Origin of the sequence: Mesorhizobium sp. KR2-14 (genome assembly GCF_040049255.1) — a bacterium.
GTDB lineage: Bacteria > Pseudomonadota > Alphaproteobacteria > Rhizobiales > Rhizobiaceae > Pseudaminobacter.
Window position 1 is genome coordinate 227156 of the sequence record NZ_JBDZDR010000005.1, and the last position, 54852, is coordinate 282007.

Consider the following 54852-nt stretch of genomic DNA (forward strand, 5'->3'; position numbering starts at 1 on the left):
AACCTCCTCGATGGCGAGCTGCGCAGCGGCCGCGCTGTCATGTCGGAGCCGGGCTTTGCCCTGCCCTATGACGGCGCGGCCGCCCTTGCGCCCGACGGGCGCGGCCTCACCTTCGGCATCCGCCCGGAAGACCTGCATCTGGAATCCGGCGCGCCGGTGGAGGCCAGGGTGCACGACGTGGAAAACCACGGCGTGGAAAAGATTCTCAGGCTGCGGGTGGGCAACGCCATGCTGCATGCCACCGTGCCCGCGCGCACCGACGTGGCGCTGGAGGAAGCGGTGCGCTTTGCCTGGAACCCCAGGAAAGTAGTGCTGTTCGACCGCGCCAGCGGTATCAGCCTGCGCCACGCCGGGTAGGTTCTCTACGACGAGCCAGGCGGCACGCGGTTCGAAAATCTGCCGGAGCAGGCATTTCCCGAAAGCCGAATTCCCCGCTTTCGGTCTGTTCCGGGTTTGACGCCCCGCGCGAAGGCCCCTCGCGCGGGGCTTTTTTGCCTAGTCCTCCAGCGCGCCGGACCGCGCATCGGCGCTGCGCGCCACGCCCACCAGCTTCACCAGGTCCTCGCCGGCGCGGATCGAGCGGGTGGCGCGGCGGGTCAGGATAAATCCATCCTGCGGCGCCAGCACTTCCACACGGCCCCCTTCCTCGCCGGGGGCCGCCACAATGGTCGCCAGCCGCTGTCCGGCCTTCACCCGGTCGCCGGGCTTCACGTCATAGACGATCGCGCCGGCCGCCGGCGCCGGCATCATCTCGATATGGTCGATCGGCGCCACCTCGCCTTTGAACGCCTTCGGCGTCTCCACCGACTTGTCCTCGATCACGCCGCGCGCCACCAGAAGCCGGTAGAGCCCTTCGGCGTCGGCCTCGGCATGGCCGGCCTCCACGTCGAGAATGCCGCGATATTCCACGGTGGTCACCACGCGGCGCTCCAGCTTCGCCTCGCCGGCCGGCAGCTTCAGATAGGGGCGCAACGCCGCCTCGTCGAAGGAGGCGCCCGAAGCGTCGCTCCACAGCACCACTGCGTCCACGCCCATGCAGGCGGCGCAATCGGCCATGGCCGGCCACAGGTCGCTCTGGATGTAGAGATAGGGCAGGCCCTCGTCGTCGCAGTGCAGGTCCAGCACGATCTCGTGGCCGAGCGAGAGCTTGATCAGCCGTGCTTTAAGCTGCTCGTCGGCGTTCAGCGGCGTGTCGTCGCCCGGCAGCAGGATGGCGTCCGGCCTGTCGATCAGTGGGAAGTCGCGGTTGAAGTTGGTGCGCGTGCCGAGATGGAAGCGCCCTTGCGTAGCGCCGAAGAACTGCTGCGCGCGGCCCACCGGGTTGGCGCGCGGAACGATGGTCAGGTTGCCGCGCACGCGGCCCTCGGCCTCTGCCTTGCGCAGCTTCGGCATCAGCGCGTCCACCGCCACCACGCCCGGCAGCTCGTCGCTGTGGAGTGCGGCCTGGATATAGGCGTTCGGCGCGTCCGGCGCCGAACCGGCGATGCGGAAGACGGGAAATTCGTAAGCCACCCCGTCGCCATTGCCCCTGATCGTCTCGATCGTCTTCTGCATCGTGCTTTTCCTTGGTCCTGCGTTCGCCTTGACCGGATGCCCGAAAAATGGGAACCGGTTTCCCCAAAATGTCGTGGTTGGATAGGTGGATAGCGCCCCTTTGGAACGGGACGCCGACACTTCTTTTAAACAACCGCGCCGGAGCGAAGCAAGCTGGGGGAGCCATGCAGTCTAGCCGCGACCGTCTCGAAGCCGTCCTTGCACGCCTTTCGGCCCGCGCCGACGAGGAACGCGTCTTCACCCGGATCTATGCCGAGGCCGCCCGTGCCGCGGCAGATGCCGCCGATGCCCGCCGCAAGGCCGGCGTGTCGCTGGGCGCGCTCGACGGCCGGCTCGTCTCGATCAAGGACTTGCTGGATGTCGCGGGCGAGCCCACCCTGGCTGGCTCGGCCATCCGCCGCGAGGCCCCGCCGGCAGCACACGACGCGCTCGTGGTCCAGCGCCTGCGCCGCGCCGGTGCTGTCATCGTCGGCAAGACGGCCATGACCGAATTCGCCTTCACCGCCGTCGGCACCAATCCGCATTTCGGCACGCCTGGCAATGCGGCCGATCCCGCCCGCATCCCCGGCGGCTCGTCGTCGGGCGCCGGCGTCTCAGTGGGCGAGGGCACCAGCGAGATCGCCATCGGCTCGGACACTGGCGGCTCCATCCGCATCCCGGCCGCGCTCAACGGCGTGGTCGGCTTCAAGCCCACCGCGCGGCGCGTGCCGCTCGATGGAGCGTTTCCGCTGTCGCCCACGCTGGATTCGGTCGGCCCGCTGGCCAGGAACGTGGCCGACTGCGCCCTGGCCGACGCCATCATGGCGGGCGAGGAGTTTTGTGCTCCGCGCGCGGTGCCGCTCGCCGGCCTGCGCATCGGCCTGCCGCGGGGTCGCCTGCTGGAGGGGCTGGAGCCGGCGGTCGATGCCGGTTTCCGGCACAGCCTGCACCTGCTGGAAGCCGCGGGCGCCCGCCTGGCCGACCACGGCATAGACGATCTTGTCGACTCCATGATCGACGCCACACGGGGCGGCTCCATTGCCGGCATCGAGGCGGCCGCCGTGCATGCCGACTGGCTGGCCGATCCGGCTCTCGCGGCACAGGTCGATCCGCGCGTGGCCGGCCCGCTGGCGCGCCGGGCCACGGTGTCTGCGGGCGCCTACATAAAGCTCATCGAGCGCCGCACAGCGCTTGCCCGCGGCATGGACGAACGCCTGGCCGAGGTGGACGTGCTCGCACTTCCCACCACGCCCATCGTCGCCCCGCTCATCGCCTCGGTGGAAAACGACATCACCGCCCAGAACCGCACAGACGATCTCGTGCTGCGCAACCCGCAGGTCGCCAACCAGTTCGACCTCACCGCCATTTCGCTGCCCATGCCGGGCATGGAACTTCCCGGCGGGCTGATGCTGTTCGCCCGCCACGGCCACGACCACCGCCTGCTCGCCATCGCGACCGCGGTTGAGGCGGCGCTGGGCAAGGCGGGGTAGAGGGCTCCCCCGCTACCCAAACCGCCGCCGATAATGCTCCACCGCCTCGGGGTTGCGCAGGTTTACGGGCAGCTCGCCGGAGAGCACGCGCAAGGCTTCTTGGGCCGCGCCCACCCCCATGCGCTCCATGCTTTCCTCGGTGATGCCGGCCATGTGCGGTGTCACGATCACGTTGGGAAACGAAAAATAGGGGTGGTCGGGCGGCAGCGGCTGGGTGGCAAAAACATCGAGAGCGGCGCCGCCGAGGCGCCCCTCGCGCAACGCCTCCATCAGTGCGGCGTCGTCCACCACCGGCCCGCGCGCGACATTGATGAGCAGCGCGCCGGGCTTCATGCGGGCGATGCGGTCGCGGCTCATCAGGCCGGTGGTTTCGGGCGTCAGCGGGCAGCAAAGCACGACCACGTCGCTTTGCTCGACCAGTTCGTCGAGGCCGACGAAACGCGCCCCATCCGGCAGGCTCTTTTCGCTGCGGCTGGTGGCGAGCACGTCGAGGCAGAAGCCGTGCCGGGCGATGGAAAGGACGGCGTGGCCGACGCTGCCCATGCCGACGATGCCGATGGTGCGGCCGGCAAGCTCATTGGTGAGGTTGGCGTGTTCGCGGCCGGCAAGCCAGCCCTGCGTGCGCAGGTCGCGGTCCATGGCGCGAAAGCGGCGCAGCAGCGAAAGTGTGACGAAGATGACGTGCTCGGCCACCGAGCGCGCATTGACGCCCGGCACATTGGCCACCAGCACCCCGGCGCGCGTTGCCGCCTCCACCGGGATCATGTCGAGCCCGGCGCCATGGCGGATCGCGGCCCGCAGTTTCGGCGTGTTGGAAAACAGAGCGGCCGGCAGCGGCGCGCGCACGATGACGATCTCGGCCTCCGCCGCCTCGCGGGTCAATGTGGCGTCGTCGAGGGCCGAGGCGATCTTGAGTTCGCCGGCATCGGCGAGGATGGCCGTTGCCTTGGGGTGCAGCGGATGAGTCGAGAAGATCACCGCCACCCGGCTTTACTCCCGCCCGGTGTCGGGCTGCGGCGCCGCGCCGTTCGGCTGGCCGGACGCGCCGATCTCGGTGCCGGCGATCAGCCCCTTCCAGTAGCTCTCCGCGCCCTGCAGATGCGCGCTCATCAGTGCCTGGGCAAGATTGCCGTCGCGGCGCAGCAGCGCTTCGTAGATCTGGATGTGCTCGGCATGCGATTTGCGGCCGCGCTCGGGGTCGTTGAAATAGATCGGCAGGCGCTGCTCGCCCATGACGTAGTAGACGCTGCAGATCCGGTGGAAGACGCTGTTCTTGGTAGCGCGCACGATCTCGAGGTGGAAGTCGCGGTCCTGCTTGGCGAGGTCCTCGCCAGCTTCGAGGCGCTCCTCGGATTCCTTCAGGATCTCGCGCAGCCGCTCATAATTTTCCTCGGTGGCGCGCGAGCAGGCCAGTTCGGCGGCCTTGATCTCGTGGATCTTGCGCAGTTCCACCGTCTCGTAGATCTGGATCGGGTCGAGCGGCACGCCCGCCTTGGCAAACAGCGCCATGGCCTCCACGCTGGCCTGCCGGGTGGTGAGATAGATGCCCGACTTGGCGCGGCGCTCCACTATGCGCATCGCCTCGAGGATCGCCAGCGCCTCGCGGATCTGGCCGCGGCTCACCGAGAAATGCTCGGCCAACTCGCGCTCGGAAGGGGTGCGGCCGGTCTCGGCGTCGGAGCAGGAAAACAGGTAGGCGGCAAGTTCCGCGAGCAGGTTGTTGTCTTTCATCGTCAGGCGCTCTGCTTGTGGGCCTCCAGGAACCGTTCGGAGACCGTAAACCCCAGACCGGGAGAATCGGGGATCGCAATCATACCCCCCTCGACCGTTACAGTCTCCTCGATCAGATCATGGATCATCGGATTAGCCCCCAGCGAATATTCGATGGTGAAGCTGGCGGGCGAGGCGGCGCAGACATGGAGCCCGGCGAAGAAACACGGCGCGCCGGCCCACAGGTGGGGCGCGAAGCGCAGGTTGAAGGCGCTGGCGATCGTGCCGATCTTCATCGCCTCGCTGATGCCGCCGCAGAAGGCGGGATCGGGCTGGAAGATGTCGGCCGATTTCAGCATGGCGAGGTCGCGGAAGGCATAGCGCGTCGCCTCGCTCTCGCCGGTGGCGATCGGAACGCTGGTGGCAGCGCGCAGCTCCGCCATGCCCGGCTTGTCGTCGGCGATCACCGGCTCCTCGAACCAGGCGAGGTCGCAGTCGGCGACCATGCCGGCGAAGCGCTTGGCTTCGGCCACGGTGTAGGTGCCGTGTGCGTCGACCATGAGGTCGATGCCGGGCCCAAGCGCCTTGCGCGCCGCGCGCACGCGCTCCGCCGAGATGTGCGGCGCGCCGTCCATGGCGCCCACGCGCATCTTCACCGCCTTGAAGCCGCCGGCCTCGACATAGGATTTCAGCTGGTCGCCGATCGTTTCGGCGTTCGCCCAGCCGCCGGAGGCGTAGGCCGGCATGCGTTCCAGCTTGCGCCCGCCCAGCAACTGCCAGACCGGCTTGCCGAGCGACTTGCCAAAAATGTCCCACAGCGCGATGTCGACCGCACTGATCGCCGCGATGGAAAGGCCGCGCCGCGCCAGCTGCGGCATGGCATGGCCGGCGGCAGCTGCGGTCTCATGGCGCACGCCGTTGTAGAGCATCTCCCAGATGACGCCGATGTCGCCGGCATGTAGACCGATCAACTGCGGGGCGATCTCGTGGTTGAGCATGTGGACGAGCGCGCCATAGGTGCCTGCGCTGCCAGCCGCGTTCTTGCCTTCGCCCCAGCCGACGAGCCCGTCGTCGGTCTCGATGCGCAAAATGGCGGCGTCGAAGGTCCGCACCTGACCGAAGTCGCTACGGTGTTGCCGGTCCGTCTGGATGGGCACGCGAACCCACCATGCCTGAACGTGTCTTATGCGCATCTCGCACCTCGGCCTTCCCGCCCTGGCGAGGCGGAAAGGCTTGAAAACGCCGGCAACGCCGGCTGGCCCTTACTTGATCAGCGGCAGGATGGTTTCCGCCGTAATGCGCATCTGGTCGGCATAAAAATCTTCGGTCAGCAGGCTGGAGCCATGGTCCTGGATGAATTTCAGCTGCTCGGGCGGAATGTCGACCGGGTTGCGCTCCACCATGGTCGGATATTTGTTGGCGGGCGTTCGATCCACCGGCGCGACGAACTCGTTGGTGACGGCACCTTCGTAGCCGATCTCCTTCAGCGTGCCGATGATCTGCGGCCAGTCGAGTTGGCCGAGCCCGGCGGCGAAGCGGTTGTTGTCGGCGACGTGGAAGTCGAACAGGCGCTTTCCGGCGAGCCGTATGGCGTCGTACATGTCCTCCTCCTCGATGTTGAGGTGGAAGGCATCGAGGCAGACGCCGCATTCGGGGCTCACCGCGTCGGCCAGCGCCAGCGCCTGCGAGGCGCGGTTGAACAGATAGGTCTCGAAGCGGTTCAGGGGCTCGATGGCGATCCGCACGCCTTTCTTCTGTGCGTGGGCGAAGCACTCGCGGGTGGCGTCCACCACCCAGTTCCACTCTTCTTCCTCGGTGCCGTCGGGCGTCACCTTGCCCACGGTGGCCGGCACCAGCGTGACGATCTCGCCGTCGAGTTCGCTGACCATGGTGATGACGCTCTTGACGTAGTCGACCGAGCGGGCACGCTGGCCCTCGTCCCTGGCGGCCAGGTTGCGCTCGCCGAGCGTCAGCGTCACGGCGCCCCAGCAGCGGATGCCGTGTTCGTTCAGCAGCGCGCGGGTTTCCTTGACGTCGTATTGCGCCGGCTCGCCGGAAATTTCGATGCTTTCGTAGCCGAACTTCTTGATCCGGGCCAAGGTCTTGCCCAGCGGTTCGGCGCGCATCCAGTTGTGCGTCGAAAGATGCATGGTCTTTCCCTTCAACAATTCGCCTGCAATCGGCTTCGCCGGGTGGCGAAGCGGTTCCTCCTCCCGCAAGGCGCGCCAGTTTCAACTGGTTCGACCAATTAGGTATATGCGGATTTCTAGACGATTTCGAACCTGCTCGCAAGAAGTGGTGCCATGCAGGCCAAATCCTAAGGTAATTCTTTGTAAAACAAGGCTTTATGGAGGCGTTCCGCTCGTGTGAAGCTGGCGCGGGCGGTAAACAGGCTGCTTGACCGGAAACTTCTATTTGGTATTACCAGAGAGATTGTTGATAGGTGAAGGCATCCGGGCGAACCGGCTGGCGGTTTGTTGTAGCCTTCCACCTGGATTCGGTGAGCGCTTGAGGAGAGGGAGCAGGAGCATGGCAAAGACGCTGAAAGGTCCCGGCATATTTCTGGCGCAGTTCGCCGGCGACGCCGCGCCGTTCAATTCATTGAAAAGCATTGCGGAATGGGCGGCCGGGCTCGGCTACAAGGGCGTGCAGATCCCGACCTGGGACGGGCGCCTGTTCGACCTCAGGAAGGCAGCGTCCTCCAAGGCCTATTGCGACGAGGTCAAGGGCATCTGCGCCGACGCAGGCGTGGAGATCACCGAGTTGTCGACGCATTTGCAAGGCCAGCTCGTCGCCGTGCATCCCGCCTATGACAGCCAGTTCGACGGCTTTGCGCCGGCCGAGGTCCACAACAACCCGAGCGCGCGCCAGAAATGGGCGGTGGAGCAGATGATGTTCGGCGCCAAGGCCTCCGAGCATCTCGGGCTGAAGGCTGCGGTCAGCTTCTCCGGAGCGCTCGCCTTCCCTTACCTCTACCCCTGGCCGCAGCGGCCGGCGGGGCTGATCGAGGAGGCGTTCGGCGAACTCGGCAGGCGCTGGAAGCCGATCCTCGACGCTTATGAGGAATCGGGCGTCGACCTCTGCTACGAGATCCATCCGGGCGAGGACGTGTTCGACGGGGCGACCTTCGAGATGTTCCTCGATGCGGTCGGCGGCCACAAGCGCTGCAACATCAATTACGACCCATCGCATTTCCTGCTGCAGCAGCTCGACTACCTGGCCTTCATCGACATCTATCACGAACGCATCAAGGCGTTTCACGTCAAGGACGCCGAATTCAATCCGGACGGGCGGCAGGGCGTCTATTCGGGCTACCAGGGCTGGGTGCAGCGCGCCGGCCGCTTCCGCTCGCTCGGCGACGGGCAGGTCGATTTCTCAGGCATTTTCTCCAAGCTCGCTGCCTATGACTATGACAGCTGGGCGGTGCTGGAATGGGAGTGCTGCCTGAAGCATCCGGAAGTGGGTGCTGCCGAGGGCGCGCCCTTCATCGACAGCCATATCATCCGGGTGACGGAAAAGGCATTCGACGATTTTGCGGGCGGGGAAACGGACCGGGCGGCGCTGCGCAAGATGATGGGCATTGCCTGAAATCGAGACGAGACCGGACGAGCGAGGAGGGGAGGTTTCAAGATGACCATTGAGGGACGCAGCGAGCGCAGGGAAGGCCCGATCCGCTACGGCATGGTGGGCGGCGGGCAGGGAGCCTTCATCGGCGGGGTGCACCGCATCGCCGCTCGCCTAGACGGCGAGTTCGAGCTGGTGGCCGGCGCGCTTTCGTCCGATCCCGAAAGGGCGAGAGCATCGGGCGCCGAACTCGGGCTTGATCCGGAGCGCAGCTATGGCTCGTTCCAGGAGATGGCCAAGACCGAGGCGAAACGCCCGGATGGTATCGAGGCGGTGGCGATCGTGACGCCCAACCACATGCATTATCCGGCCGCCAAGGCGTTCCTGGAGGCGGGCATCCACGTCATCTCCGACAAGCCGCTGACCTCCAGCCTGGCCGACGCCAGGAAGCTCGCAGCGCTGGTCGAAAAGACGGGCAAGGTCTTCGTCCTCACCCACAATTACACCGGCTATCCGATGATCCGGCAGGCGCGCGAGATGGTGCAGAATGGCCAGCTCGGCGAAATCCGTGTCGTGCAGGCCGAATATCCGCAGGATTGGCTGACCGAGAAGGCGGAGGATCATGGGTCCAAGCAGGCGGCGTGGCGCACCGACCCGAAGCAATCGGGCGCCGGCGGCTCCACCGGCGATATCGGCACCCATGCCTATAACCTCGCCCGTTTCGTCACCGGGCTGGAGCTGGACAGTCTTTCGGCCGACCTCGACGCATTCGTGCCCGGCCGGCAGCTCGACGACAATGCGCATGTCATGCTGCGCTTCAAGGGCGGGGCCAAGGGCATGCTGTGGGCAAGCCAGGTCGCGCCCGGTAACGAAAATGGCCTGAAGCTCCGGGTCTATGGCACCAAGGGTGGCGTCGAGTGGACGCAGAGCGACCCGAACTACCTTTGGCACACGCCGTTCGGCGAGCCCAAGCGGCTGCTGACCCGTGCCGGCGCGGGCGCCGGACCGGCGGCCGCACGCGTCACGCGCGTGCCGGCCGGGCATCCGGAAGGCTATCTGGAAGGCTTTGCCACCATCTATGCCGAAGCTGCCAGGGCGATCCGCGCCGCGCGCCGCAACGGCAATCCGGGCAACGACGTGCTCTACCCCACGGTGGAGGATGGCGTGGAAGGCGTGGCCTTCGTGGAAGCCTGCGTGAAGTCTTCCAAGAAGAACGCGGCCTGGACCAAACTCTGACGGAATTGGCTGGGGCGGCCATTACCAATGCCACTGCCGGGTCCCGGCAGTGGCATTTTGCCCGGCCAATCGCTATGTGAGCTCTCGAAGGTGACAAACCCGGCAATTCGGGCCAAGTTTCAGAATTGCAGGGTTTAGGAAGGGCGAGCAGCATCATGGCGGCAAGGGAAAAGCTGACGAAGAACCAGCTTCGCGTGCTCGAGAAACTCGAGGCTGCGAGCGGGCCGCTCAGCGCCTACATGCTGCTCGACCAGTTGCGGGAGCAGGGTTTTCGTGCGCCGCTGCAGGTCTATCGCGCGCTCGAAGGTCTGATGAATGCCGGCTTCGTCCACCGGCTGGAGAGCATGAATGCCTTTGTTGCCTGTTCCGAGCCGCACGATCACAGCCACCGGCTGATTGCTTTCGCAATCTGCGACAAGTGCGGCCAGGTCTCGGAGTTTTCGGACGAGGTCATCGGCGAGCAGCTCGACGCCTGGATCGGTTCGACCGGCTTTGCGGCGAAGAGGGCTGTCATCGAATTTCGCGGCACCTGCGCCAAATGCGCGGCGTTGGCCGCATAGGCCGGCGCGCTCGCCTCAGGTGATGCGGCCGCGTGCCACACCGGCCAGGAAGCGACGAACTCTTCCCCGCGCCCGATCTGCACCTCGTGCTGGTTGACCTTCCGGGCGCGCGTGGCTACCAATCGATTCGGAATTGGTTCCGCTTCGCGGCGGATGAAAAGGGAACACGGTGAGACCTTCGGGTCGAAGCCGAGACTGCCCCCGCAACTGTAACCGGCGAGCTTTCCTTCAACCAAGCCACTAAGAGCGCACCGCGCGATTGGGAAGGCGAAGGCGAAGCGTTGACCCGGAAGTCAGGAGACCTGCCTTTTCCGGTCACCCATGCTTGAATACGGGGTGTGTTCAGGCGCGGTCGTCCGTGGCGGTGACATTTGAAAAAAGTGTTGCCGCGCGCCCGGACGATTCTGACGGACACAGTCCCGGACATCTCCGATCGGCGGCTCTGGAGCTTGCATGCGGAACCCCGCTTGCAGGCCGAATGGAGTGCTGAATGAAGAGACTGAATTTGCGCGCAAGTGTTCTTGCGCTCGCCGCAACCGGCTGTGCGGCAATCGTGTTCCCCCAGACCGCATCGGCCGAGCAGGTCGATGATGACACCACGCTTCTGGAGCGGGTCGTCGTGACCACGCCGCTGAGGCGAGAAAGCTCGCTGGCGGGTTCGACGTCTTCCGTCACCGTGATCGATGCCAAGGAGATCGAGCAATCTGCCGCGCCGGACCTGCCGTCGCTGTTGAGGGCCCACACCGGCGTGTCCATCGTCTCCTATGGCGGTCAGGGAGCCGCGGCCAATATCCACATGCGTGGCATGTCGGCCAGCCAGACGCTGGTTCTCATCAACGGCGTGCGGGCAAGCGCGGCCACGACCGGAACCGCCTCGATCTTCAACATTCCGCTGAGCGCCATCGAGCGCATCGAAGTGGCCAAGGGGGCGCATTCGGCGCAATATGGCGCCGACGCCATGGGCGGCGTCGTCAACATCATCACCAGGCAGGGCGGCCCCTGCGCCGATGGCCGCGATGCCTGCGCCAGCGTGACGACCGGCATCACCCACCCCTGGGGCGGCTACGTTTCCGGCTCCGCTCAAGGACGTACCTCCAACGGGATGGACTACTCGGTCGGCGGCAGTATTCTCGGCACCCGCGGCTACGACTTCACCACGCCGCTCGCCTGGGACCACGAACCGGGCGACGAAGGCTTTCTCCAAGGCTCGTTGAACCTGTCGCTGTCGAAGGATTTCGATTGGGGCAGGCTCTACGCCGATGGCCTTTTTGCAGCTGGCCGCAGCCAGTATGACAGCGCCTATCCCTTCGACAACGAGGTTGATGCCAGCACCTTCGCCGGAAAGCTCGGCGCGCAGATCCTGCACGCGGACGACTGGACCTCGACCGTCGAAGCAAGCTCGGGGCTCGACTACTCGACCAATTTCCGCAAGGGAGTGGCCGGCGGCACCAAGTACGACACGCAGCGCCACGGCATATTCGCCTCGACGGAGAAAGGTTTCCAGACCGGCAGCGTGGCGCATATCCTGGCCGGCGGCATCGAGGCCTATCGCGAGCACGTCGATTCCACGATCGACTACGCCGTCACTTCGCGCACGCTTGCCGCGGTGTTCAGCCAATATTCGCTGGAATACGAGGCGCTTCGCGTCGACAGCGGCATTCGCTACGACCACAACGAACAATTTGGCGGCGCGACGACCTACAATGTGGGTGCGAGCTACGACGTGCTGGCCGATCTGGTGCTGCGTGCATCCTTTGCCACCGGCTTCCGGGCGCCGACCTTCAACGAGCTGTACTATCCGGGCTTTTCCAATCCGAACCTGAAGCCGGAGAAGTCGCGCTCCTATGAGGTCGGGCTGAACTGGCAGGCGTCCGCCGGCACCAGTCTGGACCTCGCCTTTTACCAGACCTGGGTGACCGACGCGATCGCCTCCTTTGCGCCGAGCTATACGCCCGAGAACGTTGCCCGCGCCCGCATCACCGGGTTCGAGGCGGCGCTGGCCCACCAGTTCAGCGAGGAATGGAGCGGCAAGACGACACTCGACATCCGCCAGCCGCTGAACCAGGACACCGGCAACTATCTTCCCTACCGCGACCTCTTCAAGGCTACCGCCGAGCTGAACTACAGCCCGACGGAAGCGCTCAACCTTTCGGCCAGGCTGCTCTATGGCGCGGCGCGCTACGCCGATGCCGCAAACACGGGGAAGCTGGCGGACTATGTGACGGTGGACTTCACGGCGCTCTACTCTCTGGATTCCCAATCCCAGCTCAAGCTGTCCGTCGAGAACGTCTTCGACGAGCAATATTTGACCGCCGCAGATGGTGTTCCGCCATATTCTCAGGGATATCTCGCGCCGGGGCGTACAATCGGGTTGAGCTTCACTCGAAACTTCTGAGTTTGAAGCTGGCCCGGCACAACGGGCTCTCGTTTGAAGGCATGCGATGGGACTGGCTGAAGGGACAAGGCGGAGAGCGATGACCGGGGCGGGACCTTCACTGCGGGTGATCGCCGTGGCCGTGGCAATTGCCATCGCATCAGCGGTCTCCGCGCCGGTCTTCGCAGCGCAGCCGCCCCATCGTGTCGTGTCGCTGAATGTCTGTACCGACCAGCTCGCCATGCTGATTGCGGGCGAGGGGCAGCTCTATTCGGTGTCCAATCTGGCGACGGATCCGACCGCATCGGTGCTGGCCGATGCGGCCGCGAGCTATGTGGTCAATCACGGCCTGGCCGAGGAAATCTTCCTGATGTCGCCGGACCTCATTGTGGCGGGCACCTACACCACCCGGACGACTGTCGATCTGTTGCGCCGGCTCGGACTGCGCGTGGAGGAGTTCGCACCGGCAGACTCCTTTGAGGACATTCGCACGCAAATCGCCCGCATGGGCGAGATGCTGGGGCAACAGGAAAAGGCCGCGGCGCTGGTTTCCGGCATGGATGCGGAGCTGGCGCGCCTCCGCGCGCAGCCTGCATCAAACCGCTCGATCGCGCTCTACTACACCGACGGCTACACCTCCGGTGCCGGCACGCTGGTGGATGAAACGGTGAGGGCGGCGGGCCTCCGGAACATTGCCGACAGGCTGGGCCTGGCCGGCACCACCAAGCTGCCGCTGGAGTTGCTGGCACTCGAGAATCCGGACCTGGTTTTCACCAGCCGGGAGCAATACGGCGCGCCGGCGCTGGCGGGGCAGGGCTATGTCCACCCCGCCTTCAAGGCGGTGACGGCTGGAAAGAAGGCAGTCAACGTCCCGGCCAAATACACGATCTGCGGGGCGCCCTTCACGCTGGAAGCAGTGCGCATCATGAGGGAAGCGGCGCGGACCGTTGAGGAGGTCAGATGAGCGAGACCGCGCGCTTTCGGCTGCTTCTCTTCCTGCTAGGCGTAACCGTGCTGCTGCTGTTTGGCCTCTCGCTCACGGTCGGCCCGGCGGCAATCGGCTTCGGCGAAAGCATTGCTGCGCTGTTTTCCGACAAGGCCGAGCCGATGGCGCTGATCATGCAGGAAATCCGCCTGCCACGCGCGCTCCTCGGCCTGATGATCGGCGCCACGCTCGGTCTCTCCGGTGCGGTTCTGCAGGGCTATCTGCGCAATCCGCTGGCGGAGCCCGCGCTGCTCGGCGTCAGCGCTTCGGCTTCGCTGGGCGCGGTGATCGCGATCTATACCGGCTTCTCCGCCGTCTTCCCGCTCGGCCTGCCGCTGGCCGCCTTGGCCGGCGCGGTGGTCGCGGTCGTGGTGGTGCAAGCCATGGCCGGCATGCGCGGCAGCGCGTTGACGGTCATCCTCGCCGGCGTGGCAGTGTCGAGCTTTGCCGCTTCCATGACCTCGCTGGCGCTCAACCTGTCACCCAATCCCTTCGCCGCGGTCGAAATCATGTTCTGGATGCTGGGCTCGCTCGCCGACCGTTCGATGACGCATGTCTGGCTCGCCGGGCCCTTCATGCTGGCCGGCTGGGCGATGCTGGCAAGCGTTGGGCGCTCGCTCGATACGCTGACGCTCGGCAGAGACGCCGCCGCCAGCATGGGGGTCAATCTGCGCCGGGTGCAGTTGCTGGCCGTGCTGGGCACGGCCGCTTCCGTGGGGGCGGCCACCGCCGTGGCCGGCGCCATCGGCTTCGTCGGCCTCGTCGTGCCGCATTTGTTGCGGCCGCTGGTAGGGGCGCGACCGTCGCACCTCTTGCCCGCGAGCGCGCTGGGCGGCGCGTGCGTGCTGCTCGCCGCCGATATCCTGGTGCGTGTCATCACGCCGGAAAAGGACCTGAAGCTCGGCGTGCTTACCGCAATTGTCGGCGCGCCGTTCTTCCTCTGGCTCGTCTACCGCACGCGGAGGACCCTGTTGTGAGCCTGCTGTCGGTGGAAAACCTGCACGCTTCGCTTGGGCGCAGAACGGTGCTGAACGGCATTTCCTTCCACGTCGGCGAAGGCGAGTTCGTCGGGCTGATCGGCCCCAACGGTGCGGGCAAGTCCACGCTGCTTCGGGCGGCCCTCGGGCTCATCGCCGCGCAGGGGAAAGTCACCATCGCCGGGCAAGATGTCGCCGCGATGACCGCGCGGGAGCGGGCGCGCCGCATCGCCTATCTGCCGCAGGAGCGCGAGATCGGCTGGCCCGTTTCCGTCGAGACCGTGGTTTCGCTCGGCAGGGCGCCACACCGGCCGGCCTTTGCCGGCCTCGACGCCACCGACAGGGCGCAGATCGAAGAAGCGATCCGGCGCATGGAACTGGAAGCGTTTCGCCATCGCACGGCGACCGAGCTTTCGGGCGGCGAGAAGGCGCGGGTGCTGATCGCGAGGGCGCTGGCGCAGGATGCGCCGCTCCTGCTTGCCGACGAGCCGACGGCAGGGCTCGACCCCTCGCACCAGATTGCATCGATGCGGCTGTTTGCCGAGCTTGCCGGGGAAGGGCGCGGGGTGGTCGCGTCGCTGCACGATCTCAGCCTCGCTGCGCGCTGGTGCACGCGCCTGATCCTGCTCAACAAAGGCGCCATCATTGCTGATGGAACGCCCGGGGAGGTGTTGACGCGGGAGCGCCTGCGCGCGGTTTACGGCGTCGAAGCCCATCTCTCAGAGGCCGCCGGTGGCATGCTGGTCGTGCCTCTGGACATGGCCGCGAGGTGACGCGAGCCGCCGCCGGGCATGGCAACCGGCGGGGGCTGACGATTCACGGGGCCGTTGAGATGACGAGGCTCAGTGCGCCTCGTCCCAGTTGTTTGCGGCCCGGGCCTCGACCTGCAGCGGTACCTTAAGCGCCACGGCCGGCATGGCCGCGCTCTCCATTACGGTGCGCACCACCGGCAGCGTCGCCTCGACCTCGGCCTCCGGCACCTCGAAGATCAGCTCGTCATGCACCTGCAGCAGCATGCGGGCGCCGAGGCCGGCTTCCGGAAGCGCCGTTTCCATCCGCACCATGGCGCGACGGATGATGTCGGCGGCCGATCCCTGGATCGGCGCGTTGATCGCCGCGCGCTCGTTGAAGGAACGGATCTGCGGGTTGGACGCGCGGATCTCCGGATAATGCGCCCGCCGCCCGAAGATGGTCTCGACATAGCCCTTGTCGCGGGCGAATGCCTTGGTGCTCTCCATATAGTCGCGAATGCCCGGGAAACGCTCGAAATAGCGCTTGATGTACTCGCCGGCTTCCTCGCGCGGGATCGAAAGCTGGTTGGCAAGGCCGAAGGCCGAGATGCCATAGATGATGCCGAAATTGATCGCCTTGGCGCGGCGGCGCACCTCTGGCGGCATTCCGGCCACCGGTACGCCGAACATTTCCGACGCGGTCATGGCGTGGATGTCGATGCCGTCGGAAAAGGCCTGCCTGAGCTGCGGAATTTCGGCGACGTGTGCAAGCACCCGCAGCTCGATCTGGCTGTAGTCGGCCGACACCAGCTTGTTGCCCTTGTCGGCAATGAAAGCGGTGCGGATCCGCCGCCCTTCGGCCGTGCGGATCGGAATGTTCTGCAGGTTGGGCTCGGACGACGACAGCCGGCCGGTGGTGGTGGCGGCCAGCGCGTAGGAAGTGTGCACGCGCTTGGTCTCGGGGTGGATGTATCCCGGCAAGGCGTCGGTGTAGGTCGATTTCAGCTTGGTAAGCTGGCGCCAGTCGACGATCTTGCGCGGCAGCTCGTGGCCCGCGGCAGCCAGGTCTTCCAGAACCTGCGCCGAGGTCGACCACTGGCCGGTCTTGGTCTTGGAACCGCCGGGCAGGCCCATCTTGCCGAACAGGATGTCGCCAAGCTGCTTGGGCGAGCCGATGTTCAGCTTCTCGCCGGCGAGGCGGTAGATTTCGTCCTCCAGCGCCGCCGCGCCCTGTGCCAGTTCGCCCGAAAGCCGGCTCAGGATCTGGCGATCGACGGAAATGCCTCGCTGCTCCATCTGCGCCAGCACCGGCACCAGAGGTCGCTCCAGCCGCTCGTAGACCGAGACCACGCCCTTTGCCGCCAGGCGCGGTTTCAGCACGCGCCAGAGGCGCAGGGTCACGTCGGCATGCTCGCCGCCGTAGCGGGTGGCCTTTTCGATGTCGACGAGATCGAAGGACGTCATCGACCTGCCGCTGCCGGCCACTTCCTTGTGGGGAATGGTCTTGTGGCCCAGCCAGCGTTCGGCAAGCGCGTCCATGCCATGGCCGCCTGCGCCGGCTTCGAGCGCGTAGGAAATCAGCATCGTGTCGTCATAGGGCGCGATGTCGATGCCGTGCCGGTTCATTACGACGAGGTCGTATTTCAGGTCATGGCCGATCTTCAGGACGGCCGGGTTCTCCAGCAGCGGCTTGACGAGCGCCAATGCGTCGCGGATGTCGATCTGGTTGTCGACCAGGCCGCCGCCGAGCAGGTCGCCCTGGCCGTTCTTGTGGTTGAGCGGCACATAGGCGGCGCGGCCGGAGCGCGTGGCGAGTGAAAGCCCGCACAGTTCGGCAAGCATCGGGTCGAGCGACGTCGTCTCGGTGTTGAAGGCCACCACGCCGGCCACAGTGGCCTCCGCCGCCCAGTCCGCCAGGGTCTGCAGATCGCGTATGCAGGCATAGGCGTCGGGATTTATCTTTTCGGCGACTGCAGCATGGGCGCGCGCCTCGGCAAGGGCTGCAGGAGAAAGCGCTTCCGCGCGCCCCGCAGCCGCTTCCGGGGAAGGTGCTGTCGCCGCGGCGCCCGCTTCGGCGGCAGGCGCGGTGGTGGAAACAGGCGCGAGGCCGAGATCCAGGTCCGGCCCATGCGCCTCCTTCCCCCATTGCACGACCACACGCGCCGGCTCGATTTCGGAAGGCTCGGCGCCGGTGGCTTCGGCCACGCGGCGGGTCAGCGACGAAAACTCCATCGCCTTGAGGAAGGAGATCAGCTTGGGGCCGTTCGGCGGCTGGAGCAGAAATTCGCTCAGCTCTTCCTTCACCGGCACGTCGTTCCTGAGCTTGACCAGTTCGCGCGAGATGCGCGCCTTGTCGGCGTTCTCGATGATCGACTGGCGACGCTTGTCCTGCTTGATCTCGCCGGCGCGGGCCAGCAGCGTATCGAGGTCGCCGAACTGCTCCAGCAGTTGCGCGGCGGTTTTCGGGCCGATGCCCGGCACCCCGGGCACGTTGTCGACCGAGTCGCCGGTCAGCGCCTGCAGGTCGATCATCTTCTCGGGCGGCACGCCCCATTTCTCGACGACCTCGGGCACGCCGATATGGCGGTCCTTCATCGGGTCGTACATGGCGACCGACGGCCCGACGAGCTGCATCAGGTCCTTGTCGGACGAAACGATGGTGGTATCGCCGCCGGCCTCGCAGGCGAGCCGCGCATAGGTCGCGATGAGGTCGTCGGCTTCATAGCCCTGCATTTCCAGGCACGGCACGTCGAAGGCTCGCGTTGCCTGGCGGATCAGGCCGAATTGCGGAACGAGGTCCTCCGGCGGCGCCGAGCGGTTGGCCTTGTAGTGCTCGTAGACGTCATTGCGGAACGTCTTCGACGAATGGTCGAAGATCACAGCGAAATGCGTGGGCACAGTGCCCGCTTCGGTGTCGCGGGCGTCTTTCATCAGCTTCCACAGCATGTTGCAGAAGCCGGAAACCGCACCGACCGGAAGGCTGTCCGACTTGCGCGTCAGCGGAGGCAGCGCGTGATAGGCGCGGAAGATGTATCCGGAGCCGTCGATGAGGAAGAGGTGATCGCCTTTTTTCATGGGCTAGCCCTATCGTGGAGGTCGTGAACTGTCCATTGCAAAGCTCGGGAAAGGCACTGCGTCCTGCCGTTTCCTGACGGCGTTTTGGCGATCACGGTTATGTTACGAAAGTGTAATGTGGGCGCCCTTGAATTGCCATCTTGAGCGCTCCAAATACCGGTCATCGGCAATCTTAGCCGAGTCCGGATAAGGCCCGTCCCCCGCCTGGACCGGACGTTGCGGCAGCCTAATCCCCCCTCTCCGGGCTGCCGCACCCTTTTTTGAAGTCGCCGCCGTGGTTCCCCTCCACCACGGCGGCATTTTTTTGGCCTCCGATATGGAGCGCCACGATCACGGCGATCATGGGTTGCCAACGGGCTTTCCATCAGCAGGTGCGTTGCTCTAGGGTGGCCTCCGCAGAATCGAAAGGCCATGAAGAATGCTCGCCATTGCACCCGTTCTCGATCAAATCGACGCCAATCTCGACCAGAGCCTGGAGCGCTTGTACGAACTGCTCCGCATCCGGTCGATCTCCACTGATCCGGCTTTCGCCGCGGATTGCCGCAAGGCGGCCGAGTGGCTGGTGGCGGACCTGAAGTCGATCGGCTTCGAAGCGAGCGTGCGCGACACCCCCGGCCATCCGATGGTGGTCGCCCACCACGAAGGCCCGTCGGCAGATGCGCCGCATGTGCTGTTCTACGGCCACTACGACGTACAGCCGGTCGATCCCCTCAACCTGTGGGAAGACGATCCGTTCGATCCGAAACTGAAAGAGCTCAGCCCGGGCCGCAAGGTCATCACCGGCCGCGGCTCCTCCGACGACAAGGGCCAGCTGATGCTCTTCGTCGAGGCATGCCGCGCCTACAAGCAGGTGCACGGCAAGCTGCCCTGCAAGGTCAGCATCCTGTTCGAGGGCGAGGAGGAATCGGGCTCGCCGTCGCTGAAGCCGTTCCTCGAAGCCAACGCGGCCGAGCTCAAGGCCGACTTCGCCATGGTTTGCGACACCGGCATGTGGGACCGCACGACGCCGGCTCTTTGCGTCGGCCTGCGCGGCCTCGTCGGCGAGGAAATCGTGGTGCACGCGGCCAATCGCGACCTCCATTCGGGCGAGTTCGGCGGCGCCGCCGCCAACCCCATCCGCATCCTGGCCAAGGTGCTGGCCGACATGCACGACGATACCGGCCGCGTGACCATTCCAGGCTTCTATGAGGGCGTGGAGGAAACGCCTTCGCAGATCCTGAAGTCGTGGGACTCGCTGGGCGAAACCACGGAGAACTTCCTTGGCGAAGTCGGCCTGTCCATTCCCTCGGGCGAGAAGGGCCGGTCGGTCCTCGAGCTGACCTGGGCGCGTCCGACGGCCGAGTTCAACGGCATCACCGGCGGCTACACGGGCGAGGGCTTCAAGACGGTGATCGCGGCCGAGGCCTCGGCAAAGGTTTCGTGCCGGCTGGTGCACAAGCAGGACCCGGACAAGATCCGTGCCGCGCTCCGCGACTTCGTGCGCGCGCGCATCCCGGCCGATTGCTCGGTCGAGTTCCACGAGCATGGCGGCTCGCCGGCCATCCAGCTTTCCTACGACTCGCCGTTCCTCATCAAGGCCAAGCAGGCGCTGTCGGACGAGTGGGAAAAGCCAGCCGTGATGATCGCCATGGGCGGGTCCATTCCCATCGTCGGCGATTTCCAGAACTTCCTTGGCATGGAATCGCTTCTGGCCGGCTTTGCACTGGTGGACGACCGCATCCACTCGCCGAACGAGAAATACGACCTGTCGTCGTTCCACAAGGGACAGCGCTCCTGGGCGCGGATTCTCGACGCGTTGACCCGCTGATTTTTTGAAAGAACCAAGATGACCATCCGCTTCCACAAGAACGACCTGCCGGATCTGTCCCACTACAATGTCGACGCAATTGCCATCGACACCGAGACGCTGGGCCTCAACCCGCATCGCGACAGGCTTTGCGTCGTGCAGATCTCGCCGGGCGATGGCTCGGCGGATGTCATCCAGATCGAGCGCGGGCAGAAGACCGCGCCCAACCTCGTCAAGCTGCTTGGCGACAACGGCATCACCAAGCTGTTCCACTACGGCCGTTTCGATCTGGCCGTGCTGTTCAACGCGTTCGGCGTCATGCCGGAGCCGGTGTTCTGCACCAAGATCGCTTCGCGGCTGACCCGCACCTACACCGATCGTCACGGGCTGAAGGACATCTGCTCCGAATTGCTGGGCGTCAGCCTGTCGAAGGTGCAGCAATCGTCCGATTGGGCGGCCGAAACGCTGTCCCCGGAACAGATTGAATATGCGGCCTCGGACGTTTTGTACTTGCATCGTCTGCGCGATGTGCTGGTGGCCAGATTGCAGCGCGACGGTCGCACGGCCGTGGCCGAAGCCTGTTTCCGCTTCCTGCCGGCGCGGGCACGGCTCGATCTGATGGGCTGGGAAGAGGCGGATATTTTCGCCCATAGCTGAGTTCTTCTCAGCTTTTCTCAGGGCCAGATTCCAAACTATCGGTCGCGATCATGCCGGCGGCATAGGATCGATAAAATTTGGAACAAAAACGAGACAAGGAGATTATCTGAGTTGATTTGCTGCGGCGATCGACCTTGCTCTGGCGCCGAAAATCCTTCGGTGAAAACTTGCGCCGTATGTTTTTTTGAGCGATGATCAATTAACTGGGGGCTTGGAGGTGAGTATGGTTTTCCTCGCACTCTGGATAATCTGCGCGGGCGTTACGGTCGTTATTTCCTCGTCAAAAGGATATAATGCGTTCATCTGGTTTCTGATCGGGATATTGCTTGGCCCGGTTGCTTTGTTGCTGTCTATATTTCTGCCTTTTTCCAAAAATTCACAGAACATCGGCAAGGGCATGCGCTGATCCACGCACGGCATTTGGCTGGCTGCAAAAGCTCGGGGGAATAACGTAACCACGGCTCCTGTGGGAATTCATCGACCAGCGTGAAGCAACATTGTGTTTGCCGGACTGCACGCCATCTGCGGCCTGGTCAGAGCTTTGTTGCTTAAGGGCTCCTTAAATCGCCGCATTTTAGTGTCCACTCGACGCCCATCAGGCGTGGACGGGCAGCGGACGGCATGGCGAAAAGACAAAGCAGGCGCATCGAACCGACTTTCGGCGGTCCCGTCGAAGGGGAGGACGAGTCGGGCCTGTCGGTCAGCGAGGACGATCGCGTCATTCCATCTTCGCGCCGCCGAAGGGAAAGCCCGCCGCGCCGCCCGGTAGAGCGGCGGGGGAGAGCCGAAGAACGGGCGGAGCCGAAGGCCCGGAGAACGAAGACCAGGAAGCGCCGTGGGCTGTTCGGCGGCTTTGGGCGCATGATCTATTGGGGCTTCGTGCTGGCGATCTGGGCCGGCATCGCGGCCGCCGGCGTGCTTGTCTACTACGGCGCACAAATGCCGAGCTCGACCACCTGGGCCATTCCCGACAGGCCGCCCAATGTCAAGATCGTGTCGGTCGACGGAAAGCTTCTCGCCAATCGGGGCATGACGGGCGGCGAAGCGGTCGGGCTGCACGAAATGTCACCCTATATCCCGCAGGCGGTGATGGCGATCGAGGATCGCCGGTTCTATTCGCATTTCGGCTTCGATCCGCTCGGCCTTGCCCGGGCGCTGGTGGGGAACATTACGAGTGGCCGCATGGCACAGGGCGGCTCGACGCTCACCCAGCAGTTGGCCAAGAACCTTTTCCTCAAGCCCGACCGCACGCTGGAGCGCAAGGTGCAGGAAGTTCTGCTGGCGCTCTGGCTCGAGCAGAAGCACACCAAGGACCAGATCCTCGAAATGTACCTCAACCGGGTCTATTTCGGATCCGGAGCCTATGGCGTCGAGGCGGCTTCGCGCCGCTATTTCGGCAAGTCGGCCCGCGACGTCACCCTGGCTGAGGCGGCTCTCCTAGCCGGCCTGCTCAAGGCGCCGTCCCGGCTTTCGCCGGCGCGCGACCCGAAGGCGGCGGAAGCGCGCGCGCAGCTCGTTCTGGCGGCGATGCGCGATGAGAAGATGATCACCGACAAGGAGCTGACGGCGGCCATGAGCGCGCCAGCCACGCGCGCGGCGGCCTATTGGACCGGTTCGGAGCACTATGTGGCCGACCGCGTCATGGAAGAATTGCCGGGACTGATCGGCGAGGTGCGCAGCGACATCGTTGTCGACACCACCATCGACCTGACCTTGCAGAGCCTCGCAGAAAAATCGATCCGGCGGCTGATCGAGGAGAACGGCAAGAAGCTCGACGTCAGCCAGGGCGCGCTGGTCTCCATCGACAATTCCGGTGCCGTGCGCGCCATGGTCGGGGGCTACGATTATGCCAACAGCCAGTTCGACCGCGCTTCCGAGGCGCGCCGCCAGCCGGGTTCGACCTTCAAGCCCTTCGTCTACCTCGCTGCGCTGGAGCAGGGCCGCACGCCCGACAGCGTCCGCAACGACGCGCCGATCAAGATCGGCAACTGGACGCCCAGCAACTACAACGGCAAGTATTATGGCAGGGTCACGCTGGCCACGGCACTGGCCAAGTCGCTGAATTCGGTCGCTGCCCAGCTCGCCATGGAGGTCGGGCCCGAGGCCGTCATCGAGGTGGCGCGGCGGATGGGCATCGAATCACAGATGCAGGCCAATGCATCGCTCGCGCTCGGCACGTCGGAAGTCACCCCGCTGGAGCTGACGGCGGCCTATGTGCCGTTCGCCAACGGCGGCTACCGTCCGGAGGTCCACTTCATCCAGCGGGTAACCACCGCCTCGGGTGAAGTGCTGTACGAGAACACCGGCGGCAACACACCGCGTGTCATCCGGCCGGAGATCGTGGGCATGATGAACGCCATGATGGCCGGGGCGGTGGAGGTCGGTACCGCCAGGAAGGCCGCGTTCAACTGGCCTTCGGCCGGCAAGACCGGAACCAGCCAGAATTCGCGCGACGCCTGGTTCGTCGGCTACACCGCCAACCTGACCACCGGCGTCTGGTTCGGCAATGATGACGGCAAGCCGATGAAGAAGGTGACCGGCGGCGCGCTTCCGGCGCAGGCCTGGCACGAATTCATGGTGGCCGCGCATGAGGGCGTGCCGGTTGCAGCACTGCCGGGGAGCTGGACATCGACCCCGCAGGACGAACGGGGCGACACCGACATGCCCGTGGCGGGCAATGGGGTCCCGGCGCCGACGGATCAGGTTCTGGAGGATGCGGCCAGGGCGATCGATGCGGCCGACCGCGACAGTGGCTTCGTGCCGATGCCGCGGGGGCCGACGACATCGTCGATCGGGCGTCCGGTGCCGCCGGCCGATGTGGGCGGCCCGGCCGTGCGCCGTCAGGGCTCGATCCTCGATGTGATCCTCGGCAATTAGCGCCTGAGCCGGAGGCTGCGGCCAAACACCTCTCGCCAGCACGAGCTCCTTCGTCTACATAGCGTGCGGGAGATCGCATCATGACCGCCGACACATCCGACGCAAGAAAGACCATCGTTTTGACCGGTGCCAGCCGCGGCATCGGGCACGCTACCGTCAAGCGTTTCTCGCGCGAGGGCTGGCGGGTCATCACCTGCTCTCGCCAGGACTTCGCCGAGAATTGCCCCTGGCCTGCCGGGCCGGAAGACCACATCAAGGTCGATCTCGCCGATCCGGAGGATGTCGGCCGCGCGGTCGCCGAAATCCGCCACAGGCTGCTGGACCAGGGCGGCAAGCTGCATGCGCTGGTCAACAATGCGGGCATCTCGCCGAAGCTCAAGGACGGCAGCCGGATGAACTCGCTGGAGACGCCGATGCATGTCTGGCGCGATGTCTTCCAGGTCAATTTCTTTGCGCCCATCATGCTGGCGCGCGGCCTGTTCAAGGAACTCGTGGCCGCGCAGGGCTCGATCGTGAACGTCACGTCCATAGCCGGCACGCGCGTTCACCCCTTTGCCGGCACCTCCTACGCGACGTCCAAGGCAGCGCTCGGCTCGCTGACCCGCGAGATGGCGCACGACTTCGGTCCGCATGGCATTCGCGTCAACGCCATCGCGCCCGGCGAGATCGACACTGCTATCCTGTCGCCCGGCACCGACAAGATCGTCGAGACGATCCCGTTGCGCCGCCTTGGCGCGACTTCGGAAGTGGCCGACATCATCTACTTCCTCTGCTCGGGCCAGGCGTCCTACGTGACCGGCTCGGAAATCCACATCAACGGCGGCCAGCACGTCTGACGTGCAGCCGCCCGGCATGGCGGCAACAGGCTGAAATTTCCCGAAGCGGGCAGACATTCCGGGTGCGTCTCGCGGCGCGCCGACGCTTTTGCTGTGGCAGATATATCGCGAAACCAAAGGTGGCGATCGCTCCTCTGGGGCGTCTCTCGCGCAGGCAGGGATTATTTTTCCGCCCCCATTTGAACCTGCAGAAAAACGATTGCCTCGCCCGTTGGGCGGCGCGAGTGCATTTCTTCTGCTTCTCGGTGCGCACGGCTACAAATCACGGCAATAGCCGGAACCCTCTTCGCCATGACGCAGTCGCCCGCCAAGCTCAACGCCTTTCCCGTCTTCATGCGGGTCGAGGGGCAAGCTGTGGTCATCGTCGGCGGCGGCGATGAGGCTTTCGCCAAGGCGCGGCTGCTTGGCCAGTCGAGCGCCCGCATCGTGGTGCTTTCAGATCGGCTCGATCCCGAATTCGCGGCCTGGATCGAGGCCGGCAATGCGAACTATGCCGAGGCCGCCTACGATCCTGCCCGCCTTGAAGGTGCGGTTATGGTCTTCGCCGCCACCGGCGATGCGGTGCAGGATCGTATCGTTTCAGAAGACGCGCGCCGCCTGGGCATTCCGGTCAACGCGGTCGACCGGCCCGAACTGTGCGACTTCTTCACGCCGGCGCTGGTCAACCGCGCGCCCCTGGCCGTGGCCGTAGGCACGGAGGGGGCCGGGCCGGTGCTGGCGCAGATGGTGCGCGCCAGGATCGATCGCATGCTTTCGCCCTCGCTCGGTCCGCTTGCTTCGCTTGCCGAGACCTTTCGCGAGGCCGCCGAGGCTTTCCTGCCCAGGGGCGTCGCCCGTCGCCGCTTCTGGCGCGAGTTTTTTGGCGGCGCGCCGGCGCGGGCAATGGAGCGCGGGGAACCAGGCGAAGCGCGCCGGGCAGCATCGGAATTGCTTGCGCTAGACGAACCGGCGCATGGCCATGTGGCGCTTGTGGGCGCGGGGCCGGGCGCCGAGGACCTGCTGACGCTGCGCGCCCACCGCCACCTCATGGAAGCGGATGTCATCGTCCATGACGCCCTGGTGCCCGAGGCGGTGGTCGCCATGGGCCGCCGCGATGCCGAGCGGCTGCCTGTCGGCAAGCGCAAGGGCTGCCATTCCAAGTCGCAAGCGCAGATCAATGCGCTGCTGGTCAGCCTCGCTCGCGAGGGCAAGCGCGTGGTGCGGCTGAAGTCGGGCGACCCGCTGGTGTTCGGCCGGGCCGGCGAGGAGATGCAGGCGCTGCGTGATGCCGGCATTTCCTACGAAGTCGTTCCCGGTGTCACCTCCGCCTTTGCCGCCGCGGCCGATTTCGAGCTGCCGCTAACCTTGCGTGGGGTCACCTCGTCCATGGTGTTCACCACCGGGCACGATCTCAAGGGCAAGTCGCTGCCGGACTGGGCCAAGCTCGCCATCTCGGGCGCGACGGTTGCCGTCTATATGGGCCGATCGGTGGCCGCCGACGTCGCCTCGCGGCTGATCGCGGCGGGTCTTGCACCCGACACCGCTGTCGCTGTGGTGGAAAACGCCAGTCTTGCCGAACGTCGCAAGTTCCACGGCACGCTGACCGATCTGCCGTCGCTGGAGACGCGCACCGATCTCACCGGCCCGGTCATGACCATCATCGGCGATGCCGTCGCCGGCGCCAATTTCGCTGGCTCCGAGCCGCTGGCCCGGTCCATTCGCGCCAACGGGGTCGAGGCCCAGGATTTCAAGGAAAGCGTGGCATGAAGATTTTGACCGCCAACCGCCTGACTGACGGCGAAGCTGTGTGGTTTTCGGCCGGCCACGTCTGGGCCGAGACGATCGTGCGCTCCGAGATCGCCGTCGACAAGGCTGGCGAGGAACGCCTCGAAGCCATCGGCAAGGCGGCGCTGGAGAACAACCAGGTTGTCGACGTCAATCTGATCGACGTGCAGCTCGTCGATGGCGAGATCCGCCCGACACGCCTGCGCGAACAGATCCGCGCCGCCGGCCCGACCAATCGCATCGACCTGGGCAAGCAGGCCCGCCCCGACATTTCCCGCGCGGCGTGAAGATCAGGCCACACGGCCCATTGAGAGACGAATACGATGTACCGCTACGACGAGTTCGACCATGATTTCGTGAAGGCCCGCGTCGCCGAGTTCAGCGACCAGGTCGAGCGGCGCCTTGCCGGCGAGATCACCGAGGACCAGTTCCGCCCGCTGCGGCTGATGAACGGCGTCTATCTCCAGCTCCACGCCTACATGCTGCGCGTGGCGATCCCCTACGGCACGCTGAATTCGCGCCAGCTGCGCATGCTGGCCCATATCGGCCGCAAATACGACAAGGGCTACGGCCACTTCACCACGCGCCAGAACATCCAGTTCAACTGGCCGGCGCTGTCGGACATTCCCACGATCCTCGCCGATCTCGCCAGCGTCGAGATGCACGCGATCCAGACTTCGGGCAACTGCATCCGCAATGTCACTGCCGATCACTTCGCCGGCGCTGCCGCCGATGAGGTCGCCGACCCGCGCCCCTATGCCGAAATCCTGCGCCAGTGGTCGTCCGTGCACCCGGAGTTTTCCTACCTGCCGCGCAAGTTCAAGATCGCCGTGACCGGCGCCGAGCGCGACCGCGCCGCCATCCAGGTCCACGACATCGGCCTGCATCTGAAGAAGAACGCGGCCGGCGAACTCGGCTTTGCCGTCTATGTCGGCGGTGGGCAGGGGCGCACGCCGCTGATTGCCAAGAAGATCAGGGATTTCCTGCCGGAGGAGCACCTGCTCTCCTACACCACGGCGATCCTGCGCGTTTACAATCTCTACGGGCGTCGCGACAACAAGTACAAGGCGCGCATCAAGATCCTGGTGCATGAGACCGGCGTCGAGGAGCTGACCCGCCAGGTCGAGGCCGAATGGGAAGCGCTGAAGGAGGGCGAGTTGAAGCTGCCCGAGGCGGATGTGCAGGCAATCGCCGCCTATTTCGCGCCGCCGGCGCTCGGCCCGCGCCCGGAGGGCGACGAGGCGGTCAAGACGGCGCGGCTCGACAGCAAGAGCTTCAGCGAGTGGCTCGACCAGAACGTCATCACCCACAGGCGTCCCGACTACGCCGCGGTGACGATTTCGCTGAAGGGCATCGGCGAAGCGCCCGGCGACGCCACCGACAGCCAGATGGAGGCCGTTGCCGACATCGCGGAAAAATATGCCTTCGACGAGCTGCGCGTCTCGCATGAGCAGAACCTGATCCTGCCCCATGTCGCGCGCGCCGACCTGAAGGCCGTCTATGACGCGCTGGTCGAGGTAGGCCTTGCGACGGCCAATGCCGGGCTGATCTCCGACATCATCGCCTGCCCGGGCCTCGACTACTGCGCGCTTGCCAATGCCCGCGCCATCCCCGTGGCGCAGGAGATTTCGCAGCGCTTCGCCTCGCTGGAGCGGCAGCGCGACATCGGCGAGCTGAAGCTGAAGATCTCCGGCTGCATCAATGCCTGCGGCCATCACCATGTCGGCCACATCGGCATATTGGGCGTGGAGAAGAAGGGCGGCGAGCTTTATCAGGTGACCCTCGGCGGCTCGGCCGACGAGAACACCTCGATCGGCGAAATCGTCGGGCGCGGCTTTGCCCCGGACGAGATTACCGACGCGATCGAGACCGTGGTGGAGACCTATCTGAAGCTGCGCCTCGACCGTTCGGAAAAATTCATCGACGCCTATCGTCGTCTCGGTGCCGCGCCGTTCAAGGAGGCGCTCTATGGCAGCGAAGCCAAGGCCGCTTGACGCCGAAGCCACGGCGCAGGCCGAGGCCGCCTCGCTGGAAGAGCAATATGGCGGCCGCCTGCCAATGGAAATCATCGAGCAGGCGGTGACCCGGTCCTTTGCCGGCGAGATCGCGGCGGTGTCTTCGTTCGGTGCCGATTCCGCGGTGCTGCTGCACATGATCGCCGAGGTCGACCGCTCCGTGCCCATCGTGTTCCTCGACACCGGCAAGCATTTCGGCGAGACGCTGGACTACCGCGATGCGCTGGTCGCCGATTTCGGGCTGACCGATCTGCGCATCGTCACGCCGGAGCAGGTGGCCCTGGATCGCGACGACCCCGACGGGAAGCTGCACCTCTCCGACGTCGATGCCTGCTGCGCGATCCGCAAGGTCGAGCCCATGGCGCGAGGCGTGGCGCCGTTTCGCGCCTGGTTTACGGGGCGCAAGCGCTTCCAGGCCGCAACGCGCCAGGCGCTGCCGGCCTTCGAGGCCGTGGGGCCGCGCGTGCGCATCAATCCGCTGGCGAGCTGGACCGCCGCCGATTTGGGCGAGTACATGCGCGCCCATGATCTGCGGGAGAACCCGCTGGTCGCCTATGGCTATCTGTCGATCGGCTGCTTCCCCTGCACCCAGGCGGTAAAGCCGGGCGAGGATGCCCGCAGCGGTCGCTGGGCCGGGCAGGGCAAGACGGAATGCGGTATCCATCTCTCCGGCCTCGACCGGTCGCTGAACAATTCATCGCTTTAGGAAGTCCCCGAATGTCTGAAACCAACGCGCAACCGCGCCTCTGGACGCCTGAAGGTTTTCGCGAGGACGACTGGCGGCATGCCGACACTGCCGAGGCGCTGGCCGGCAATGGCCGCTTCATCCTGCCGCTGCAGGCCTTCCTCGGTCTCGATCCGCAGGTGCGGGAAGCCTACAGTGAGCGGCTCGGCGTGCTGCTCCAGCCCGGCGAAGCAGTGGATGTCATTGTCGATCTGCTCGACACGCTCTCGCTTGTGGCGCTGGCCTTCCCGGCGTTCAGCGACGGCCGCAGCTTCTCCAAGGCCGAGTTGCTGCGGCGGCGCCATGGTTTTACGGGTGCCTTGCGCGCCACGGGTCAGGTGCTGGTCGACCAGCTTCCCCACATGCTGCGCCTTGGCTTCGATGAATTCGAGGTTTCGCACCCGACATTGATCGCCCGGCTGGCGGCGGGACGTATCGGCGGATTGCCGCTGCATTACCAGCCGTCGGTGAAGGCGGCGGACACCGGCCTCAAATATTCCTGGCGTCGCAAGGCAGCCGGCTGAGGCGCTGAACAAGTCACGCGGTCTCAGCCGCGCGGCCGCGCTTCCTTTCCCGGCTTTTCCAGGTGGTCCAGCTTGCCCAGAAGGTCGCGCATATTGCCGGGTATTTCTGGATCAGGCCTGAAGGCGGGCAAGGAGCGGACGAATCTTCGCATTGTCTCCGTGCCGATCTGTCGCCTGATCTCGGCCGCCAGAGCGTTGGATATCTTGTCTTTAACTCGGGCCATGGCCCCAAAACCTTATCGTTTCGCGCTGAAGAACTCCGTTGGCTTGAATTTGTTCCTCAAGCGTACAGTGTTGAACGATTCCAGACCGGTTTTGTGAATATTTAGTTAAATTGGACGGGTTGCGGCTTGGGCGCTCCAGTTCCGCCCCGACCGCTGTAAGCAGGGCTGCCTCTTGATTTTTCACCCCCGAACCTCGATATCGGGCGCAACTTTGCCATTCTTGAAGCAATGACGGGATATGCGATGAGCGACCAGGAAAAACACGAACGCGCACCCGAGGAGAACGAGGCTGTGCGGGCCGCCACGGAAGCGCAGGAAACCGGCCAGGAAAGCGACTATGAGGCGCTGGTGCGGTTGATGAAGGAAAACGAAGAGCTGAAGGACCGGGCTCTTCGCATTGCAGCCGACATGGAGAACCTGCGCCGCCGCACCGCTCGCGATGTGCAGGATGCGCGCGCCTATTCCATGGCCAATTTCGCCCGCGATATGCTGGGCGTTTCCGACAATCTGCGCCGCGCCATCGAGGCCGTGCCGGCCGAGGCACGTGCCGCCGGCGAGGCCGGTCTGCTGGCGCTGCTCGAGGGCGTCGAGATGACGGAGCGGTCGATGCTGCTCGCGCTCGAACGCCATGGCGTGAAGAAGCTGGATCCCGAGGGCTCCAAGTTCGACCCGCACTTCCACCAGGCCATGTTCGAGGTGCCCAATCCCGACATTCCGGCCGGCACTGTGGTGCAGGTGGTTCAGCCGGGCTATTCGATCGGCGAGCGCGTGCTGCGCCCGGCCATGGTGGGTGTTTCCGCCGGTGGCCCCAAGAACAACGCCGCCGAAGCGCCGGCCGAGCCTGGCCCGGTCAACCAGCAGGCTGAAAAGGACGCCTGACAGGCGCCACTGTCCCAGGTCGATCCCGGACATTGCGTGAAAGCGCGGGATCGAGCATGGTGACGGCGAGGGGAACGACGTCGGGCCGGCTGCGCTCGGCGTCCGTCGCTCCGCATTCGGGGCTGACGGCATGACAGCACTACAGCTTCTCGACTACGCCGGCGTGGCGGTTTTTGCCGCCACCGGCGCGCTCGCCGCCTCGCGCAAGCAACTCGACATCATCGGCTTCCTGTTTCTGGCAAGCGTCACCGGCATCGGCGGCGGCACGTTTCGCGACCTCATCCTCGGCACGCCGGTGTTCTGGGTCCGCAATCCCAACTATGTGCTGGTCAGCGCGGCCATTGCCGCCATCGTGTTCTTCACCGCCCACCTCGTCGAGTCGCGCTACAAGCTGCTGCTGTGGCTCGATGCGCTGGGCATGTCGGCTTACTCGGTGATGGGGGCGGCAAAGGGGCTGGCCGTGACCGGCTCCTTCACGGTCGCCATCATCACCGGCACGCTCACCGCGACCTTCGGCGGTATTCTGCGCGATTTGCTGGGCGGCGAGCCTTCCGTTCTTCTGAGGCCGGAAATCTACGTGACGGCTGCGCTGGTCGGCGCAGGCGTGTTCATCCTTGCAGGACTGTTCGGCACATCGGCGACGGTGTCCGCCGTGGTTGCATTCCTGGCCGCCTTTCTGGTTCGCGGCGGCGCGCTGAAGTTCGGCTGGACGTTTCCCGCCTACAGGAGCCGGCCCGGCCGCCGGCCCGAGGACATCCCCTGAAGGGTTGTCAGGCGGCGAAACGCTGCGCGTCGCTGCCGTAGTAGTTGATGTAGCGGGCGTTGATTTCCTCGACCGGCAGGACCACGAATACGTCGACCGTATGGAAGTCCTCATCGACCACGCAGCCGTCGCCGATGCGGGCGCCCAGCCGCAGATAGCCCTTGATGAGCGGCGGCATGGCCATGATGGCCGACTTCAGGTTGATGGCCTCATTCGGCATCATGTCCATGTCGCAGTAGCGACCCGGCACCGCGCGCACTTCCCACGGGCCCTTGGCGCGGCAGTTGTGCGCCAGATAGGACAGCGCTTCCGCATGGGCAGCCGGCACCGTGCCGTGGAAGGATGCGCAGCCCGCCATGACATCGATGTCGTAGCGGTGCACATAGGCCCAGATGCCCTGCCACAGCAGCTCGATGGTGCGCTTGGAGCGGTAGTCGGCCAGCACGCAGGAGCGGCCCAGCTCAAGGAAGCGGCGGCCGGGGTGGCGGCCTACGAGGCCCTTCAGTTCGAACTCGTCTTCCGAGTAGAAGCCGCCGGCGGCGATCGCGGCCTCCTGCCTGAGCAGCCGGTATGTGCCGACGATGCGCTTGTGCATGGGGCCGGGAAGGGCGCTGTCGATCACCAGCAGGTGGTCGCAGATGGCATCGAAGCGATCGGCGTCGCGGCGCTCCATCGCGTGGAGAGCGCTCTGCCTGGCGCCGAGTTCGTCATAAAACACCCGGTAGCGGATTTCCTGAGCCACGGCGATCTCGCCGGCATCGCGGGCCAGGCGCACTTCCAGCGTACCGATGCGGCCGAGAAGCTCGCTTTCGTATGCCGCGCCGTCATGTGCGCCGGAGGGGCGGTGACGCTCGAGCATCGCGGTCTGCATGGCTAATTCTCCTTCGAGCTTGCTCACATGCAGCAGAATAAAAAGTCCGTGCAACAGAAGTGTGACTGTAGCTTCATCAGCCTGGCCGGGCAAATTTGGGGCAGCAGATCGTTGGGCGACCGAGCACCCGCCAATGTTGCGAAGCCGTCCCGGCTTCGATCAGCCTGCGGCCTGTTCCGCAACCGTTCGGACCAGCGCGTCGGGATCGAGCGGCTTGGTCACGAAACCGGTCGCGCCATGCGCCAGCACAGTGTGCCGGGTCTTTTCCTGGCTGTCGGCCGAAAGAACCATGATCGGTACTGGCGCGGCAGTGGTTTCTTCCTCGTGGCGGCGGATGGCGGCGATCGCGTCGAGACCGTCCATGATCGGCATGTGCAGGTCCATCAGCACGATGTCGTAGCGCGTCGTGCCGCTGGTCACGGCTTCCACGGCGGCCCTGCCATTGCCGACTACGTCGACCTTGTGGCCCGCCTTGAGCAAGGTGACGCGGGCCAGCAATGCGTTGATGTCGTTGTCCTCGGCGATCAGGATCGACAGTTCCGGTTCGTCCGGCTTCGACGGTTCGCTGCCTTTCGGGCGTGACGAGACCGTGAGGGCCGAAGGCGCGGCCATTCCCGAAAGCAGGACGCGCAGCAGCGTTTCGCCGCGTACCGGCCGTGCCAGGAAGGTCGAATAGCCATTGCGCCGGAAATCGCCCAGCATGCCACGCTCGTTGGGGGCGATCACTATGATTGCTTCGCAGGTAGTGAAACCTGCGCGGCGCAGGCGCTTCAGCATATCTCCGTCGGCATTTTCCAACGCGGCATCGACCAGCAGCGTGTCGCACCCTTCGGAAAGCGTCGCGGCCTGCTCGGACGTTTCCGCCACCTGCATCGTGCCGCCATGGGCCGCGATTGTGCGCGCGATCGCCTCGGCCTCGATCCTGTTGGCAGCCAGCATGACCGCGCGGCGGCCAGCAAGCGCCTCGCCGCGACCATTGTCGCCGTGAACCGCCTCGGCCGCCGGGATGGTGAAGGAAAATTCAGAGCCCTTGCCCTGTTCGCTGGTGACCTCGATCTCGCCGCCCATCGAGCGCACGATGCCCCTGGATATGGCAAGGCCCAGCCCGGCGCCGCCATGCGCGCGGGTCGAGGTGCTGTCGGCCTGCTCGAATTCGCCGAAGATGCGCTCCAGGTCCGTTTCGCCAAGCCCGGTGCCGGTGTCGGTGACGGCGAAGCGCAGCATGTCGGATTTTTCGCCCGGCACGATCGTGACACTGACCAGCACGCCGCCCTCGTCAGTGAATTTCACTGCATTGCCGATCAGGTTCAGCAGCACCTGCCGCACGCGGCCGGGATCTGCGGTGATGACCTGCGGCACGTCGGGCGAGACATGGCAGCCGAGGCCGATGCCCTTGGCGAAGGCGCGCGCGGCCAGCAGTTCCACCACGTTTTCCGCGATCTCGCGCGGCGACATCGGCTGCGGCTCTGGCTCGAAGCGCCCCGCCTCGATCTTGGAATAGTCGAGCAGGTCCTCGATCAACGCCAGGAGCGCGCCGGCCGATGTTGAAACGGCGCTGACATAGGTGCGTTGTTCGGGCGAAAGCGCGGTGTCGGCCAGCAGCGTGGCCATGCCGATGATACCGTTCATCGGCGTGCGGATTTCATGGCTCACCGTGGCCAGGAAGCGGGACTTGGCCTGGCTGGCGTGTTCGGCGCGCTCACGCGCATGGATCAGTGCGGCCTCCGCACGCTTGCGGGCGGTGATGTCGCGGGCGATCGCGCGATGGGACACCGTGTCGCCCTCATTGTCGCGTACCGAAAGCTCGATCCACGAAAACCAGCGCGTTCCGCCCGGCGCGTTGATGGCAACGTCGGTGGAACTCAGGCATTCGCCGCTGGCAAAGGCGGCGTCCGGCACCAGGCCGATCTCGACGCCCAGATCGGCAAGCATGCGGCCGGAAATCTGCGCCCTGTCCAGCCCCACCAGATCGGCGAAAACCTTGTTTGCATAGACGATGCGGCCATCGCGGTCGCGATGGATGACGAGGTCGCCAAGCGCATCGATAAGGCCGTGGAAGCGCTCCTCGTTCTCCTGCAACTCCCACATGCGGTCGGCCAGAACCTCCATCCTGGCCTGTTCCTGCATTGCGTCGGGGGAGGCGCGTGCCGCGCTCTTGCCGGCATAATATGCGGCAGCGAGCGCCAGCCCGGCCGTGCTGAACCCCAACAGCCCAAGGCTGACCACGCCGGGAGCGCCGGTCAGCCAGGCGATGACCGAACAGATGAGCGAGGAAAGGATGAGGGCGCCGCCAAGGCCAGGCGCCACGCGCTTCCTTTGCAGGTCAGGCGCCAGCGGCGGCGGCGTCAGCTGGCGGCGCGCCAAGCCGCGCGGCAACTGCTCGCGCAGGGCCGTTTCGCCTTGGTTCAGCTCGAAATCGATGGAATCGGTCTCCATGCCGCAACCATAAGGGCCAAGCCTTAGGGAAGCCTTGGAGTGAAAGTTCGAATTGTATCGGTCCGACGGAATAGCCCGGGATTTCTGTGGCTTAGAGCATTTCCAAGTCAGGATGAAACCCTCCGGCAGCTACATCGCGACGACGACCCGTCCCCTGATCTTGCCATCGACAATGTCGTGGGCAGCCTGGATGATGTCGTCGAAGCCGATCCAGGTTGTGAGCTTTTCCAGCTTGGCGTGGTCGAGATCAGTGGCAAGGCGCTGCCAGGCCTCCAGGCGCAGTTCCTTTGGCGCCATGACCGAGTCGATGCCGAGCAGCGAAACGCCACGCAGGATGAAGGGGGCGACACTGCCGGGCAGGTTCATGCCTTGCGCGAGCCCGCAGGCGGCGATCGCACCGCCATAGGAGGTCATCGACAGCACGTTGGCCAGCGTGTGGCTGCCGACCGCGTCGATGCCGCCCGCCCAGCGCTCCTTGTTGAGTGGCTTGGCGGGGCCGGAAAGCTCTTCGCGGGCAATGATTTCGGCGGCACCAAGATCATGCAGGTAGCCGCTTTCCGCAGGCCGCCCGGTCGAAGCGATGACGTGGTAGCCTAGCTTGGACAGAAGCGCGACGGCCACGGAGCCGACGCCGCCGGCCGCGCCGGTGACGATCATGGGGCCGCGATCCGGCGTCAGGCCGTGGCGCTCCAGCGCCATCACCGACAGCATCGCCGTGTAACCGGCGGTGCCGATCGCCATCGCAGTTGCCGCGCTCATGCCCTCGGGCAGGGGAACCAGCCAGTCGCCCTTCACGCGCGCCTTGGCGGCATAGGCGCCGAAATGGGTCTCACCCACGCCCCAGCCATTGAGGATGACCCTGTCGCCCTCCTTCCAGTCGGGGTGCGAGGAGGACAATACCGTTCCGGCGAAATCGACGCCGGGAATCATGGGGAAGCGCCGCACCACAGGGGCCTTGCCGGTGATCGCCAGCCCGTCCTTGTAGTTCACCGTGGTTGCGTCCACAGCCACCGTGACGTCGCCTTCCATCAGGTCGGCCTCGGAAATCTCGGTCACGGCCACCGACTGGTTCTTGGCCTCGTCGCGGATGATCAGGATGGCCCTGAAGGTGTCGGACATTGCGGGGCTCCGTGCAGCGCTGGTCGATTTGGACCGACTTTGCGACGTGCGCCCCGCAAAATCAATCGTGCGAGGCCGCCTTGCTGCGCCGCCAGCCGAACAGTTCTTCCAGCAGCACGAAGCCGGCGCCGACAGATATGAAAGCATCGGCCAGATTGAAGATCGCGAACGACCAGACCGGCGTGTGGAAGAGGATATAGTCGATCACGTGGCCATAGACGGCGCGGTCGATGAGATTGCCAATCGCGCCGCCGATGATCAGGGCGAAGCCGACCCGCGACAGCACCTGCCCGGGGCCGGTGCGAAACGCCAGATAGAGCACGAAGGCGATGACCGCGAGCGAGACGAGGATCAGCCCCTTGTCGCCGATCGAGGAGAACATGGAGAAGGCCACGCCGGTGTTGTAGGTGCGGTAAAGCGCCAGAAACGGCAGGATGTCGACCTTTTCATGCATGAAAAGCTCGGTTTCGACCAGCAGCTTGATCCACTGGTCTATGGCTATGGCGATTGCGGCGAGCAGGCCGTAAGGCAGCAGCGATCTCCAGGTCACGCGCCGCCTCCCGCTTCAAGCTTCAGCGCGCCGCGCCGAATCTCGTAGAGCATGACGCCGGTGGCCACCGCCAGGTTGAGCGAGTCGGCGCGGCCGGCCTGCGGAATGCGCAGCAGCCGGTCGCAGCTTTCGGCCAGCGTATCCGGCAAGCCCTGCTGTTCGTTGCCCATCATCAGCACGACCGGTTTTCCCGAGAAATCGACGGTGCGGTAGTCCACGGATCCTTTCAGATGCGTGCCGACGACGAGGCCGGGGAAATTCTTGCGCCAGGCCAGAAACGCCTCGGCCGTAGCCTTGGCTACGGGAACTGCGAAGATGGAGCCCATGGTGGCGCGCACGGTCTCCAGCGAAAACGGATCGGTGGTCTCGCCCACCAGGATGACGCCCTTGGCGCCCACCGCATCCACGGTGCGGATGACGGTGCCGAGATTGCCGGGGTCGCGCACGCGGTCGAGCGCCACCCAAACGTCACCGTGCTTCGGCCGGATGTCCTTGAGCGGCATGTAGCGTTGCGCGAAGACGCCCACCACCATCTGCGGGTTGTCGCGCCGGGTGATCGAGGTCAGCACCTTTTCGGAGACTTCCAGAACCGTTCCGCCGGCGGCAACCGTGCGCGCCGCAACCTTCTCGATCGTCGGGTTGCCGAGACCGGCCTTGGCGAAGATCAACGTCTTGATCGACCAGCCGAGGTCGAGCGCGTCGATGACAAGCTTCAGACCCTCGGCCATGAAGGCGTTCTGCTGGTCGCGGAATTTCTTCAGCGCCAGCGCCTTGATGTCCTTGACCAGAGGATTGGCGAGGCTGGTGACTTCCTTCACCCGTCCGGGCGCGCGATGCTCGGTCATTTTGCCAGCCACCGTGAGAAGAGAGAGGTCGAAAGCGCCCGGCCGGCAGACTTTTCGCGGATGATGAGCTCGCCCGATTCCACCACCCCGCCCATGCCGGCGAAGGTGTCGCGCATCAGCGCATGGATGGCGAAGAAGGAGGCGCGGATGGAGTAGGCCGTCAGCACCACCGCAAGCGGCTTCGGCGTCAGGATCGAGCGGCAGATGTCGGTCAGCGCCGGCAGGTCCTCGAACAGCTGCCACACCTCGCCTTTCGGCCCGCGCCCATAGGCCGGCGGATCAAACAGGATGATGTCGTAGGCGTTGCCGCGCCGCTCCTCGCGCTCGGCAAACTTCATCGCGTCTTCGCAGATCCAGCGGATCGGCTTGTCGCCAAGGCCGGCCATAAGCTGGTTCTCGCGCGCCCAGCCGATGGCCTTTTTCGAGGCGTCGACATGGGTCACTTCCGCGCCGGCGCGCGCGGCCACCAGCGAGGCGAGGCCCGTATAGCCGAACAGGTTCAGCACCTTCACCGGGCGCCTCGCGTCGCGGATCAGCCCGGCCATGTGGTCCCAGTGCGAGGCCTGCTCGGGAAACACGCCGACATGGCGGAACGAGGTGAAGCGCCCGAGATAGTCGATGCCGTCATGGCGCATCGGCCATGTCTCTCCGAGCGGCGTCTTCGGAAAGCGCCAGCGGCCCATGCCTTCTTCGTCGGTGTCGCCGGTGAAGACGGCATCGACATTGTTCCATTCCTTGGCCGGCAGCGCGCGCTGCCAGATCGCCTGGCCCTCGGGGCGCACGATGCGATAGGGGCCGTATTGCTCCAGCTTTTCGCCATTGCCGCTATCGAGCAGGGCGTAGTCGTCATTGGGCGCAACTTCGAGGATCACCGGTAGTCGCTCGGCCGGCAGCGCGCCTTCGCGGCGCACGAGCTTGCGCACCGGCGCCGTGGGCTCGGGCGCGGCCTGTGGTTCCGGCTTTTCAGCGGCGCGGCGCGGCACGGCCGGTCGTTCGCCGCGCGCTACCGGCTGCGACGTGCGATCGGGCTGCTGGCGCTTGTCGCGGCGTTTGTCACGCGAGGGTTTCATTCACACTCCAGATTTGGCAGCCGCGCTTCTGCCACAGCCCACCCCGCGGCGCAACAAAACTACAGCCTTCAGGCTGCTCGTAGATGCCGGGCGATGGACAGAAGTGCGACCATGAGCGCGACGAAGCCGGCAAGCTTGAACGCGGCCACGATCATATGCCCGGTTTCCCAGCGCAGGCGAACGGCATCGAAATTCTCGGGCAGCGCGGCCCCTCTGATCCATGTGGCGAGTTCGGCGTTGGCGGGCGCGACCAGAGCGAGCCACGCGCCAAGAGCAAGGGCATAGAGCGCCGCGGCCGACGCTGCAAAGCGTGAGGCTGGCCCGTCCCCTCGGAGAAGAAGGACCAGACACGCCGGCAGGACGATGGCAGCCAGATCGAGCGGCGCGCCCACTGCGGCGAACAGCCAGAACTGGCGGTTGAAGACCGTCGTTTCGCGCCACAGTTCGGCAGACCAGGCCATCAGCCGCGGCTCCGCTTCCAGCACGTGGGCGAAGGAGGGTCCGAGGCTGAGCGCGGCAACCACGGCCGCAAGCAGTGAAAGATAGAAAGTGACAGGAGGTATTCGCATCACGTTACCTCATGACCGCGAGGCTTGGCGACTAGCTCGACTTCGGCCGGCTTTCGTAAACCGCAATGCCGGCGGCAAGATCCTCCAACGCCGCACCGACCGACTTGAACAGCGTGATTTCGTCTGCGCTCCGGCGACCCTGCTTCTGGCCGCGAGCCAGTTCGTGCAAATCGGCCACGATCTCCTCGGGCTTGAGCACGCCCGAAGCCAAAGGCTGCACAATGTCGCCGGCCTCCTTGGTCGCGCCGGCGCGGGTGTCGACATAGACGCGGGCGCGGCGGATCGCGTCGTCATCGCTTTCGCGCATCTCGGGCGTGAAGGCGCCGACCAGGTCGAGATGCGTGCCGGGCCTGAGCAGCGCGCCCTTGATCAGGGGCGTGGTCGAAATGGTGGCGCAGGAGACGATGTCGGCTTCCGCGACTGCTCCGTCGAGGTCCTGCACCGCGGCGGCGTCGAAGCCCTTTGCGCGCAACTCGGCCGCGACGGCGTCCGCGTTGGCGTGGGTACGGTTCCAGATCCTGACCTGCGTGATCGGCCGCACCGCCGCATGTGCCTGGGCCAGGAACGGTGCCAGCGCGCCGGCGCCCACGATCAGCAGCCGCGAAGCGTCCTCGCGTGCGAGATAGCTGGCAGCCAGCGCGGAGGCGCAGGCCGTGCGCCATTGCGTAATGCGCTGCCCGTCGATCAGCGCCTGCGGTTCGCCCGTGGTGCCGTCGAGCAGCAGGTAGAGCCCCATGACCGCAGGCTTTCCGATCGTGTTGTTGTCGGGCGAAACTGTCACGATCTTCACGCCGATATGGCCGTTGCCGCTGACGCCCGCATTGAAATCGCTCCAGGCGGGCATCAGCAGTAGCGTTGTGGCCGCCCCTGTCGGCCGCTCGACCGCATGGTGATGTCGAACCGGCTGGATTGCGCCTTCGCGAAAGGCCTGTCTCAGCGTATCGACAAGTCCCGGAAAGGTCAGGGCCTTGTCGACCTCGGCGGCCGAAATCATCTGCATAGCTGCACCTCGTCGATCGAGCAGGCCGTGGCCCGCGGGTTTCAGGCGGCCGGAAGGCCGGTCCTGTCAGCCCGATGGTGGGACGTATCCTCGCCCCGGATCTGCAATTCCTGTCCGCGCAACCGCGCCAGCTTGCGGTAGCGCCCCTGCTTGAACCAGGTGACGATCGCGCCAACGACCATGCCCAGCGCCAGGGCGGCAAACAGCAGCACGAAAAGCGGTGCCTGCATGGTCAGGCCGGGGTTGCCGGGGTTGAACGGGTCCAGCGTGAAGGCCACCGGTGCGCGGTTCGCCACCGCCAGCGCGATCAGGACGACGGCGAGCGGCACGAAGAGCACGATGATCAGGAAGCGATTGAGCATGTCTTATTCCAATCAGGCCGGCACGTTCGGAGTGCGCACGCGCACCTACTTGCTGGCGTTCAGCCTTTCGCGAAGCTCCTTGCCGGTCTTGAAGAAGGGAACCCACTTCTCTTCCACCTCGACCGAGTCGCCGGTGCGGGGGTTGCGGCCCATGCGCGCCGGACGGTTCTTCACCGAGAAGGCTCCGAAGCCGCGCAGTTCAACGCGATTGCCCTCGGCCAGAGCATCCGTGATCTCGTCGAAAATCGCGTTCACGATATTTTCGACGTCTCGCAAAAACAGATGCGGATTGCGAGAGGCAATGATCTGCACAAGTTCGGATTTGATCATGAGCGCGGTCCCCGCCTATGGTTTGCTGAAATTGTATGCGGATGATTTTATTCGCTTTTACGCCGTCCGGCCAAGCTTCAAGGGTGCCAGAGCGATACGAGACCGTCAAGGAACAAGCGCTCGGCGCCGATCTTGCGGATGATGTCGTCGCCAGGGTTGGGCACGCCAAGGGCGCGGCTCACGGCCTGGCCGAGCGAGCTGTCGAGCAACAGGCTTGCGCCGCTTCGGGTCGGCTTCCACTCGATGACCTTGAGCTTCTTGTCCACGCCCTTGGACGACAGCCATTGCACCGCCTCGTGCTCGCCGCCGAGCTCGTCCACCAGCTTCTTCTCCAGCGCCTGCCTGCCGGTGAAGACCGAACCGTCGGCGAGAGCCATCACCTGCTCGTGCGTAAGGGGCCGGCGTTCCTGCACAAGGCCGATGAACCAGTTGTAGCTGTCCAGGATCATCGAGCGGATCATGGCGCGGGCCTCGTCCGAGGTCGGCTTGAACGGCGAGGGCTCGGCCTTGAGCGGCGAGGACTTGATCTCTTCCAGCTTCACGCCGAGCTTGTCCATCAGGCCGCTGATGTCGGGATATTGCACCAGAACGCCGATCGAGCCGACGATCGAGGTCTGGCGCGCCACGATATGTTCCGTGGCGCTGGCGACCATGTAGCCGGCCGAAGCCGCAAGCGCGCCCACCTGGGCCACCACCGGCTTCTCATCTGCGATCCTGCGCACCGCGTCGAAGATCGCTTCGCCGCCCGCGGTGGTCCCGCCCGGCGAATCGATGGACAGGATCACGCCTTTCACCGATTTCGATTTGCGGATCTTCTCCAGGCGCTGGAGCAGTTCGTCGCTTTCGACGATCGTGCCCTCGATCTTCACCTTGGCGATGTGATTGGTCGCGGTGCCCAGTTCGTCGCCGTAAAGCCACGTCGACGCGGCTGCGATGCCGATGGCGGCGATCAAGAGGGCGGCAACGCGCCAGAAGGTAAGCTTGCGCCGCAGATGGCGGCGGTCGATCATGTCGTCAGCTCTCATTACCATACTGCCCCGTTGTCTCTGGCCTATCGGCTTCTAGTCCATGCAGGTGCCCGCCGCTACCCTTTCATCGCGCCGTCGTTCCCGCCTGGCAAGCCGTGCAGCGCGCATGGCTCACATCTTTACCCAAATGTAACCATATTGGCGTGTAACCTGCGGGGCTGCAGGTGGTTCCGCGCCCGACATATGGGATGATGAATCGAGTTGCCGCAGTGTATTCGGTTCATGTCGAGCAACTCTGCCCAAATACAGCCTGTCGGCCTTTCGCCGCAGGCGGAAAAGATTTAAATGTAGAGCCACAATTTCGTGGCTTTTTATCGTTTGGTCCTGCCCCCGCGCGGTTCGGACTATTCGCGACGACAACTGAAGCCGGAGTCGCAGCCGGCATGGAAGGCAGAATATTGGCGCGACCGATTGAAACGACCAGCGGCCACCTCAATTCGGCCGGCCCGTCGACAGCCACAAACGTGCAGCTTGGGGCCGCGTTTGAGCGTGCGCGCCGGCATTCGCTTCGCGTGCGCTGGCTGAAAGGTGCGCTGCCGGTTCTCGCGGTGCTGATGGCGCTCGGCTTCGTCGGCTATTCCTATGTAGTGAAGCCGGCGGCCGTGGCCATCTCCACCGATGGCTCCGCCTATTCCGACGGCAAGCTCGTGATGGCAAACCCTAAGCTTGACGGTTTCACCAAGGACAACCGTCCCTACAAGGTCACGGCGTCGCGGGCGATCCAGGATTTCAAGAACGAAGGCATCGTCGAGTTGGAAGGTATCGCCGCCCAATTGCCGATCGATGCCGACAACTGGGCCCTGGTTGACGCGCCGCGCGGCGTCTATGATCGCGACAAGAATACGCTCGACATCACGAGCGCCATGACGATCAAGACCGGCAACGGCATGTCGGTGAAGCTAAAGTCGGCCCATCTGGACATGGGCAAGGGCGGGATGAAGACTGACGATCCGGTAGATATTCAGCTCACGGGTGCCAAGATTACCTCGGATTCGATGACGATCCTTGAAAACGGTAAGGTTTTGGTGTTCGAGAAGCGTGTACGCATGAACATCGACCCCAGCCGTGTGAAGGCTGAACAGGACGCGAGCGGAGACCAGTATGTGGTTCAGTGATGTGCGGCTGCCGCTTCGCGCGGCTTTGGGACTGGCGCTCCTGGCTATGGCGCCCGTGCAGGCTGTTGCGGAGAACAGCAGGATGCAGAGCGCGCTGACCGGCCTCAGCCTCTCCGGCAAGGAGCCGATCCAGATCGAAAGCGACAAGCTCGAAGTCCGCGAGGCAGACAACGTCGCTGTCTTCAGCGGCAATGTGACGGTGGTCCAGGGGCCGACCCTGCTCAAGGCCGGCAAGATGACGGTCTATTACGTCAAGGGCGGCGACGGATCGGCCGCCACCGGCTCGGCCAACATCGACCGGCTGGAGGTGGACGACAAGGTTTACGTGAAGTCGAATACGCAGGTTGCCACCGGCGATCGCGGCACCTTCGACATGAAGACCGAAGTGCTGGTGCTTTCCGGCAAGGAAGTGGTCCTGTCCGAAGGCACCAATGTTCTCGTCGGCTGCAAGCTGACCGTGCAGATGCAGTCCGGCCAGGCGCAGGTCGAAGGCTGCAAGAAGGGTGAGGCGGGCAGCGGCCGCGTCATGATGTCGATCACGCCCGGTTCGGTGTCCGGAAGCCAAAACCAGTAATGCAGCAGAGCACCTCGCTAATGTCGCGCCTTTCCGGGCGCCTTCGGTCGTCTCCCGCGGCGCCTGCCGTGCGAAAGGATACGGCCGGCCTCAAAGGCACGCTGATCGCCAAGGGACTGACCAAGGCCTATAAGGGCCGCACTGTCGTCAACGGCGTTTCACTGGGCGTGCGCGCTGGCGAGGCGGTAGGGCTTCTGGGGCCCAACGGCGCCGGAAAGACCACCTGTTTCTACATGGTCACGGGTCTGGTGCCGGTCGACAAGGGTTCGATCGAAATCGATGGTTTCGACGTCTCGTCCATGCCGATGTATCGCCGGGCGCGCCTGGGCGTCGGCTACCTGCCGCAGGAAGCGTCGATCTTTCGCGGCTTGAGCGTTGAAAACAATATCCGCGCGGTGCTGGAAGTGGTGGAAAAGAGCCGCAAGGAGCGCGAGCGCAGCCTCGACGCCCTGCTCGACGAATTCCACATCACGCATCTGCGAAAGTCGCCAGCGATTGCCTTGTCGGGCGGCGAGCGGCGGCGGCTTGAGATCGCGCGGGCGCTGGCCAGCCGCCCCAACTACATGCTGCTGGACGAGCCTTTCGCGGGCGTGGACCCGATCGCCGTTTCCGACATCCAGCAACTGGTCCGGCATCTGACCAAGCGCGGCATCGGCGTGCTGATCACCGACCACAATGTGCGCGAGACGCTGGGCCTCATCGACCGTGCCTATATCATCCACGCCGGTGAAATCCTGAAGCACGGCTCGGCCGCCGACATCGTTGCCGACCAGGACGTGCGAAGGCTCTATCTGGGCGAAGGATTTACGCTCTAGGCCCGTGTCCGTGCTTATGGCGCGAGAGGTTTCCGCGTCGAAAATGGGGCCATCGTTACATTTATTGTAAGCCTTTCGTGCCACCCTCTGCCTTGACAAGCAAAGGACGTGCCAGTTTCAATTGACTGGCAGACAAAGGCGGACAAGAGTTCAAGGGTGATGGCACTCGGGGCCAAATTGCAGCTTCGGCAGTCGCAGTCGTTGACGATGACGCCGCAGCTCATGCAGTCGATCCGGCTGCTGCAGATGACCCATCTCGAACTCGAGCGGTTCGTGGAAGATGAGATCGAGCGCAACCCTCTTCTCGAGTGGGCGGAGCCGCATGACACCGCCGGCGAATTGGCGGAGCCGCCGGAGGTTGCGCTTCCGCAGCAGGACCAGGGCGACGAGCACACGCTGTTGAGCGCGGAAGCCATTTCGCAGCAGATGGACACCTCGCTGGAAAACGTGTTTCCCGACGATCCGGGCGTTGCAGACAGGCTGGGGCCCGACCTTGCGGCGCAGTGGAAGTCGGCTGGTGGCGGCGCGGAGGCATCCGCGAGCGATTTCGACTTCGAGGACGTGCTGCCTGCAGTGGTCACGCTGCGCGACCACGTCGAGGAGCAGATTGCCTTCGCATTCCTGGATCCCAGCGCTCGCCTGGTTGCGCGCGACCTGGCCGATGCGCTCGATGAGGCCGGGTACATGCGCGGCGACGTCGAGGAGATAGCCGTCAGGCTCGGGCTGGAGCCGCACGCGGTGCTGGAGGTGCTGAAAGCCTGCCAGGGCTTTGAACCGGCCGGCATTTTCGCGCGCGACCTTGCGGAGTGTCTCGGATTGCAGCTTGCCCGCCGCGACCGCTTCGATCCGGCGATGCAGGCCCTGGTGGGTAACCTGGAGCTGCTTGCCCGACGCGACTTTCAAAGCCTGAAAAAACTCTGCGGCGTCGACGAGGAAGACCTGGTCGAGATGATGGCCGAGATCCGCCATCTCGACCCGCGGCCCGGCATGGCCTATTCGGGCGGCCGCGTCGAAACCATCGTGCCCGACGTCGAGGTGCGTGCCGCAAGCGACGGCAGCTGGAGCGTGGAGCTCAATCCCGATGCGCTTCCGCGGGTGCTTGTCGACAATGTCTATTACGCCAGGGTTGCGAAGTCGGCGAGAAGCCAGGGCGAGAAGGATTTCCTGACCGAGTGCCACCAGAACGCCAGCTGGCTGACGCGCAGTCTCGACCAGCGGGCTCGGACCATCCTCAAGGTCGCGTCCGAGATCGTGCGCCAACAGGATGCCTTTCTGGTGCATGGCATCAGGCACCTTCGCCCGCTCAATCTGCGCACCGTGGCAGAGGCGATCGGCATGCATGAATCGACCGTCAGCCGGGTTACCGCCAACAAATACATGCTCACGCCGCGCGGCGCTTTCGAGCTGCGCTATTTCTTCACCGCCGCCATCGCTTCGGTCGGCGAGGGCGATGCACATTCGGCCGAGGCGGTGCGAGACCGCATCCGGCAGCTCGTCTCAGACGAGGCCCCGGCGGCTGTTCTTTCCGACGATCAGATTGTGGAAATCCTGCAGCGTGGCGGCATCGACATAGCCAGGCGCACGGTGGCCAAGTATCGGGAAAGCATGAACATTCCTTCCTCGGTCCAGCGTCGCCGCGAGAAGCGCGCGCTGGCTGCTGCCGGGCGCTAGCAAGGGCCCCGCATGCCCGCAAACCTGCGCCTTGATTGACAAGTACCGGCGAAGTGACTAGAAGCCCGCCGGCAAGAGCGGGCGGTTGCCCAGGAGAAAGAAGCTCCGTCTGGAGACGGCTTGTGATCAAGCGGATAGTTCAGGCTTAAATTCGGCGCGGTATCGCCGCGAACCTTGTATGCGCCGGCCACGGGTATAAACTCGAACAAAGTTGAAGTCTGAGCAAGAAGGCGGTTTTCGGATGACTCTACGCATCTCGGGAAAGCACATGGACGTCGGCGATGCATTCCGCGCGCGGATCCAGGAGCGCATCGGCGATGCCATTGGCAAGTATTTCGACGGCGGTTTTTCCGGGCAGATAACAGTTGTGAAATCTGCCGCGCGCTTCTCGGCCGATTGCCTGGTCCGGCTTCATTCGGGTGTGTCGCTGCAGGCAGCGGGCGAGGCCCAGGAGCCGGTCGCAGCCTTCGAGGCAGCCGCCGAGCGCCTGGAAAAACGCCTGCGCCGCTACAAGAGGCGGCTGAAGTCGCACTATCCGGGCACAGTCAACGGCAACCCGGTCGACATTGCCTACGCGGTGGTGGCGCCGCTCGCCGAAGACGAGGAAGAGCTGCCGGAGGACTACGCTCCGGCAATCGTCGCCGAATCGACCATGGTCCTGAAGACCATGTCGGTGGCGTCGGCGGTGATCGAGCTCGACACCAAGGACACCCCGGTTTTCGTGTTTCGCAATGCTGGGAACGAGCAGATCAATATCGTCTACAGGAGGCCTGACGGCAATATCGGGTGGATTGACCCTTCGACGACGAAAATCGCGCAGGGATAAACAAAGTCTTCTGACCGAAGCACCGGATTGGGGTTCGGCCGATCGGTCAGGGAAAGGATATTGGGCATGGATCTGAGCGATCTGATCGAGGTGCAGGCGATCATGCCGACCTTGAAGGCGAATTCCAAGAAACAGCTTCTGCAATTGCTCGCGGAGCGGGCGGCGGCCATCACCGGCCTCACGGAGCGGGAAGTGTTCGACACCATCCTGCAGCGTGAGCGCCTGGGGTCGACCGGGGTGGGCAACGGTATCGCCATTCCCCACGGCAAGCTTGCCGGGGTCAAGCGCATCACGGGTGTTTTCGCCCGGCTGGAGGCCCCGGTTGAATTCGAGGCACTGGACGACCAGCCGGTCGACCTGGTGTTTCTGCTTCTGGCGCCAGAAGGCGCCGGCGCCGATCACCTGAAGGCGCTGTCGCGCATCGCGCGGGTGCTGCGCGACCCCGACACGGTGGCCAAGATTCGCGGCACGCGCGATGCTTCGGCCATCCATGCGCTGCTGGCCGACAAGCAGGCGCACGCGGCCTGAATGAGCTGATCGGGAAAGATTCTAACGCGTCGGGCGGCCTTCGGGCCGCCCTTCGTTTTTCCGATTGGTTGTTTCGAGACTGATGCTCAGTTGATCGCAACCGGGGTGAGATGATTTTCAAGCGCGCCGGCAATGGCCGTGTCGCGAGCGTCCGATAGCAGGATCGGCTGTCCGTTGGCGGCAAACAGCGCCCAGATTTCCATGCCCGAGGCGATTTCCTGGAGACCCGGAAACTTGCCCTTCAACTCGTCGCTATCGATCTTGCGGAGATACGCGACCGAGCCTTGTCCAAGATGCGCGAGTTCGGTCTGGGTCAGCGTGTGCATTGAATCTTGATAGGTCATGGTTAGCCTCCTTCTTGCGGGGCGTCTTGCGACCGGACCCGCGGTAGAGCTGCTTTCCGGCGACAGCTTCAGTCTTTCACCGAAATGTTGATTTTGCGTACGAGCCGTTCTGGCTCGGGGCGTTCGAGATCGATCGACAGAAGGCCGTTTTTCAGTTCGGCCCCGATCACCCGCATCCCGTCGGCCAGCACGAAGGTTCGCTGGAACTGCCGTGCTGCAATGCCGCGATGCAGGAATTCGCGTTCGGTCTCGTCGTTTTGCCTGCCGCGCACCACGAGCTGGTTTTCCTCGGTGGTGACTTCCAGATCTGCGTCGCAGAAACCGGCCACCGCCAGCGTGATGCGCAGCATCTCGCCATTGCCTTCAGACTGCCGGATGCGTTCGATGTTGTAGGGCGGATAGCTGTCGCCCGTCTTGGCCAAGCGCTCCAGCGTCTTTTCCATCGTGTCGAACCCGAGCAGTAGCGGGCTCGAGAAAGGCGTCATGCGGCTCATGTTCGTCCTCTAAGAGCGACCTCACTGGGAAAAACCCTATTGGCATCTTTCCCGTTGAACCTGATATGGTCCGCACGGCAAATAAGTTCAAGCCTGTGCCAATCACATGCAAATCACATGAAGGAAAACGGAATGGCGGTCACGCAAAAGATCATCATCGACACCGATCCGGGGCAGGACGATGCCGTCGCGATCCTGCTGGCACTGGCGAGCCCGGAACTGGAGGTTCTGGGCATCACGGCCGTTGCCGGAAACGTTCCCCTGCACTTGACCACCAAGAACGCGCTGAAGATTTGCGAGCTGGCCGGAAAGACCGACACCGAGGTCTATGCCGGCGCCATCCGCCCCATGGTGCGGCCGCTGGTGACGGCCGAGCACGTGCATGGCAGAACCGGGCTCGATGGCCCCGACCTGCCGGAGCCGACGATGAAGCTGCAGGAGCAGCATGCGGTCGACTTCATCGTCGAGACGCTGATGCGCGAAGAGCCCGGCACGGTCACACTGTGCCCGCTCGGGCCCCTTACCAATGTTGCGCTGGCGCTGGTGCGCGAGCCCAGGATCGCCTCGCGCATCAAGCAGATCGTGCTTATGGGGGGCGGCTTCTTCGAGGGTGGTAACACCACGCCGGCAGCCGAGTTCAACATCTATGTCGACCCGCAGGCGGCCCATGTGGTGTTCCGCTCCGGCGTGCCGATCGTGATGATGCCGCTGGACGTCACCCACAAGGCGCTGACCACCGCCAAGCGCGTCGAAAAATTCCGCGCCATGGGCACCAGGGTCGGCACCGCCACCGCCGAGCTGCTCGACTTCTTCGAGCGCTTCGATGAGGAAAAATACGGCACCGACGGCGGCCCGCTGCACGACCCCTGCGTTATCGCCTATCTGATCAAGCCCGAGCTGTTCAAGGGCCGCAACTGCAATGTCGAGATCGAGATCGGCTCGGAACTCACCATGGGCATGACCGTGATCGACTGGTGGGGCGTGACCACGCGCGAGAAGAACGCCATGGTCATGCGCGACATCGACCATGAGGGCTTCTTCAACCTGCTGGCTGAAAGGCTGGCGCGGCTGTAGCAGCGACTTGGCGCGGCGCTTTCCCTTCCCCTCGAGGGGAAGGGGCTGTCGCATGTTCGACCCTCGCTCCGGTTGCCGCTACGCCCCCGCAGCCCATGGCAGCACCGTCTCATAGGCCGCGGCAGCCTGCAATACGGCCAAGTCGCCGCGCGGGCGGCCGATGATTTGCATGCCCATGGGCAGGCCTTGTGGGTCGAAGCCGACCGGCACGTTGACGGACGGGCAGCCGGCCAGCGTGGCGTAGGCCGAGACTTCCATCCAGCGGTGATAGCTATCCATCGCGCGGCCGGCGACTTGCTTCGGCCAGTGCGTGCCGACCGGGAAGGGAAACACCTGCGCGGTGGGGAGCGCCAGCAGGTCGAAGCGCTCGAAAAGTTTTAGCAGCGTCGCGTGCCACTTTGAACGCACTGTCGAGGCGGCGTGCACCTGCACGGCCGTGAGGCGCATCGCGCCCTCGATCTCCCAGATCGCCTCGGGCTTCAGGAGGTCGCGCCGGGCGGGATTGTCGAAATGCGCCTTCAACTCGCAGCCGCTGGTGGCCTGGCGCAGCGTGACGAAGGCGCGCCACAGAGCCTCGAAATCAAATTCCGGCACGAGCGGCTCGGCGGCAAAGCCGATTTCGGCAAAGCGCCGCAAGCCGGCCTCGCAAAGCTCAAGAATGCCGGTCTCCACCGGCAGATGCCCGCCGAGGTCGCCAAACCAGGCGATGCGACCGCCCGCGGACGCAGCCTCGAGGCGATCGAGATAGGCGGTCTCGCCGTCAAGCGATAGCGGTGCGCGCGCATCGTGGCCGGCCTGGACGTCGAGCAGCAGCGCCATGTCGCGCACGTTGCGGCCCATCGGCCCCTCGATGCCCATCTGCGAATGGAACACCTCGTTCATCGGCCCGGCCGGCACCAGCCCCTGCGAGGGGCGCAGGCCGAAGACATTGTTGAAGGCGGCCGGGTTGCGCAGCGAGCCGCCGAAATCGCTGCCGTCGGCCACCGGAACCATGTCGAGCGCCAGCGCGACGGCAGCGCCGCCGCTGGAGCCGCCCGCGGTGAGAGCCGGGTCGAAGGCGTTGAGCGTCGCGCCGAAGACGTTGTTATAGGTGTTCGAGCCGAGGCCGAATTCCGGCGTGTTGGTCTTGCCGATGAAGATGGCGCCGGCCGCGCGCATGCGCACAACGAAGAAATCGTCCTCGTCGGGCACGAAATCCGCAAAAATCGGCGAGCCGAATGTGGTCTTCAGGCCCTTGGTCAGCGCCAAATCCTTGATCGCAATGGGCAGGCCGTGGAGCGGGCCGGGCTTGGCGCCGTTGGCCAGCGCACTGTCCGCGGCATCGGCTTCGGCAAGGATCTCGGCGCGGTCGCGGAGCGACACGATGGCGTTGACCTTCGGGTTGACGGCATCGATGCGGTCGAGGAAGGCAGTGGCCACCTCGCGCGCGGAGAGCTGCCGCGCCTTGATCTTCTTCACCAGTTCGACCGCCGGCATGCGGCAGATTTCGCCTGCCGGCGGCACGTCGAGCTTTGTGGCGGGGCGATTGGGCGCGGCCATGGGGTCAGCTCGCCATGGCGGTGGCGATGGCCTCGTCGACCTCGCCTGCAAGCGGGATGGCTGGCTGCGCGCCCGGCTTGAGGCAGGCGAGCGAGCCGGCAACGGCAGCGCGCCGCAGTGCATCGCCAAGCGGCAGGCGCTCGGCAAGGCCCGCGGCCAGATAGCCGCAGAAGGTGTCGCCGGCGCCGACCGTGTCGAGCGGCGTGATCTTCAGCGCCGGTACGCTGAGGAACGCTTCCGGCGTGGCGGCAAGCACGCCTTCGCCGCCCAGCGTGACGATGATGGTGCGGCCGGTGGCCACTGCAAAGGCCTTCATGCGGGCAGGGCGGTCGGCGCCCTCGAGCGCAAGCGCCTCGCAATAGAGGTCGAATTCGGTCTCGTTGGCGACGACATAGTTCGCCTTTGCCAGCAGCCCCGCGGCATCGGCCCGGAAGGGCGCGGTGTTGAGGATGGAAACGCTGCCGGCCGCCGCCGCGGCATCGAGTGCTGCTTCCACGGTGGCGAGCGGGATCTCGTGCTGCAGGAGCACGATGTCGCCCTGGCCGAGCGCTGCCTTGGCCACGCCACCGGGCAGCACGGTTTCGTTGGCGCCCGGCACAACGGCAATCACGTTCTCGCCGTCGGCGCCTACGAGGATGTGTGCGGTTCCGGTGGCGGTGGCGGCTTCGGCCACGGCGGAGAGGTCGACCTTGCCGTCCTTCAGCAGCGCCAGCGCCTCGCCCGCGAAGGCATCCTTGCCGACGGCGCCGACCATGCGCACCGAAGCGCCGGCGCGTGCGGCCGCCAGCGCCTGGTTGGCGCCCTTGCCGCCCGGCGCCGTCTTGAAGGTGCTGCCCGGAACCGTCTCGCCGGGCGCGGGAAGCCGTTCGACGGTGACGATCAGGTCGAGATTGATGGAGCCGATGACGGTGATCAAGGAAAGTCTCCCGCTGGCGCATGAGCCCGTGCGGGGAGGGCACGGCCGAGTGCGCGGATTTGAAGGCTTCGGCGCGCCAGGCCGTTCATCGGCGGCGCTCCAAATCGGCGGGAAGCTATTCGGTTTGAGCCGATATTGAAATATGCCGGAAGCCGGTTTCAGCCGTTTTTGCTGAGCTGCCCGGCCTCCCAGCCGAGAATGGCGCGCTTGCGCGTCAGGCCCCAGTGATAGCCGGTGAGCGCGCCCGACTTGCCGACGGCGCGGTGGCAGGGCACCACGAAGGAGATGGGGTTGGCGCCAACGGCAGCCCCGACCGCCCGGCTGGCCTTGGGCGCACCGATGCCGGCGGCGATGGCCGAATAGCTCACCGCCTTGCCCATCGGGATCTTGAGCAGCGCATCCCAGACGCTGATCTGGAAATCGGTGCCTATCATGACAATGCGCAGCGGATCTTCAGCGCGCCAGCGCGCCGGGTCGAAGATGCGCGCGGCATAGGGCGCGGTGGCGGCCATGTCTTCCACATAGGTCGCGTTCGGCCAGCGGCCGGCCATGTCCTCGAAGGCTTCGCGCTCGCGGCCGGCGTCGTTGAAGGAGAGGCCGGCGAGCCCGCGGTCGGTGACCATGATCAGCGCCACGCCGAAGGGCGAGAGATGGTAGCCGTAGCGGATGGTCAGGCCCGCGCCGCGGCTCTTGTAGTCGCCGGGCGACATCGCCTCATGGGTGATGAAGAGGTCGTGCAGACGGCCGGGGCCGGACATGCCGACCTCGAAGGCGGTTTCGAGCAGCGGTAGCCCCGAATCGAGCAGCCGCCTTGCGTGGTCCAGCGTCACAGCCTGCAGAAACCCCTTGGGCGAGAGGCCGGCCCAGCGGGTGAACAGTTTTTGCAAGGCCGTCGGCGTTTCGCCCACTTCGGCCGCAAGCGTTTCGAGCGAAGGCTGGTCGCGATAGTCCAGGCTGATCTTTTCGATGACGCGGCGGACAATCTCGTAGTCGCAGCCTTGCGGCGTGATTTCCTCGCGCAGGATCGCGGTGGGTGCGTTCATGGCTTGTCTCCTTGACCGCGATTATCGTGCGGGCACGCAGCCATAGCCACCCGAAACTTGCCGAGATGCCGGCGACCAGAACCTTGTCAGCGCCCCCGCGCGGTGGCCAGCGCAAGCGAAAACGCCTTGGCGAAGCTTTCGCGGTCGTCGGGGTTGAGGAAGCTGCCGATCGGCACGCTTTGCCCGCGACCCTCCACCGCCATGCTGGTGATGCCGATCTCCGGCATGCGCTTGACCGCGAAGCGGGCCCAGAACGGGTTGAAGCGATGGTCTTCCGCACGGCCAGACGGTGAAATCTTGCAGATTTCCAGGCTGGTGCGCGAGACGATGACCTCCTCGCGGGCGCGGGCGGCGCGGTAGTTCAGGCGAAAGGCGATGTAGAGCCCGATCACGTCGAGCCCGAAGAAGCCGAAGACTGGCCAGGCGCCGTTGTAGAGGAAGAACGCGCCGGTGACGAGCCAGCCGAATGTCATCGTGCCCATCAGCAGCAGGAAGCCGGTTCGACCCAGCGACCGGTGCGGCGTCAGCAGGGCGTGGAAGAATGGCTCGTCGGCCGCATAGGCAGCGTTTGTCTCGCTCATGCCCGCAGTTTATAGGAAAGCCATGGACAGTCCCAAGCCCAAAGATCAGCAGCTAACCAAAAAGCCGCGAGCCGCAACCGCCAATGTCGCGAAGAAGAGCGCCAAGCCGCGCGCGCGCCGGCCGAAATCGCTCTACACGCCTGCCGAGGTGCACGAAATCTTCCGCCGCTTCGCCGTGCAGCGGCCGGAGCCGAAGGGCGAGTTGGAGCATATCAACGCCTTCACCCTGCTGGTGGCGGTGGTGCTGTCGGCGCAGGCCACCGACGCCGGGGTGAACAAGGCGACGCGGCCGCTGTTTGCGATCGCCGATACGCCGCAGAAGATGCTGGCGCTCGGCGAGGAGAAGGTAGGCGAATACATCCGCACCATCGGGCTGTGGCGCGCCAAGGCCAGGAACGTGGTGGCGCTGTCGGAGGCGCTCATCCGCGACCATGGCGGCGAGGTGCCGGACGACCTCGATGCGCTGGTGAAGCTGCCGGGGGTGGGCCGCAAGACGGCAAACGTGGTGCTCAACATGGCCTTCGGCCACCACACCATGGCGGTCGATACGCATATATTGCGCATCGGCAACCGGCTGGGCCTCGCGCCCGGCAAGACGCCGGAGCAGGTGGAGGCGGGGCTCGTCCGCATCATACCGGACGAATATATGCGCCATGCCCATCACTGGCTGATCCTGCACGGGCGCTATGTGTGCAAGGCGCGCAAGCCCGATTGCCCGAACTGCGTCATAGCCGACATCTGCAAGGCGAAGGAAAAGACCACCAGCATACCCGCGCCGCTGGTGCCGGTCGCGCCGCTGGAAGACCCCGGTCAGTAGCCGAACAGGCCGTAGCCGCGCGCCATCGCCGCCGCGAAGATCGGGATCAGCATGAAGATCATCATCTGGGCGCGCAGAGAGCCGCGCACCGAGGCGAGTTGGGCCGCGGGCACCGCGAAGGCGGGGTCGGCCACCACCTGCTTCTTCCATGACAGGAAGCGCATGGTGGGCAGGATCGACAGCAGGCCGACGGCGGCAAAGGCCGCCATCTTGGCCCAGAAGGTCCAGCTATAGACGTAGAATTCCCAGCCCTTCAGGCCGTAGAACACGCGGGCGACGCCGACGATGATGACGAACAGCGCAACGAGGCCGTAGGCCCGGTCGATGCCGGCCAGCCTGCCGATTGTCCTGTGCGTCATCTCGTTGCGGATCAGCACCACCTCGGCGGCGATGACTGCGGCCAGGGCAAAGACCAGTATGTGGTGGAAGATGGCAAGCAGCAGGTCGGCGGTTTCCATGGTGATTCCTTGCGTATCGGACCGGCGAAACTAAACGCGCCGGTAGATGGGCGGAGTTTCGCGCCGCGGTCAAGCGTCGGCCTCACGCCGCGGAACTCTCCTGACAGCGCCCGGTTGCGGCGCAAAATCCCCACGGATACCCTGCTGCGGCGACGAGATTGACACAGGTTGGAACTGCCGCCATCCCGATGGCAGCACATTTCTGCACGGCGAGCGCTTCATGATGAATTCCGACCCTTCCGAAATCTCGGTCGTAGAGACGCCGCGCACCATACTGCGCGGCCACAGGCAGTCGGATTTCGAGGCCTATGCGGCGATGTGGGCGGACCCGGTGGTCACCCGCTTCATCGGCGGCCGGCCGATGACGGGGGAGGAGGCGTGGGTTCGGCTGCTGCGCTATGTCGGCCACTGGCAGGTGCTCGGCTTCGGCCTGTGGGCTATCGAGGACAAGGCGACGGGGGAGTTTCTGGGGGAGGCCGGGTTCCACGACCTGAAACGCGACATCGAGCCCTCCATCGCCGGCGTGCCGGAGGCCGGCTGGGTGCTGGTGCCATCTGCGCATGGCAAGGGGCTGGCGAGCGAGATCGTGGGCG

At 65.2% G+C, this 54852-nt stretch carries 55 protein-coding genes and 1 riboswitch (2 of these 56 only partly in view); of the genes, 30 read left to right on the plus strand and 25 right to left on the minus strand.

The features are described 5' to 3' along the window. A protein-coding gene (locus ABLE86_RS15405) for an ABC transporter ATP-binding protein (RefSeq protein ID WP_348779830.1) crosses the window boundary here: on the plus strand, positions 1 to 357 show its end. The gene continues 723 nt to the left of window position 1, outside the view; 357 of the gene's 1080 nt are visible here — the last part of the coding sequence; its start codon lies beyond the left edge, outside the window; its stop codon occupies positions 355 to 357. Between the two features lie 138 nt (positions 358 to 495). Here ABLE86_RS15405 and ABLE86_RS15410 read toward each other — a convergent pair whose 3' ends face one another. After that, positions 496 to 1554, minus strand: coding sequence for a succinylglutamate desuccinylase/aspartoacylase family protein (locus ABLE86_RS15410; RefSeq protein WP_348779831.1), 1059 nt, complete (start codon positions 1552 to 1554; stop codon positions 496 to 498). Positions 1555 to 1718: 164 nt separating this feature from the next. Between ABLE86_RS15410 and ABLE86_RS15415 the strand changes: the two genes are divergently transcribed. Next, complete coding sequence (locus tag ABLE86_RS15415) at positions 1719 to 3023, plus strand: amidase (protein WP_348779832.1); 1305 nt, start codon at positions 1719 to 1721, stop codon at positions 3021 to 3023. Between the two features lie 12 nt (positions 3024 to 3035). Here the strand turns inward: ABLE86_RS15415 and ABLE86_RS15420 are convergent, their stop codons facing one another. The 4 genes from ABLE86_RS15420 to ABLE86_RS15435 all read right to left on the minus strand — a co-directional run bounded on the left by ABLE86_RS15420 (position 3036) and on the right by ABLE86_RS15435 (position 6883). After that, entirely contained in the window at positions 3036 to 4007 is a 972-nt protein-coding gene (locus tag ABLE86_RS15420) for a hydroxyacid dehydrogenase (protein WP_348779833.1), read from the minus strand. Positions 4008 to 4013: 6 nt separating this feature from the next. Further along, positions 4014 to 4754, minus strand: coding sequence for a FadR/GntR family transcriptional regulator (locus tag ABLE86_RS15425; protein ID WP_348779834.1), 741 nt, complete (start codon positions 4752 to 4754; stop codon positions 4014 to 4016). A gap of 2 nt (positions 4755 to 4756) precedes the next feature. After that, complete coding sequence (locus tag ABLE86_RS15430; protein WP_348779835.1) at positions 4757 to 5926, minus strand: mandelate racemase/muconate lactonizing enzyme family protein; 1170 nt, start codon at positions 5924 to 5926, stop codon at positions 4757 to 4759. A 69-nt stretch (positions 5927 to 5995) separates the two neighbouring features. Then, positions 5996 to 6883 carry a sugar phosphate isomerase/epimerase family protein gene (locus ABLE86_RS15435; protein WP_348779836.1) on the minus strand — a complete coding sequence of 296 codons (888 nt, stop codon included), beginning with the start codon at positions 6881 to 6883 and terminating at the stop codon, positions 5996 to 5998. 379 nt (positions 6884 to 7262) lie between these two features. Between ABLE86_RS15435 and ABLE86_RS15440 the strand changes: the two genes are divergently transcribed. The 7 genes from ABLE86_RS15440 (at position 7263) to ABLE86_RS15470 (ending at position 15202) form a co-directional block, all read left to right on the plus strand. Next, entirely contained in the window at positions 7263 to 8321 is a 1059-nt protein-coding gene (locus ABLE86_RS15440; RefSeq protein ID WP_348779837.1) for a sugar phosphate isomerase/epimerase, read from the plus strand. A gap of 42 nt (positions 8322 to 8363) precedes the next feature. Further along, positions 8364 to 9533, plus strand: a complete 1170-nt coding sequence (locus ABLE86_RS15445; protein WP_348779838.1) for a Gfo/Idh/MocA family oxidoreductase — start codon at positions 8364 to 8366, stop codon at positions 9531 to 9533. A gap of 155 nt (positions 9534 to 9688) precedes the next feature. Continuing rightward, entirely contained in the window at positions 9689 to 10093 is a 405-nt protein-coding gene (locus ABLE86_RS15450; protein ID WP_348779839.1) for a Fur family transcriptional regulator, read from the plus strand. A 117-nt stretch (positions 10094 to 10210) separates the two neighbouring features. Beyond that, positions 10211 to 10418, plus strand: a riboswitch (cobalamin riboswitch). Positions 10419 to 10583: 165 nt separating this feature from the next. Next, positions 10584 to 12488 (plus strand): TonB-dependent receptor, encoded by a 1905-nt coding sequence (locus ABLE86_RS15455; RefSeq protein ID WP_348779840.1) that lies wholly within the window; start codon positions 10584 to 10586, stop codon positions 12486 to 12488. A gap of 79 nt (positions 12489 to 12567) precedes the next feature. After that, positions 12568 to 13431: an ABC transporter substrate-binding protein gene (locus ABLE86_RS15460; protein ID WP_348779841.1), complete on the plus strand. Its 864-nt coding sequence runs from the start codon at positions 12568 to 12570 to the stop codon at positions 13429 to 13431. Further along, positions 13428 to 14429: an iron ABC transporter permease gene (locus ABLE86_RS15465; RefSeq protein WP_348779842.1), complete on the plus strand. Its 1002-nt coding sequence runs from the start codon at positions 13428 to 13430 to the stop codon at positions 14427 to 14429. The genes ABLE86_RS15460 and ABLE86_RS15465 overlap by 4 nt, the downstream gene beginning before the upstream one ends. Next, positions 14426 to 15202, plus strand: coding sequence for an ABC transporter ATP-binding protein (locus ABLE86_RS15470; protein WP_348779843.1), 777 nt, complete (start codon positions 14426 to 14428; stop codon positions 15200 to 15202). The genes ABLE86_RS15465 and ABLE86_RS15470 overlap by 4 nt, the downstream gene beginning before the upstream one ends. Positions 15203 to 15271: 69 nt before the next feature. Here the strand turns inward: ABLE86_RS15470 and polA are convergent, their stop codons facing one another. Further along, positions 15272 to 18235 carry a DNA polymerase I gene (polA, locus tag ABLE86_RS15475; protein ID WP_348779844.1) on the minus strand — a complete coding sequence of 988 codons (2964 nt, stop codon included), beginning with the start codon at positions 18233 to 18235 and terminating at the stop codon, positions 15272 to 15274. A 418-nt stretch (positions 18236 to 18653) separates the two neighbouring features. Here polA and ABLE86_RS15480 point away from each other — a divergent pair, with 418 nt between their 5' ends. From ABLE86_RS15480 to ABLE86_RS15525, 10 genes are all read left to right on the plus strand, one after another. Then, positions 18654 to 20042 carry a dipeptidase gene (locus tag ABLE86_RS15480; RefSeq protein WP_348779845.1) on the plus strand — a complete coding sequence of 463 codons (1389 nt, stop codon included), beginning with the start codon at positions 18654 to 18656 and terminating at the stop codon, positions 20040 to 20042. 18 nt (positions 20043 to 20060) lie between these two features. Next, on the plus strand, positions 20061 to 20678 hold the full coding sequence (locus ABLE86_RS15485) for a ribonuclease D (RefSeq protein WP_348779846.1): 618 nt from the start codon (positions 20061 to 20063) through the stop codon (positions 20676 to 20678). 223 nt (positions 20679 to 20901) lie between these two features. Further along, the gene (locus ABLE86_RS15490) at positions 20902 to 21084 is read left to right on the plus strand and encodes a hypothetical protein (RefSeq protein ID WP_348779847.1); all 183 of its coding nucleotides are present in this window, start codon (positions 20902 to 20904) and stop codon (positions 21082 to 21084) included. Between the two features lie 215 nt (positions 21085 to 21299). Continuing rightward, positions 21300 to 23555, plus strand: coding sequence for a transglycosylase domain-containing protein (locus ABLE86_RS15495; protein WP_348779848.1), 2256 nt, complete (start codon positions 21300 to 21302; stop codon positions 23553 to 23555). Between the two features lie 80 nt (positions 23556 to 23635). Beyond that, positions 23636 to 24391, plus strand: coding sequence for an SDR family oxidoreductase (locus ABLE86_RS15500; RefSeq protein ID WP_348779849.1), 756 nt, complete (start codon positions 23636 to 23638; stop codon positions 24389 to 24391). A gap of 291 nt (positions 24392 to 24682) precedes the next feature. Continuing rightward, positions 24683 to 26137: a siroheme synthase CysG gene (gene cysG / locus ABLE86_RS15505; protein WP_348779850.1), complete on the plus strand. Its 1455-nt coding sequence runs from the start codon at positions 24683 to 24685 to the stop codon at positions 26135 to 26137. Then, the gene (locus ABLE86_RS15510; protein ID WP_348779851.1) at positions 26134 to 26442 is read left to right on the plus strand and encodes a DUF2849 domain-containing protein; all 309 of its coding nucleotides are present in this window, start codon (positions 26134 to 26136) and stop codon (positions 26440 to 26442) included. Before cysG ends, ABLE86_RS15510 begins: the two co-directional genes overlap by 4 nt. Positions 26443 to 26478: 36 nt before the next feature. Next, the gene (locus tag ABLE86_RS15515; protein WP_348779852.1) at positions 26479 to 28149 is read left to right on the plus strand and encodes a nitrite/sulfite reductase; all 1671 of its coding nucleotides are present in this window, start codon (positions 26479 to 26481) and stop codon (positions 28147 to 28149) included. Beyond that, positions 28124 to 28876: a phosphoadenylyl-sulfate reductase gene (locus ABLE86_RS15520; RefSeq protein WP_348779853.1), complete on the plus strand. Its 753-nt coding sequence runs from the start codon at positions 28124 to 28126 to the stop codon at positions 28874 to 28876. The genes ABLE86_RS15515 and ABLE86_RS15520 overlap by 26 nt, the downstream gene beginning before the upstream one ends. A gap of 11 nt (positions 28877 to 28887) precedes the next feature. Beyond that, the gene (locus ABLE86_RS15525) at positions 28888 to 29418 is read left to right on the plus strand and encodes a DUF934 domain-containing protein (RefSeq protein WP_348779854.1); all 531 of its coding nucleotides are present in this window, start codon (positions 28888 to 28890) and stop codon (positions 29416 to 29418) included. A 23-nt stretch (positions 29419 to 29441) separates the two neighbouring features. Here the strand turns inward: ABLE86_RS15525 and ABLE86_RS15530 are convergent, their stop codons facing one another. Continuing rightward, positions 29442 to 29570 carry a hypothetical protein gene (locus ABLE86_RS15530; RefSeq protein WP_348779855.1) on the minus strand — a complete coding sequence of 43 codons (129 nt, stop codon included), beginning with the start codon at positions 29568 to 29570 and terminating at the stop codon, positions 29442 to 29444. Positions 29571 to 29885: 315 nt separating this feature from the next. Between ABLE86_RS15530 and grpE the strand changes: the two genes are divergently transcribed. Together grpE and ABLE86_RS15540 are read left to right on the plus strand one after the other, a co-directional pair. Next, positions 29886 to 30521, plus strand: coding sequence for a nucleotide exchange factor GrpE (gene grpE / locus ABLE86_RS15535; RefSeq protein WP_348779856.1), 636 nt, complete (start codon positions 29886 to 29888; stop codon positions 30519 to 30521). Between the two features lie 130 nt (positions 30522 to 30651). Beyond that, positions 30652 to 31284, plus strand: coding sequence for a trimeric intracellular cation channel family protein (locus ABLE86_RS15540; RefSeq protein ID WP_348779857.1), 633 nt, complete (start codon positions 30652 to 30654; stop codon positions 31282 to 31284). 7 nt (positions 31285 to 31291) lie between these two features. Here ABLE86_RS15540 and ABLE86_RS15545 read toward each other — a convergent pair whose 3' ends face one another. The 11 genes from ABLE86_RS15545 to sppA all read right to left on the minus strand — a co-directional run bounded on the left by ABLE86_RS15545 (position 31292) and on the right by sppA (position 41467). Then, positions 31292 to 32143 carry a GNAT family N-acetyltransferase gene (locus ABLE86_RS15545; protein ID WP_348779929.1) on the minus strand — a complete coding sequence of 284 codons (852 nt, stop codon included), beginning with the start codon at positions 32141 to 32143 and terminating at the stop codon, positions 31292 to 31294. Between the two features lie 171 nt (positions 32144 to 32314). Further along, a complete protein-coding gene (locus tag ABLE86_RS15550) occupies positions 32315 to 34591 on the minus strand; it encodes an ATP-binding protein (RefSeq protein ID WP_348779858.1) in 2277 nt (758 codons plus the stop codon). Between the two features lie 129 nt (positions 34592 to 34720). After that, complete coding sequence (locus ABLE86_RS15555) at positions 34721 to 35710, minus strand: MDR family oxidoreductase (protein ID WP_348779859.1); 990 nt, start codon at positions 35708 to 35710, stop codon at positions 34721 to 34723. A 61-nt stretch (positions 35711 to 35771) separates the two neighbouring features. Continuing rightward, positions 35772 to 36260 (minus strand): signal peptidase II, encoded by a 489-nt coding sequence (lspA, locus tag ABLE86_RS15560; RefSeq protein ID WP_348779860.1) that lies wholly within the window; start codon positions 36258 to 36260, stop codon positions 35772 to 35774. Then, entirely contained in the window at positions 36257 to 37105 is an 849-nt protein-coding gene (locus ABLE86_RS15565; RefSeq protein WP_348779861.1) for an RNA methyltransferase, read from the minus strand. The genes lspA and ABLE86_RS15565 overlap by 4 nt, the downstream gene beginning before the upstream one ends. Continuing rightward, positions 37102 to 38175, minus strand: a complete 1074-nt coding sequence (locus tag ABLE86_RS15570; protein WP_348779862.1) for a class I SAM-dependent rRNA methyltransferase — start codon at positions 38173 to 38175, stop codon at positions 37102 to 37104. The genes ABLE86_RS15565 and ABLE86_RS15570 overlap by 4 nt, the downstream gene beginning before the upstream one ends. Before the next feature lie 68 nt (positions 38176 to 38243). Beyond that, positions 38244 to 38744, minus strand: a complete 501-nt coding sequence (locus ABLE86_RS15575; protein WP_348779863.1) for a DUF1772 domain-containing protein — start codon at positions 38742 to 38744, stop codon at positions 38244 to 38246. 31 nt (positions 38745 to 38775) lie between these two features. Further along, the gene (locus tag ABLE86_RS15580; RefSeq protein WP_348779864.1) at positions 38776 to 39744 is read right to left on the minus strand and encodes an ornithine cyclodeaminase family protein; all 969 of its coding nucleotides are present in this window, start codon (positions 39742 to 39744) and stop codon (positions 38776 to 38778) included. Between the two features lie 41 nt (positions 39745 to 39785). Further along, on the minus strand, positions 39786 to 40106 hold the full coding sequence (locus ABLE86_RS15585) for a LapA family protein (protein WP_348779865.1): 321 nt from the start codon (positions 40104 to 40106) through the stop codon (positions 39786 to 39788). 45 nt (positions 40107 to 40151) lie between these two features. Next, entirely contained in the window at positions 40152 to 40436 is a 285-nt protein-coding gene (locus ABLE86_RS15590; protein ID WP_348779866.1) for an integration host factor subunit beta, read from the minus strand. A gap of 77 nt (positions 40437 to 40513) precedes the next feature. After that, positions 40514 to 41467: a signal peptide peptidase SppA gene (gene sppA / locus ABLE86_RS15595; RefSeq protein WP_348779867.1), complete on the minus strand. Its 954-nt coding sequence runs from the start codon at positions 41465 to 41467 to the stop codon at positions 40514 to 40516. Between the two features lie 185 nt (positions 41468 to 41652). On the opposite strand from sppA, the gene lptC reads away from it, so the two are divergent. The 6 genes from lptC to ptsN all read left to right on the plus strand — a co-directional run bounded on the left by lptC (position 41653) and on the right by ptsN (position 46993). After that, positions 41653 to 42579, plus strand: a complete 927-nt coding sequence (gene lptC / locus ABLE86_RS15600; RefSeq protein WP_348779868.1) for an LPS export ABC transporter periplasmic protein LptC — start codon at positions 41653 to 41655, stop codon at positions 42577 to 42579. A 46-nt stretch (positions 42580 to 42625) separates the two neighbouring features. Beyond that, a complete protein-coding gene (locus ABLE86_RS15605) occupies positions 42626 to 43153 on the plus strand; it encodes an LptA/OstA family protein (protein ID WP_348779930.1) in 528 nt (175 codons plus the stop codon). After that, complete coding sequence (lptB, locus tag ABLE86_RS15610) at positions 43153 to 43968, plus strand: LPS export ABC transporter ATP-binding protein (protein ID WP_348779869.1); 816 nt, start codon at positions 43153 to 43155, stop codon at positions 43966 to 43968. Before ABLE86_RS15605 ends, lptB begins: the two co-directional genes overlap by 1 nt. 159 nt (positions 43969 to 44127) lie before the next feature. Continuing rightward, positions 44128 to 45639: an RNA polymerase factor sigma-54 gene (rpoN, locus tag ABLE86_RS15615; protein WP_348779870.1), complete on the plus strand. Its 1512-nt coding sequence runs from the start codon at positions 44128 to 44130 to the stop codon at positions 45637 to 45639. A gap of 241 nt (positions 45640 to 45880) precedes the next feature. Then, positions 45881 to 46465, plus strand: a complete 585-nt coding sequence (gene raiA, locus ABLE86_RS15620; RefSeq protein ID WP_348779871.1) for a ribosome-associated translation inhibitor RaiA — start codon at positions 45881 to 45883, stop codon at positions 46463 to 46465. A gap of 66 nt (positions 46466 to 46531) precedes the next feature. Continuing rightward, on the plus strand, positions 46532 to 46993 hold the full coding sequence (gene ptsN / locus ABLE86_RS15625) for a PTS IIA-like nitrogen regulatory protein PtsN (protein ID WP_348779872.1): 462 nt from the start codon (positions 46532 to 46534) through the stop codon (positions 46991 to 46993). An 86-nt stretch (positions 46994 to 47079) separates the two neighbouring features. Here the strand turns inward: ptsN and ABLE86_RS15630 are convergent, their stop codons facing one another. Together ABLE86_RS15630 and ABLE86_RS15635 are read right to left on the minus strand one after the other, a co-directional pair. Next, the gene (locus ABLE86_RS15630; protein ID WP_348779873.1) at positions 47080 to 47337 is read right to left on the minus strand and encodes a DUF1150 family protein; all 258 of its coding nucleotides are present in this window, start codon (positions 47335 to 47337) and stop codon (positions 47080 to 47082) included. 68 nt (positions 47338 to 47405) lie between these two features. Next, positions 47406 to 47831, minus strand: coding sequence for an Hsp20 family protein (locus tag ABLE86_RS15635; RefSeq protein WP_348779874.1), 426 nt, complete (start codon positions 47829 to 47831; stop codon positions 47406 to 47408). Positions 47832 to 47963: 132 nt separating this feature from the next. Between ABLE86_RS15635 and ABLE86_RS15640 the strand changes: the two genes are divergently transcribed. Further along, entirely contained in the window at positions 47964 to 48905 is a 942-nt protein-coding gene (locus ABLE86_RS15640; RefSeq protein WP_348779875.1) for a nucleoside hydrolase, read from the plus strand. Between the two features lie 78 nt (positions 48906 to 48983). On the opposite strand, the gene ABLE86_RS15645 is transcribed toward ABLE86_RS15640, so the two are convergent. The 4 genes from ABLE86_RS15645 to ABLE86_RS15660 form a co-directional block, all read right to left on the minus strand. Next, positions 48984 to 50444 (minus strand): amidase, encoded by a 1461-nt coding sequence (locus ABLE86_RS15645; protein WP_348779876.1) that lies wholly within the window; start codon positions 50442 to 50444, stop codon positions 48984 to 48986. Between the two features lie 4 nt (positions 50445 to 50448). Beyond that, positions 50449 to 51360, minus strand: coding sequence for a ribokinase (locus tag ABLE86_RS15650; RefSeq protein ID WP_348779877.1), 912 nt, complete (start codon positions 51358 to 51360; stop codon positions 50449 to 50451). A gap of 158 nt (positions 51361 to 51518) precedes the next feature. Next, positions 51519 to 52403: a bifunctional helix-turn-helix domain-containing protein/methylated-DNA--[protein]-cysteine S-methyltransferase gene (locus tag ABLE86_RS15655; protein WP_348779878.1), complete on the minus strand. Its 885-nt coding sequence runs from the start codon at positions 52401 to 52403 to the stop codon at positions 51519 to 51521. Between the two features lie 86 nt (positions 52404 to 52489). Then, positions 52490 to 52984 (minus strand): DUF2244 domain-containing protein, encoded by a 495-nt coding sequence (locus ABLE86_RS15660; RefSeq protein WP_348779879.1) that lies wholly within the window; start codon positions 52982 to 52984, stop codon positions 52490 to 52492. A gap of 22 nt (positions 52985 to 53006) precedes the next feature. Between ABLE86_RS15660 and nth the strand changes: the two genes are divergently transcribed. Continuing rightward, positions 53007 to 53801, plus strand: coding sequence for an endonuclease III (nth, locus tag ABLE86_RS15665; RefSeq protein ID WP_348779880.1), 795 nt, complete (start codon positions 53007 to 53009; stop codon positions 53799 to 53801). Here the strand turns inward: nth and ABLE86_RS15670 are convergent. Further along, the gene (locus ABLE86_RS15670) at positions 53795 to 54259 is read right to left on the minus strand and encodes a DUF2214 family protein (RefSeq protein ID WP_348779881.1); all 465 of its coding nucleotides are present in this window, start codon (positions 54257 to 54259) and stop codon (positions 53795 to 53797) included. The genes nth and ABLE86_RS15670 overlap by 7 nt on opposite strands. A gap of 220 nt (positions 54260 to 54479) precedes the next feature. On the opposite strand from ABLE86_RS15670, the gene ABLE86_RS15675 reads away from it, so the two are divergent. After that, positions 54480 to 54852, plus strand: partial view of a GNAT family N-acetyltransferase gene (locus ABLE86_RS15675; RefSeq protein WP_348779882.1) — the 5' portion only. It continues 161 nt past the right edge of the window; 373 of the gene's 534 nt are visible here — the first part of the coding sequence; it begins with the start codon at positions 54480 to 54482; its stop codon lies off the right edge, out of view.

What these genes read in the sequence shown, in the direction of transcription:
- ABLE86_RS15410 (WP_348779831.1), bottom strand. Translation starts at nt 1,554, where the DNA reads ATGCAGAAGACGATCGAGACGATCAGGGGCAATGGCGACGGGGTGGCT.
- ABLE86_RS15415 (WP_348779832.1), top strand. Translation starts at nt 1,719, where the DNA reads ATGCAGTCTAGCCGCGACCGTCTCGAAGCCGTCCTTGCACGCCTTTCG.
- ABLE86_RS15425 (WP_348779834.1), bottom strand. Translation starts at nt 4,754, where the DNA reads ATGAAAGACAACAACCTGCTCGCGGAACTTGCCGCCTACCTGTTTTCC.
- ABLE86_RS15430 (WP_348779835.1), bottom strand. Translation starts at nt 5,926, where the DNA reads ATGCGCATAAGACACGTTCAGGCATGGTGGGTTCGCGTGCCCATCCAG.
- ABLE86_RS15435 (WP_348779836.1), bottom strand. Translation starts at nt 6,883, where the DNA reads ATGCATCTTTCGACGCACAACTGGATGCGCGCCGAACCGCTGGGCAAG.
- ABLE86_RS15440 (WP_348779837.1), top strand. Translation starts at nt 7,263, where the DNA reads ATGGCAAAGACGCTGAAAGGTCCCGGCATATTTCTGGCGCAGTTCGCC.
- ABLE86_RS15445 (WP_348779838.1), top strand. Translation starts at nt 8,364, where the DNA reads ATGACCATTGAGGGACGCAGCGAGCGCAGGGAAGGCCCGATCCGCTAC.
- ABLE86_RS15450 (WP_348779839.1), top strand. Translation starts at nt 9,689, where the DNA reads ATGGCGGCAAGGGAAAAGCTGACGAAGAACCAGCTTCGCGTGCTCGAG.
- ABLE86_RS15455 (WP_348779840.1), top strand. Translation starts at nt 10,584, where the DNA reads ATGAAGAGACTGAATTTGCGCGCAAGTGTTCTTGCGCTCGCCGCAACC.
- ABLE86_RS15460 (WP_348779841.1), top strand. Translation starts at nt 12,568, where the DNA reads ATGACCGGGGCGGGACCTTCACTGCGGGTGATCGCCGTGGCCGTGGCA.
- ABLE86_RS15465 (WP_348779842.1), top strand. Translation starts at nt 13,428, where the DNA reads ATGAGCGAGACCGCGCGCTTTCGGCTGCTTCTCTTCCTGCTAGGCGTA.
- polA (WP_348779844.1), bottom strand. Translation starts at nt 18,235, where the DNA reads ATGAAAAAAGGCGATCACCTCTTCCTCATCGACGGCTCCGGATACATC.
- ABLE86_RS15480 (WP_348779845.1), top strand. Translation starts at nt 18,654, where the DNA reads ATGCTCGCCATTGCACCCGTTCTCGATCAAATCGACGCCAATCTCGAC.
- ABLE86_RS15485 (WP_348779846.1), top strand. Translation starts at nt 20,061, where the DNA reads ATGACCATCCGCTTCCACAAGAACGACCTGCCGGATCTGTCCCACTAC.
- ABLE86_RS15490 (WP_348779847.1), top strand. Translation starts at nt 20,902, where the DNA reads ATGGTTTTCCTCGCACTCTGGATAATCTGCGCGGGCGTTACGGTCGTT.
- ABLE86_RS15495 (WP_348779848.1), top strand. Translation starts at nt 21,300, where the DNA reads ATGGCGAAAAGACAAAGCAGGCGCATCGAACCGACTTTCGGCGGTCCC.
- ABLE86_RS15500 (WP_348779849.1), top strand. Translation starts at nt 23,636, where the DNA reads ATGACCGCCGACACATCCGACGCAAGAAAGACCATCGTTTTGACCGGT.
- cysG (WP_348779850.1), top strand. Translation starts at nt 24,683, where the DNA reads ATGACGCAGTCGCCCGCCAAGCTCAACGCCTTTCCCGTCTTCATGCGG.
- ABLE86_RS15510 (WP_348779851.1), top strand. Translation starts at nt 26,134, where the DNA reads ATGAAGATTTTGACCGCCAACCGCCTGACTGACGGCGAAGCTGTGTGG.
- ABLE86_RS15515 (WP_348779852.1), top strand. Translation starts at nt 26,479, where the DNA reads ATGTACCGCTACGACGAGTTCGACCATGATTTCGTGAAGGCCCGCGTC.
- ABLE86_RS15520 (WP_348779853.1), top strand. Translation starts at nt 28,124, where the DNA reads ATGGCAGCGAAGCCAAGGCCGCTTGACGCCGAAGCCACGGCGCAGGCC.
- ABLE86_RS15525 (WP_348779854.1), top strand. Translation starts at nt 28,888, where the DNA reads ATGTCTGAAACCAACGCGCAACCGCGCCTCTGGACGCCTGAAGGTTTT.
- ABLE86_RS15530 (WP_348779855.1), bottom strand. Translation starts at nt 29,570, where the DNA reads ATGCGAAGATTCGTCCGCTCCTTGCCCGCCTTCAGGCCTGATCCAGAA.
- grpE (WP_348779856.1), top strand. Translation starts at nt 29,886, where the DNA reads ATGAGCGACCAGGAAAAACACGAACGCGCACCCGAGGAGAACGAGGCT.
- ABLE86_RS15540 (WP_348779857.1), top strand. Translation starts at nt 30,652, where the DNA reads ATGACAGCACTACAGCTTCTCGACTACGCCGGCGTGGCGGTTTTTGCC.
- ABLE86_RS15545 (WP_348779929.1), bottom strand. Translation starts at nt 32,143, where the DNA reads ATGCTCGAGCGTCACCGCCCCTCCGGCGCACATGACGGCGCGGCATAC.
- ABLE86_RS15550 (WP_348779858.1), bottom strand. Translation starts at nt 34,591, where the DNA reads ATGGAGACCGATTCCATCGATTTCGAGCTGAACCAAGGCGAAACGGCC.
- ABLE86_RS15555 (WP_348779859.1), bottom strand. Translation starts at nt 35,710, where the DNA reads ATGTCCGACACCTTCAGGGCCATCCTGATCATCCGCGACGAGGCCAAG.
- ABLE86_RS15565 (WP_348779861.1), bottom strand. Translation starts at nt 37,105, where the DNA reads ATGACCGAGCATCGCGCGCCCGGACGGGTGAAGGAAGTCACCAGCCTC.
- ABLE86_RS15570 (WP_348779862.1), bottom strand. Translation starts at nt 38,175, where the DNA reads ATGAAACCCTCGCGTGACAAACGCCGCGACAAGCGCCAGCAGCCCGAT.
- ABLE86_RS15575 (WP_348779863.1), bottom strand. Translation starts at nt 38,744, where the DNA reads ATGCGAATACCTCCTGTCACTTTCTATCTTTCACTGCTTGCGGCCGTG.
- ABLE86_RS15580 (WP_348779864.1), bottom strand. Translation starts at nt 39,744, where the DNA reads ATGCAGATGATTTCGGCCGCCGAGGTCGACAAGGCCCTGACCTTTCCG.
- ABLE86_RS15585 (WP_348779865.1), bottom strand. Translation starts at nt 40,106, where the DNA reads ATGCTCAATCGCTTCCTGATCATCGTGCTCTTCGTGCCGCTCGCCGTC.
- ABLE86_RS15590 (WP_348779866.1), bottom strand. Translation starts at nt 40,436, where the DNA reads ATGATCAAATCCGAACTTGTGCAGATCATTGCCTCTCGCAATCCGCAT.
- sppA (WP_348779867.1), bottom strand. Translation starts at nt 41,467, where the DNA reads ATGGTAATGAGAGCTGACGACATGATCGACCGCCGCCATCTGCGGCGC.
- lptC (WP_348779868.1), top strand. Translation starts at nt 41,653, where the DNA reads ATGATGAATCGAGTTGCCGCAGTGTATTCGGTTCATGTCGAGCAACTC.
- ABLE86_RS15605 (WP_348779930.1), top strand. Translation starts at nt 42,626, where the DNA reads ATGGCGCCCGTGCAGGCTGTTGCGGAGAACAGCAGGATGCAGAGCGCG.
- lptB (WP_348779869.1), top strand. Translation starts at nt 43,153, where the DNA reads ATGCAGCAGAGCACCTCGCTAATGTCGCGCCTTTCCGGGCGCCTTCGG.
- rpoN (WP_348779870.1), top strand. Translation starts at nt 44,128, where the DNA reads ATGGCACTCGGGGCCAAATTGCAGCTTCGGCAGTCGCAGTCGTTGACG.
- raiA (WP_348779871.1), top strand. Translation starts at nt 45,881, where the DNA reads ATGACTCTACGCATCTCGGGAAAGCACATGGACGTCGGCGATGCATTC.
- ptsN (WP_348779872.1), top strand. Translation starts at nt 46,532, where the DNA reads ATGGATCTGAGCGATCTGATCGAGGTGCAGGCGATCATGCCGACCTTG.
- ABLE86_RS15630 (WP_348779873.1), bottom strand. Translation starts at nt 47,337, where the DNA reads ATGACCTATCAAGATTCAATGCACACGCTGACCCAGACCGAACTCGCG.
- ABLE86_RS15635 (WP_348779874.1), bottom strand. Translation starts at nt 47,831, where the DNA reads ATGAGCCGCATGACGCCTTTCTCGAGCCCGCTACTGCTCGGGTTCGAC.
- ABLE86_RS15640 (WP_348779875.1), top strand. Translation starts at nt 47,964, where the DNA reads ATGGCGGTCACGCAAAAGATCATCATCGACACCGATCCGGGGCAGGAC.
- ABLE86_RS15645 (WP_348779876.1), bottom strand. Translation starts at nt 50,444, where the DNA reads ATGGCCGCGCCCAATCGCCCCGCCACAAAGCTCGACGTGCCGCCGGCA.
- ABLE86_RS15655 (WP_348779878.1), bottom strand. Translation starts at nt 52,403, where the DNA reads ATGAACGCACCCACCGCGATCCTGCGCGAGGAAATCACGCCGCAAGGC.
- ABLE86_RS15660 (WP_348779879.1), bottom strand. Translation starts at nt 52,984, where the DNA reads ATGAGCGAGACAAACGCTGCCTATGCGGCCGACGAGCCATTCTTCCAC.
- nth (WP_348779880.1), top strand. Translation starts at nt 53,007, where the DNA reads ATGGACAGTCCCAAGCCCAAAGATCAGCAGCTAACCAAAAAGCCGCGA.
- ABLE86_RS15670 (WP_348779881.1), bottom strand. Translation starts at nt 54,259, where the DNA reads ATGGAAACCGCCGACCTGCTGCTTGCCATCTTCCACCACATACTGGTC.